Source organism: Marivirga lumbricoides (assembly GCF_014636295.1).
GTDB lineage: Bacteria > Bacteroidota > Bacteroidia > Cytophagales > Cyclobacteriaceae > Marivirga > Marivirga lumbricoides.
Window position 1 is genome coordinate 294,330 of the sequence record NZ_BMEC01000004.1, and the last position, 54,018, is coordinate 348,347.

The following is a 54,018-nucleotide window of genomic DNA, read 5'->3' on the forward strand; positions in this document are numbered from 1 at the left end:
AAAATACTGTTCCCTTACCATAATATCTATCCAGTAGACTGTGGCAAAACTTATGAAATACAGGCCTTCTTTATTATGAAATTTATATTTTCTGCTCATTTCTATTCATTTTACTTTTTCTACTAGACACACGCGGCACGCGTGCGCTAGCTGGGAGGTAAAAGATGTTAGATTTTCACCTATTCATTTTAAGTTTTGCTAGTTATGGAAGTTCTTCTTTGAAAATGTGGAGTATATTATCTTGAGTATGTACAAATATTCTCGTTTCACTTACATGTATACTGCCTATTGCTCCGTTTTTAGGTTCAAAGTCATGTTTATAAACCAGCTCTTTTTTCTCCCAATCTAGGACCCCTAATTTTGCTCTGTTATCTCCCAGTGATTGGGTGAAAAAGAACTTGCCATTCACAATATCACAGCGATGATCGTGAATACTTTCAAAGCCTTTTGATTTTATTAACTCATGACAATCCCATTCCTCAATCTCTAGAGTTTTTGCGTCAATTCTATATAGAATATTTTCAAAGTGTGTAGTATAGATGTACTCGTAATCTTGAAAAAGCTCGTAGCAAAGCCCTTCAAACTTTTTCAATACTCGACCAGTCTTAACATCCAATACAAATAGACCTCTATTGTCATTGCCATCAATTACAAAGAAAAGTTTACCATTAAAGCTCAATATTTGGCTATGTAAAATTGCTTTGTCTGATTTTATAAAATCTGAATACTTGAACCGCCATATTTTATTATTATCAAAATCAAATACTCCTATTTTATCAATGCCACAAGAAACAAATGAATTATCATCTATAACCAACCGAATATGTTTATATCCTAGATTTTCAGCTATTACATCAACAATGGAATAATCTCTATTTAGAACTCTTGCATAATAAGAGATAGAAAAATCTCCATTGAGATATATCGTTGGATAGAAATATTCTTCAGTAGAGAAATAATTTATGAACCTGGAAGAAATTGTAGCTATATAATTTACTGATTGTTTATATTTCCCTCCACTATAAATAAAGGATTTACCAGTTGAAGCTTCTGCAATCCAAACATCTTTATCTTTTACAATTGTAATTTTTTCATTATCAAAGGATTTGTCAATTTTTTTCATGTCCTCTCCATCGAAAAAACCGATATGATTATCAAAATTAATAAATACTTGATTTTGATAATCTATTTTAAAAGAGGAAGCTTTTATTTTTTCTAGTTTATAAGTTAGAGAATACATATTTTATCTGATAATAGCATTATAGTTATTTGTAATACTGAAATAGTTTAAGACTGTTTGAGATAATAGATTATTTGGCGTAAACTCATTAAAAGATGTATTAAATAGCTGATTAATTTTATCATACCCTAAATTCTCAATGCTTGATTTGTTAGCAGATAACCACTGTACAAATTTTTCCTTTTTAAAATCTGTCCTCGTCCTCGTTTGCAACGAGGATGCATGAGCAAGCTGTTTTCAACAGCCATTATCATATCAGTTCTACTTTTACCATACCCCTAATTCCTGCATAATCAATCGCGCTGCTATATAAGTAATGGTCCGGTTCTGCCACCAATCCATTATCCACAGGATTATTGTGGTTATAATTTATTTTGTTCATCATATCTATGCCACTCATTTCAATCGCATGATTATCATCCTTCCATAGTTTATAATTTGTCGCTCTTCCTGTTCTTCTCGCTTCAAATGAAAACTTATCCAACATCCATTCTCTTCTGCTTTTTGGTATTTCTTCGATAGCTTCTAATATCCGTTTTGATGTATATTTCTTAAAATCTCTCTAAAATCCTGATATACCCAGCTCACTTTCTATTTGACCAACAATATGCACATGATTGCTCATAATTACCCAAGCATACAGTTTTAACCCTTTATTACCAATGCAATAATTTAATGACTCAACTATAATGTCACGATATTCTCTTCGGCTGAATACATCGATCCAATGTACTACCGTCATTGTAGTGAAGTAGCAGCCCTGCTGGTCTTGTATTTTATATCTGTCACCTGACATTTGTTTTCCTATTATTTTATACTCATTTTAAAATCTATTTTTGCATTGAAAATGCTGTCCTCAAGAATCCTCGTTGCATACGAGGACTAGTGTGGGATAATTTTTATTTCTTTGCTGTTACTTTATTCGATGATTTTTGATATAACCTACTCATTTAGTTTATTTTAATTGTTCTATCAGACACACGCGGAACGCGTGTGCTAGAGGGGTTCATTTTTCATCCAGAAAAATAGTTTCTGGTTGAGTATATGAGCCCTCATGAGGTTTTAAGTAGTCATTTTCACCTTTAGTATATTCAAAATATTCTTTTATATAATTCTTGAATTGTGCGGCTAACTCATTATTGCAGTACTCACTTTTATGTAATAGATTATTACCAATGCTTTCAATGTCTTTATGATAAGACTTTGCACTATAAGATGAAATAAAGTTGTTCTTGAAAAAATAATAATTTTTAACCTCAGCTCGACTTAAAGAATCACTTTCCTCTAGTGTTGCGGGATCTCCATTGAAATCCTCACCAAAGAATAATTGTTTCACATATAGTAAATTACCTCCCTTAACATAAAAAGTAGTTTTTTGGTATTGAATGGAAAATGGCCAATCATATTCTTTCCCCGGATTTACATTTTTTCCAGTCTCGATAATTATTTTTTGAATCGAATCATTCTCATCAAGAAAATATGTGCGCCTACTATTGTTTGTAAATGTATTTAATCTAAACGTTTCATCTCCTTCGTAGGAATAATCGAGATTATGATAATTTTTATGTCTAAGCTCTCTCGTTTTAAGGTTTGAATAAAACCCATATTCAAATCTATTGATTATATCAACATAAGAATTCGGGAAAATTTTTATTTCATATTTATCAGCTTTAACCGTAATATCAGAAACACTCTTATTAATTTCACTTTCTAATGAGTCACTATTAATATTTCTAATAATTTTAAAACCATACTTATCTTCATCCGACCTCTGAATTGTAGGGCTGGGAGGTATAGGTTCCTGACCTCTCATTTTTCGTATAGCATTGCCTAATTCACGGGATGACATTTCTTTTAATTCATGCTCAGTATATATAGTAAGCAAGGAATCTCTTAAGCTATTTTGTGAAAATGAAATATTTACAATGCACAAAATGAAAAATACGGTAAAAGATAGTCTTAACATGATTATAGTTTCTTTAAATATTCTACTGTTTTGCTTTCATTTATTTCCCCCGCTGGTGTACTCGTTTCGCATGTGTTCATTCTGTCCATACCATACATATTTACCAATTTTATTTCCTTTAATTGGCACAATCAATAGCTAAAATTCCTACTCTGTTACACAATATAGCGAAGAAAAAACAAGTCATAAAAAAGCCCTAAACTATTTCAGTATAGGGCTTCTATATATTGATAAATCTTCAATATTTAATCCATTAGTTCATTGTAAATTTCTAAATTTTTCTCATTTACAAATCCACTATTATTCTTTGAATAATTATAAGCACCAATATTAACTCCAAATGAAACCTTAGGCTGACCCATTCCTAAAATCCTACCAGTTGCAGCATCCATTAAATAATGATAGTAAACATATGACCTTCCTAATGGAATTGGTACCACTACCACATAAGCTTTTCCCTCTTGTTTCTCCATAATAGCTTCTTTCCAGTCGGCAAATGGAACTGCCTCAATTTTTCCTTCGTAAATTTCCTTCACTTCTTCAATACTGATTTTTTTATGAATCCATTCTGCAAGTACTAGTAAAGTCTTTTCCTTTAGTTCATTACCATTTTCATTGAATTTTGCATAGAGATTAGTGTTAGATTTTAATTCTTTGCTAGTAATTATCTCAAATTGATATTGAAAAGCATCAAGTCCGAAGTTGATAAAAGCTTCGGCATATTCATTGTCGTCTCCGAAAGGTGGAATGTATTGAATAGCAGCATTAGTTCTTTTACCATTTCTTAGGGTAATGGCCATACCTTCATTTACATAATAATGTGTGAAATCACCTCTATCATATCCTCGGGATTTTGCTTTAACCTTTGTGTCTAAGTATAATACATAATCCACTTCATCTGCTTTTAATTTATCGAATGCATCATCTTCTGGCACGTAATCAATAATTTCTGTATAATTCCATCTTTTCTCTATAGCTGCTCTCTAAATTTCATTCAAACGCTCATCATCTTTAAGAGCTACAATCACTCTACCTTGCTTAATTTCATCCACAGTGGATCGTTTTAATATTTGTGCTTTAGCAGAAAGCAATGAGAATACCATAGCTGCTAATAAAAATAATTTCTTCATGTTTTTATGTAAGTTTTAAAAGACACAAAGGAAGTAATATATAATTTTACACTCGGATGGTTAATAGAGAAGAATCATCAGTTTATCGAAATTGTATAGACACTCATCCACTGGCTTATCCAAAAGCTGTTATTTAAAAGTATGGAGTACTTTCATTCATTTATCATTATTATGCGTACATTAACAGAGTATTTACCAAAATACGTTATTTTTAATCCATTGACACTATGAATAAGAAAACCAAGTGGTTTTTAGGGATATTTTTTGGTCTCATCCTACTGATTCTCATTGCCTGGAAGCTTGTTAAAAATTTTAAAATAGAAAAGTTTTTAGAAGAGAAGGCGCAAACTGAACTTAATAAATTATGGCCTAACCGGGTAGTTTTCGATTTCGATGATTTAACCTTCCGGTTTTTTAGTAAGAATGCTTCCATTTCTAATGTTCGGCTTACAATTTTCAGTGAGTCAGGAGCCGATACACTTGCCAACCTGAAAATAGAGCTTATTACAGCCAATTGGGCCAGTTATAAAGATTTTTTCACTGATGATACGATAAAAGTAAAAGCGCTTAGGCTTGACAAAGTGTTCTCCGATGTTCCTTTTGATTTCGAAAAGCTGAAACCGAAGGCATCTGAAGATGCCGGTAGCAGCACACCTTTTAAAATTGCTGTGGGTGATATTATCTTATCAAATAGTGAGCTCAATTTTTACAAGGAAAGGGGAGAGCAAACAGGGCAGTTCACCTCGGCTTATGAATTGGTAATACAGGATGTGTTCTATGACAGCGAAAAGGAATTTATGCCTGCTGGCGGTGGAATAGGTGCCGTAGAGCTGAAAACTAATGCCATGGATTATTATTTACCGGATGGTTTTTATAGGGTGCAGATTAGAAATACTATTTTCAGACCTTTGGTGGGAGAGGCGCAGATTAATGATGTGCTATTGAAGCCGGTTTATGATTGGAAAGAATTTGCAGCTAAAAAAGAGGTGCTCACCAGCTATATTGCGCTAAAAGTGGATAGCATTCAATTGAAAGATATTACCATCCCTAAGGGAACGATGAAAGCAGCTATTGCAGAGGAAATAAGGGTGTACCAACCAAGTTTATCGGTGCTGAGGGATAAGAATTATATTTTGCCTGATGACAGGTTTGTGCCCATTATAATCGACCAATTGGAGGATATGGAATTGCCTGTGTTTATCCGAAAAGTTTTGGTGGAAAATATGTTTATTGAATACATAGAAAAACCGGAAGGCAAGCAGAGCACAGGTAAAATCACTTTTAACGATCTAACAGGCACTATTAGGCATTTTACAAATATTGCCGACAGTGTAGAAGCTTTAGATGCTTCTCTTGAAATACTAGCCTCTGCTAAAGTGTTTAATAAAGCAGTACTTAGCGCTGAAATCGTATATGGCTTACAAACAGAAAATGGTGATTTTAGCGCTACAGGTTCTTTAGAACCAATGCAATTAACTGCTTTTAATGATTTTATTGGGGTTGTGCTGCCGGTAAACATTCAAGAAGGACAAAATGATGGGGTGTATTTTACCTTTTCAGGCACCAGGTACTCCACCACCGGGCGTATGCGCTTCAGGTATTCTGACCTGAAGATAAATGTAGACTCTGAAAAAATAGAGAGTCAGTTTATTAGAAATTCGTTGGCATTTTTAGCCAATGTTGCTTTACCAAAATTTAATCCCAGGCCTAATGGTAAATTCCGTGTAGGACAAATTAATTTTGAACGAGACACGCGCAAATCAATGTTTAACTATTGGTCGCAAAGTTTAGTAACCGGATTTAAATCCACTTTAGGTGCATCTGCTCCGGCTGAAATAGAGCAAAATAGGAATTCAAATGAGGAAGAATCCTTTTGGAGTAAACTGGGCTTTGGTAAAAATAAGGAGAAGAAGAATTAAGTTTCTGATTGTTTAAAGGGATTTGTTTCTGGCAATGGCTTCAAAAAGTGAAACTATTTTTTCCTTATTACTTTGGCTAATGGGTAATGAAGCTCCATTGTCCATCAATACAGATCCTCCATCGTTTTTAAGGTATTTCTTCATGTAGTTTGGGTTGATGAGGTAGGATTGATGTATTCTTATGAAATAATAGTTTTTAAGAGTGTTTTCTACATCTTTAAGTGTTTTACTAAATAGCAGCTTTTCTCCATCTGCTAAATAAAGCATGCTGTAATTGTTCTGGCTCTGGGCATAGATAATATCTTCCACTTTAATAAATTCAAGTCCTTCACTAACAGGTACAGCAATTTTGGCGCTAATTATCTTATCCTTTTTTAGTAGGTTGATGAATTGGGTTATATCATTCTCAGGTGTATTATCTTTATCAGGCTTTTTAACATCAAGCTTATTCAACAGCTTTTTTAAATCTCCTTCATCCACAGGTTTCATCAAATAATCTAAGGCCTGATATTTAAAAGCCTTTAAGGCATATTGGCTGTAGGCCGTGGTAAAAACCACCTCAAAAGTTATTTCATCCAGCTGGTCCAGCAATTCAAAGCCATTCAATCGGGGCATTTCCACATCCAAAAAAAGGAGGTCTATATCAACTCTCCGCAACATCTCAAGCGCATCATCCACACGGGAAGCCTTGAGTACAACCTGAACACTGCTGTCCAGCTTTTTGAGGCTCATGATTAAACTTTCAATGCAATGAATTTCATCATCAATTATTCCTATTCTCATAGCGTAATCCTAGTGTTTTTCAGTAAGGAGCATATAATTTAAACTATGGATGTTTTTTAAAATACAAAAGCAATTATAATCATTTAATAGCAGCAATTTAATTAATCTACGGCTTTTCAGTGAGGATTAATCACTTATGAGACAAAATGCTAAAGCTTTCGGTGAGAATTGGCTAAATATCCTTCATTTTCCTTTTCTTCTGAGGAATTCTCACTGATCCTTATCAGCTAGTAATCAGGAAGTAAGTCCTGGTAATTTCCTGTTTAATTACCAATAAATTCCCTGTAAGTTCAAATGTGATTGATAAAAAAGCAAAGCTACAGAGTGCGCATTAACCTCTGGTGCTATCATAAACTAAAATGTTAGAACCTTATGAAAGAGCTTACAAAAAAAATCGTATATGTTTCGACAGCCATCTTTATTTTAACCTCTTTCTCAAAAGATAATGCCCTTAATATAGAAAAACCTGAAAGTATAACTGTTGACCAGTCTTTAAAATACGAAATGGCTGTAGATAACCTGCATTTGATTACAAACCATACAACAGGAAGTTTAAATCAACCTAAAAAGAGAGAGCAAACCACTTTCTCTTTTACCCTTACAAAAAGAAAGTCCGGCACTAAAAACCGGATTTATCATGGCTCGTATTACAGGATGTATGCATTAGATTAATTTTTCATAGGGGTAGTGAGAAGATGAAGTGAACTCACCAGTACTTCATCTCTCATTTTAATGTTTATCAAATCTCGGATCCTTTAAATCAGATAGTAAGGCGGGTAATTCTCTCTTTTTCTACTACGATCATTATTTCTGCTTTAGTGCCAGCCACTTGATCACTTTCGTTATAGTAGCTGCCAATTTCAAAAGTTATAGGTAAATTATTCTGCTGGTTATAAATAACCAGACGCTCTTCAATAAGCTTTAAGCCTAAATGAGTGCCGTCAGGTCTGGGCACATTCTCTGCTTTTTTTTCGGTTTTATACCCCGTTCCATTGTCAATCACCTGGATACACACTCCTTCAGTCCTCTCCAATACATTAATGGTTAGTTTTTTATTAACTTTTCTGCTGGGTAATAAGCCATGCTTCACCGCATTTTCTGCTAAGGGTTGTAGTATTTTAGGTGGAACCAGAATATTGTTCTCGTTAATGGTTTCATCTATATTTACAGAGAAGGTGAACTCACTGTCAAACCTTAGTTTTTCTATTTCTAAATAGAGGCTGGTAGTTCTGAGTTCTTCTCCCAGTTCAATCACATTTTTTCGGTTATTGGTCAGGCTAAGTCGAAGTAGGTTGGCAAAAGTATCGAGATATCTCATCGCCTTTTGATTTTTATTTTGTATCACCAGCCAGCGCACAGCATTCATGCCATTAAAGAGGAAATGGGGATTCATCTGAGATTCCAGCGATTGTAAAGTGAGGGATTGTATTTTATTTTCGAAATTACTTTCAATTAACTTTACTTTCCTCTCTTCATTTTCTTTTTGTTGGGTGATTAACTGCTGGAAAGCAGCTTCCAATTGCTTGTTTACCTTTTCAATTTCTTCCTTTTGAGCCAAAATTTTACTATTCTGGTCTTGCAGCAGCAAGTTAGACTTCTTCTTAATTTTAATATTCCGGTACTGAAGGAGGGCAATGGCTACTATGGCCACTAAGCCAATAAGTAATAGAAGAAGAATAAAATTGCGTGTCCGTAATGTAGTCTCCTGGCTTGTTAGTTGTGCCTGTTGAAGCTTCTTGTCTTTCTCAAGTAATTCTATCTGCGACTCTTTCTTTTCAATGGCAAAACGTTTCTCAATGGCAGCAATTTGGGTTTCCTGTTCTTTCAAAGCCACGCTATCCTTGTAAGCTTGTGAAATTTTATAGTAATCCAGTGCTTTGTTATAGTTCCCCAGCTGTTCATAAGTGTCCGATAAAGAATTTGAAATATCCATTAATAAACCTTTACTCTTAATCTGTTCTGCCAACGCCCATGATTGCTGGTAATATCTAATTGCTTCCAGATATAGTTTGTTTTCCTTATTCACCTCGCCCAGGTGAAGTAATACATCAGCTTCTTTGTGTGTGTTTTTTATTTTTTGGAATAACTCCAGCGATTTTAAATAATAAGCTTCTGACTGTGGGTAGTTCTTTCCTTCATCAAAATAGTTCAGCCCAAAAAATTCATAGGTAATCGCCAGTCCGAAAGTATCGTTTCGCTCTGTATTGATCGCAAGTAATTCATCAAGATAGGAGCGTGCTTTTAAGTATTCTTCTTTTTGGTTATAGAAATCGCTGATGGAAAGGTAGTTCATTGCCACGCCAAGGCTATTACCTCTTGCCTTTTCGGCAGCCAGAGAGCGTTCAAAATAACTGATGGCGTCATCTCCCCGGTTAGGAATATTTAAAAACGTATTCCCCAGCCCGTTGCATGCGATTGCAATATTTTTTAAATCATTCTCTTCTTCTGCAATTTTTAGGGCTTCTTTATAAAAAAGTACTGCTTTATCTAATTGGTGGGCATACCTGCTGGCCACACCTGCATTATTTGCATAGATCATTTTTGAGAGGGGGGCAGCTTTTTCATTATTTTTAACCAGCGTAAAAGCCTTACCGTGTAGTGTAATAGCTTCTTCATACCTTTGATGGTACCTGTTTAACAAACCTGAATTATCCAATGCCTGGGCATAAAGCAGGCTATCGCCAGATTGAAAAGCAAGTTCTACCGCTAATTCACTGTAATAGCTTTCAAGCGAATCATTATGTTGGTTTCTGTGAATGGTGCGGGAGGAATCAATAGCATTTGAGATTCGCAAAGAATCATTGCTAATCATCTTCTGCCCCAGTAGTTCGGAAGGAAAAGAGAATACGGCCACTATACAAATGGTAAAGTAGATTCTCATAGCAGCCTTCGCACGCATTTTTATGATTCCGGTATACATCATCGTTTATAAATTTCTTTCGACTATCTAAAGCTTTGACTATAAGCAGATAATCCAATGATAAAAATGCATAATAATTTCCACAATCAATATATCATTGTAGTTAAAATGCTATAAATCATCTGATTACTTGTATATTCGTTCCGGAAAATTGTTTTCAATCTGGTACTAAATAGTATTGTCAAATTAAGATGAATAAAAGGGCTTTCAGTAATATTATACTTATTCTTTTCTTCCTCATTGTTTCGGCTATAGGAGCTTTTTACCTTAAGCCTGAGCAAGGTGTTGACACTATCAGAACAAAAAAAATCCATGGCTTTAATTTAGTAGCACCAAGAGAGGTTTTCCTCTTGGATTCCCTGATAAAAGTAAAGGCAACTGGTGCTGAATGGGTTGCCCTGGTACCTTATGCGTTTTGTGATGCAACTACAGGAGAAATAACTTTTGACCATCCCCGTCAGTGGTGGGGAGAAAAGTCAGAAGGAATTAAGGAATCAATCATCATGGCTCAATCGATTGGCTTAAAAGTTATGCTGAAGCCCCATTTGTGGGTAGGCGGACAAGGCTGGGCAGGAGACCTTACTTTTCGTGAGGAGGCTTTGTGGAATAATTTTGAAGATCACTACCTCAAGTACATCATCAATTATGTGAAAATTGCAGACAGCTTAGGTGTTGAATTGTTTTGTATAGGAACAGAGGTGCGTAATTCTACTCAACAGAGATCACACTTTTGGAATTTATTGATAGATTCTGCTAAAAGTCAGTATAATGGCAAGCTTACCTATGCCGCTAATTGGGATGAATATACAAAGGTGAGCTTCTGGGAAAAGCTGGATTACATTGGTATTGATGCTTATTTTCCCTTGAGCGAAGCAAAGAGCCCTGAAGTGGCGGAATTAGTGCAGGCATGGCAAGGGCCCATGAAGGAAATGCAGCAATTATCTAAAGCGCTCAATAAACCTGTTCTCTTCACAGAATATGGGTATGAAAGCACAGATTATCCTGGCAAAGGCCATTGGAGCGTTGATAAAGATACGCTTGATGTAAATTTTTTAGCCCAGAAAGCTGCCTTTGAAGCTGTATACCAGACTTTTAATAATCAGAGCTGGTGGAGCGGAGGATTTATCTGGAAATGGCACCTTACCCAAAACGGACTCCATTCCCGAACAATTAAGGCTTATACACCGCAGAATAAAGCAGCTATGGAGGTGATTAAAAAAGCATTTGAAGAAGAATAAAAAAGGGTTTAATTTTTTACCTATATCCCGAAGAAAGTATCATTTCAAAACTCTGGAAAGTAAGAACTATCAACGCAATATATTTTAAAAAACAAAAGCATCTATGCGCTCCGGATAGCTTTTATTTATATACATTTACAGGTTTATAACTCAAACTTTTTAACCTTAATTACTATGCATTTATCATTTCAAAGAGTATTTTTCGCACTGGCTACCGCCTTTGGATTATTTGCAGTTTTGGGTCTGGCCAAAGTGGTTTTAATACCTCTCGGAATGGCACTTCTCATTTCCTTTATTCTATTTCCAGTCTGTAAAAAGATAGAATCATGGGGAGCTAATAAAATGGTGGCTGCTTTTTTGTCGATTCTTATGCTGTTCATCATCATCGGAGGGGGGCTTACCCTTTTTTCAACACAAATCATCCGTCTTTCGCAGGAGGTAAACAGTTTTACTGATAAAATTATGACCACACTTTCAGATGCGTTGGTTGTAGTGAATAAAAATGTACAGTTTTTAGATGACCTGGAGAGAGATCAGCTCATCGATCAGGGAAAAGAATGGATGAAGAACTCTTCGGGCTCTCTTTTAAGAAATACTTTTAGTGGAACAGCTAATTTTTTCGCGGGTTTAGTATCCACGGTGATCTTTACTTTCCTCTTTCTTATATACCGGGCAGGACTTACTAAATCCTTAATGTATATCGCTTCCGAAGAGAACAGGCTTCGGGTATTTCATATGTTAAAAAATATACAGAAAGTAGGTCAAAAATATTTATCAGGGATGTTTATACTGATTATTATTTTAGGCCTTGCTAACAGCATTGGTCTCTGGATTATCGGCATAGACAGCCCTTTTCTTTTCGGTTTTTTAGCGGCCATGATGTCTATTGTTCCTTATGTGGGAACAACACTGGGTGCTACTATTCCTGTAATTTATGCTTTTATGACCACTGATTCTATTTGGACTCCTGTAGCGGTGATAGGTTTGTTTTGGGGTGTACAAACCATAGAAAGCAATTTTCTTAATCCTAAAATTGTGGGAAGCAGTTTAAATTTAAATGCTTTAGCAGCTATATTAAGCTTACTTATTGGAGCTTCAGTATGGGGCATTGCCGGCATGGTGTTATTTCTGCCTTTCGCAGCTATGTTAAGAGTGTTTTGTAACGAATTTATGGAATTAAAGCCTTTGGCAATGATTTTGGGTTCGGATGTAATAGGCAATGATGGGAGGCAAAAAGATGAGGAAGGAAAATGGGTGAAGAAAATTAAAGCCTGGTTTAAATAGAATTGGAGATTACTCAGCTTTTTGATAAGCTTTAAAATTTATAATTAAATAATCAAATTTACTAGGGATTAAATGGGTAATCACGAAAAGAGTCAATTTTAGTAACTTAAGTAGTAAGGTTATAGTTTACTTTATGTAAGCTATAACTTTTTCATTAACTACTAATATGCACTTATCTTTTAGAAGATTATTTTTTGTACTAGCTACTTCATTTGCTCTTTTTGCCGCTTTAGGTTTTGCCAAAATAGTTCTTATTCCAATAGGGATGGCCCTTCTCGTTTCTTTTATCCTGCTACCAGTTTGCAAAAGACTTGAAAAATGGGGCGTAAATAGAACCTTGTCAGCATTTTTGGCTATTCTGATGCTGATTTTAGTCCTTTCGGGTGCTATCTTTCTTTTCTCCACACAGATAATCAGCCTTTCAAAGGAAGTTTCGAATTTGAGTGCAAAATTTATGGATAGCTTCTCGGATGTGCTGGTTTTTATCAACAAGAACATCAATTTCATAGATGAATTAACAAGAGAAGAAGTAATTACAAGAGGTAAAGAATGGATGAATGAATCCAGTGCATCCATCATGAAAACTGTGGTAAATAGTATAGCCGCTATTATAGGAGGGCTCATTTCCACCATTATTTTTACTTTACTTTTTTTGATATACAGAGTGGGATTAACCAAAGGGTTTGTCAAGTTTTCTGCGAGAGATAAAAGAGAGCAAACTCTTGGCATGCTCAAAAGAGTGCAAAAGGTAGGGCAGGGGTACTTGTCCGGTATGTTCACCCTGATTTTAATTATGGGCACATCTCACAGCATCGCACTATGGATTATAGGGATCGATAGTCCTTTTCTCTTTGGCTATTTTGTAGGTTCATTGGTAATCATCCCCTATGTAGGTACAGTGGCAGGGGCTGTTATTCCTATTTTGTACGCTTTCATGACCTCAGATAATCTCCTGACTCCACTCTTGGTTATCGCATATTTTCAAGCGATTCAAATGACAGAAAGTAATTTTCTAAGTCCTAAAATAGTGGGGAATAGTATGCATGTAAATGCGTTGGCAGCTATTATCAGTCTTATCATAGGTGCAGCTGTGTGGGGTGTAGCCGGAATGATCCTCTTTATGCCTTTTGTGGCAATGCTTAAAGTGGTGTGTGATGAATTTACCCAATTAAAACCTGTTGGCTTACTGATCAGTAGCGATGTGGCAGGAGGTAGGGGAAATTCCTCTGATAAAATTGCCCGGTTCAAATCTAAATTTCGAGGTTGGTTTTCTTCTGACAAAAAGAAGAAGTAAATGGGCGGGACTTACTTTACTCTTCCGGGATTATCACTAATGAAAGCTTTCCAGCTCTTGTTTACACTTACACCACCTTTACCTTGAAAATGGTGGCAGACAGCTACACCTAAGGCATCAGTAGCGTCCAAAAGCTTAGGTATTTCTTTGATGCCTAATAATGTTTTTAACATCTCTGCTACCTGCTCTTTAGAGGCATTTCCATTTCCGGTAACCGACATCTTTACTTTCTTTGGTGCATATTCTGTAATAGGAAGGTCTTTCTGCAAAGCGGCAGCCATTGCCACGCCCTGAGCTCTCCCGAGTTTCAACATGGATTGAATATTTTTTCCATAAAAAGGCGCCTCAAGGGCAACCTCATCGGGCAGATAGTCATTGATTAAGCTGGTTACCCGATCAAATATTTTTCTGAGTTTTACTTCATGATTGGCATATTTGGACAAATGAATTACCCCATATTGCAACATGGTCATTTTTGAGCCTACTACTTTAATTATTCCATAACCCATTACCGATGTACCCGGATCTAAACCTAAAATAATTTTCTCTGCCTTTGAAGTTTGCTTTGTAACCACCATTATTGCAAAGTTAATATTCGGATTCAATTAAGTGCACATATTTGAAAAAGCGTTTTTTATTTTTAGTAAAGCTGGTAATTTCCTTAAGCATATTCTGCTTTTTGCTTTATAGGATTTTTACTGATAAAGAAGCATTTGAAGAAGCACTTTATAGCTACCAGACTAATTTGTCCATCATACTTGCTGCACTGCTTTTAATGCCATTCAATTACCTGATGGAGGTTTTTAAATGGCAGTTGAGTATCAAATCTCTCACTTATCTTCCTTTTAAACAGGCAACTGCAGGAGTACTTTCGGGAGTTTCACTAGGCTTTGTTACACCGCATGCTGTAGGAGATTATTTCGCTAAAATATGGTCCTTTAGTCATGAAGACCGGAAAAAGGCTCTCGGACCAATCCTGGTAGCAAGAATGTCTCAAATGATACCTACCCTGGCCTTTGGAGCAGTTGCATTCATAGTTTTCATTCAAAGAAAGCCCGTTTTTGATGATTACAGTAGTGATTATACCTCCTGGCTTATTCCTGTAGCAGGATTAATAGCCTTCCTACTTTTGTCATTTTTGTTTATTAAATACGGTGTTAAGAACAAAAAATGGATGTATTATTTCGATCTCATCCGAAAATTACAACTCAAATCTGTTGCTCAGTTAGTGGCCTTATCTTCTGTACGCTATTTCATCTTTTCAGTGCAGTTTATGTTGCTGCTTTCCATATTTTCATTTCCTATTTCATTTCAACAGCAGTTCCTGGGGATAGCTTTTATGTTTTTGGCTAAATCTGTTTTACCCACTTTCAACTTTTTTAATGATTTAGGAATAAGGGAGTTCAGCGCAGTGTTGTATTTTGAAACTTTTGACATAAGTGCAGCCCCTGTTATTCTAGCCAGTCTTCTGCTCTGGTTAATTAATATAGCACTTCCGGCCTTAATCGGATTATTTTTTGTTCCTCAATTTAAAATTGACCCTTCATGATGTTTTTGAACCTCTTGATTATATTGTATGCTGCTGTGCTGGGTTATTTCACTCTACTTTGGAGTAGGATTATTTCGGTATCTGCTGCAGAAAAAAAATTATTAGGAGTTTCTGTAGTGATTCCCTTCCGAAACGAGGAGCATAATTTAATTCCTTTAATTAATTCACTTACTAAAATTGACTATCCTCATCACCTACTTAACTTCATTTTTGTAAATGATCACTCTCAGGATGCTTCATTAAAAATACTTAATGCATCGCTTCAGTCTTTTCCTTTCAGGTATAAGGTAATTTCCTTATCAGATAACAGCGAAGGTAAAAAAAGCGCATTAATTCAAGGTATTTCTTATTCAGATGCAGAGTTGATTCTTACAACTGATGCGGATTGCTATCTGCCTGCAAACTGGGTGAGGGAAATGCAGGCCTCTTTTCATAATCAATCGATACAGCTGGTAAGTGGCAGTGTGGTTTTTAAAGCAAAAAACTTTCTTTCCAAAGTATTTCAAATGGAATTTGCCCCTTTGATAGGTGTGGGGGCTATTAGCATACAAAAAGGTAATGCTACAATGGCCAATGGAGCTAATCTTGCTTTCAGGAGAAATACATTTATTTTACTACAGCCATTTGAGGATAATTTACATATTCCCACAGGGGATGATATTTTCTTACTTCAGAAAATTTCTTCCAAATACCCACAAGGAGTGTATTTTCAAAAGTCTGCTGTTGTTGTCACAGGTGCCCCCACGTTAAGAGAATTTGTCAATCAAAGAATACGCTGGGCTTCAAAATGGAAGGCGGCATCGGAAAGAAAGAGTAAAATACCTGCCATTGCAGTGTGGTCATTTCACCTGCTTTACCTTATTGCTTTAGGAACGCTTTTTCAGGCACCTCAAAATGTGTTTCTTCTCTTAGCAGTTATGGCAAAAGCTGTGGCAGAGTATATTTTTATTCACTCAATTTTAAGAGATCAGCAGCAAACGACTGGATTTTTACCATTCTGTTTTCTCCAGTTTTTTTATAGTATTTATGTCGTATTGTTTGGCTTGCTTGCTAACTTTGCTACCTATCAGTGGAAAGGAAGAAATTACGGAAAATATGACAGATGATGAATTCGATTTATTAGATGAGCTCTATTTTGTGCAATCATACAGAGAAATTCAAGATGCTATCAATTGGAACGATCATCGTTTAATAGCAACTTTAACATCAATATACAAAGAGGGCTATATCAAAATTCTTAAAGCACATGATGAGGAATACAAAAATCAAAATGATAATTATGATACTATTCCCTGGAAAGAGCTCTATTTTCTTGCTACTAAGAAAGGCTTGTTACAACATAACGGCTTCTAGTTCTGCATAATTTATAATTCTCAAAGCAATAAATTGCTTTAAATTTTATATAAATCCATTTGTATATATTACCTTCATCGTAGAATATGGATACAAGCTACCAAATAGCGAATCAATACGAACTCAAAGAGCTGGAACTAAATGCTCTTCTTGAGATAACACAGGCTATTAATGATAATTTGTCTGAAGATTCCTTATATAAAATCTATAATTTCACCTTAAGAGCTAATTTAAGGCTTGCTAAATTGGTTTTGTTGGTTCAGGAAAACGGATGGCAAAGTAAAATTGAATTTGGCACTTCAAAATCTTTTGAATTTGAAGTGCCAGCTCCTGAATTGATCGAGAATAAAAAAATACTCTTTCAAAATGATCTCTCAGACACCCCTTTTGATGAGTTTGAAGTAGGAATCCCGGTATTTCATAAGAATGATTTATTGGCAGTAGTGTTTCTCGGAGGAGTTGCAGGAGGAAATGAAAAGAAGATTATAGAAAACCACCTCAATTTTATCCAGGCACTTACCAATATCATAATGGTGGCCATTGAGAATAAAAAAATGGCCAGGGCAACAATAGAGCAAGAAGTGTATGCCAAGGAAATGGAAATTGCCAAAAAGGTGCAACAGTTACTGTTTCCTAATTATCTGCCGGATCAGGATAATTTTAAAATAGCAGCACACTACTCTCCTCATAATACCGTGGGAGGAGATTATTATGATTGGCTTGAAATTGATGAGGAAAGAAAATTTGTTTGTATTGCTGATGTTTCAGGAAAAGGCGTTCCGGCAGCCATACTAATGTCCAACTTTCAGGCCTCTTTACGCACGCTTTTAAGAAAAACTTCTGATTTGGAGGAAATTGTTCATGATCTAAATCATCAGGTGTTTGAAAGTGCTAACGGAGAAAACTTTATTACTTTTTTTATGGCCTTAATTGATATGAAAAAAGATCATATTACTTATGTAAATGCAGGCCATAATCCACCTTTCCTGCTAAATGCTGAAGGAATTACAGAACTTAATACCGGCACACTGGTTTTAGGTGCTTTTAAAGAATTGCCTTTCCTTGAAATAGGTCATTTAGATATTAAGGATGGGCAGAAGTTGTTTCTCTATACCGATGGTTTAACGGAGGCATTTAATGAAGAAGATGAAGAGTTCGGTGCTGAAAAGCTTGAAGAGTTTTTAAAAGCTAATGGTAACTCCTCGCCTTCACAAATAATCGCGGATTTACTGGAACATTTAAATAATTTTGTAGGGGAGAGAGCTTTTTCTGATGATATAACCCTTTTAGTGTGCGATTTTAATGTTTGATTCCTCATTTTATAAAACACCCACTTTTATAAAATATCTGCTTCCACAAGTGGAGTGGAAAGTAGCAACAGACAAAAAAGAAATTTATCTCACATTTGATGACGGGCCCATTCCATATCTTACGGAAGAAATACTTGTTATCTTAAAGAGTTATAATGCTAAAGCCACCTTTTTTTGCGTAGGAGATAATGTTCGAAAGCATCCTGAAATATTTGAAAAGGTAATTGCTGATGGCCACGTTATCGGAAACCATACTCACAATCATTTAAAAGGGTGGAGGACCCGGCATAATCATTACCTGGAGAATGTTGAAGAATGTGCGCAGAATATTGAGAAGTTTTATGCAGGTTCAAAGAGACTGTTTAGGCCACCATATGGTCAGGTAAGCCCTTCACTGGCCAGGAAAATTAGCCAGGCTGGCTATAGAATAATTATGTGGGATGTGCTCTCGAAAGATTATGACATTAGGCTCTCTCCTGAATTGATCAGGAAAAAAACGATTGAATCAACTGGTAAAGGAAGCATTATTGTGTTCCATGATAATGTGAAAGCGCAGCACAATGTGCTTACAGTTTTGCCACAATACCTTCAACATTTTTCAAATCTTGGTTTCAAATTTCTCTCACTATGATTCTTCTGTTCTATTTGCTAATATTTATCATATTGACTGTAGTAATAGTAGATTTGATCTTGTGGATGGCTTGGAAACCTAAGCCTATGAATGCCATGCCACCTGAAGGAGAGCTTCCTTTTATTTCTATCCTGCTTGCTGTCAGAAATGAAGTACATACCGTTAACTTCGTGCTTAATTCTTTAGAAAAGCTTGATTACCCCGCAGATAAGTTTGAAGTGCTAATGGGGGATGATGGTTCTGATGATGGCAGTACAAAGATCTTACGTGCTTGGGATAAAGAAACTAATAACTTTTTTTATGTTCCCATTCAGGCAAATCAATATCAACTAAAAGCAAAGGCCAATGTACTGGCTCAGTTGGCTGATCGTGCCAAAGGAAAATACTTCATGATCACTGATGCTGATGTTGAAGTTCCTGCTTCATGGATAAGTAAACATCTGGCTTGTTGGAAAACGGGAATGGGTGTACAAAGTGGCTTCTCTCTTGTAAAAACAGAAAATTTCTTTTCCAGTATGCAAATGATAGACTGGGGACTTGCCTTGGGAATGGTGAAAATTGTAAGCGGATGGAAGGTTCCTGTTACTGCCGTAGGTAATAATATGATAGTGAGCAGAGAAGCGTATGAAGCAGTAGGAGGTTTTAGAAATATTCCATTCTCTTTAACTGAAGATTTTGCCCTGTTTCAGGCTGTTGTTCAGAAAGGTTTTGCTTTTCAGCAGTTGGCTAATGAAGAAAGTATGGTAAAAACCAATGCCATCAAAGGGTTCTGGGAGCTTCTGGAGCAAAGGAAAAGATGGATGAGTGGTGCTATGCAACTTCCTGCTTTCATGAAAACACTTTTGATCATTCAGGCAACTTATTTTCCAGCCATGCTTGTACTCATTTTCATCAATCCACTGGTAGCTATTCCACTTTTCGGACTTAAACTTACCCTACAAAGCCTTTTCGTAAATAAAATACTGGAAAGACTTAATCAATATATGCCTCTAGGCCATCTGTTTATGTTTGAATTTTACAGTGGTTTTTTATCAGTTGCGCTCATGGTCTATTATCTGCTACCTTTGCCGGTAAAATGGAAAGGTAGAAAATACGCAAAAGTATGATAGAAACACATGCGCATTTATATGCGAAGGAATTTGACAATGACAGAAATGAAATGTTGGAAAGGGCACTGGAAGAAGGGGTTTCCAAACTTTACATGCCTAATATAGATAGTGAATCTATTGATTCTATGCTGGAAGTAGAGGAAAAGTTTCCACAATCTGTTGCTACTATGGGATTGCACCCCTGCTATGTGAAGAAAGATTTTGAAAAGCAGCTTTATGAAGTAGAGAATTGGTTAAGCAAGCGTAAATTTGCTGCAGTTGGTGAGATTGGACTTGATTTTTATTGGGATAAGACTTTCAGGGTTCAGCAGGAAGAAGCGTTGAAAATCCAGATTGAATGGGCAAAAAAATATAGAATACCTATTATTTTACACTGTAGAGATTCTTTTCAGGAAACTTTCGAGATAGTAAAATCTTTACATGATCAAAATTTAAGCGGAGTATTCCATTGCTTTACAGGAACAGCAGAGCAAGCTGCGGAGGTTGCTGAACTTGGTTTTTTTGTTGGTATCGGGGGAGTGGTCACTTTTAAAAATGGAGGAGTAGCAGAACATATTCCTTCTATTGATATCAATCAAATAGTTTTAGAAACAGATGCACCCTATTTGGCACCTACTCCTAATAGAGGAAAAAGAAATGAACCGGCATTCTTAAAATTAATTGCACAAAAGATAGCTGACCTTAAGCAAATACCTCTCGATGATTTAGTCGAGATTACTACTAACAATGCCAGTAAACTCTTCAAGTGATGAATCCATACGTATTAACACATATTGAAACGGCTACTCCTAAAACGCCTGAACACGCCATTTTAATTATTTATACTGGCGGTACATTGGGAATGGTTTATAATGAACAGCAGGCGCTTGTGCCTTTTGATTTCAAACATATCCTACAGGAAGTACCTTCTCTGAAAAACTTCAACCTTAAAATAACAGTAGCCTCTTTTAAGGAGCTTATTGATTCATCTAATGTGAACCCAGGTCACTGGAGTGATATTGCAGGCCTGATTGAAAGGTTTTATAAAGAGTATGACGGCTTTATAGTAATTCATGGTACAGACACCATGTCTTTTAGTGCTTCAGCCATAAGCTTTATGTTGGAAGGGCTGAATAAACCCGTGATCTTTACAGGAGCCCAATTGCCCATTGGTGCGGCACGATCGGACGCGCGCGAGAATTTAATAACAGCTATTGAAATAGCCTCCCAACAAGTAAATCACCGACCGGTAGTGTCAGAAGTATGTATCTATTTCGATAACCTACTTTTAAGAGGCAATCGATCTAAAAAAGTTGAAAGTGTTCAGTTTGATGCTTTCCAAAGTGAAAACTACCCTGTTTTGGCGGAAGCAGGAGTAATAATTGAGTATAATTTTTCTGCCTTAAGTGCTTATCAACCGGATACGGAGCTAAAAGTCAGGAAGAATATTCATCAGGAGGTGGCTATCTTAAAGATTTTTCCAGGAATTTCTCCTCAATTTGTGAGAGGCGTTTTGGCAATTCCCGGCTTAAAAGGAGTAGTAATAGAAACTTATGGCTCGGGAAACGCACCTACCGATGAATGGTTTATCGAAGAGTTAAAAAAGGCTATAAGTAAAAATATCCTTATTTTAAATGTTTCACAGTGCATGGGAGGGAAAGTGATTCAGGGGAAATACCAAACCAGTTCTGCACTGGAAGAAATAGGTGTTATTAGCGGAAGTGATATAACAACAGAAGCGGCTATTACCAAAATGATGTATGTATTGAGCCATGCAGAAAGTTTAGAGCAACAGAGGCTTAATCTGATAAAGCCACTGAGGGGTGAAATGGAATAGATTATTTACAAAGCTCATGTATTTTTAATTCCAAGAGGAGAGCTACCTCTAAGTTGATGAGTAATATGCAGGCTATATATATGTAATTACATAAAAAAAGAAATGAAAAATATAACGATTCAGATAAAAGATGTTTTTTATGGCTTTAGAAAGTAATTATTATTGACCGTTTAACATTTTATGTTTGCATAGGCAGTAAATAATTGATTTATTTGTATTCGATTGGAAAGAGTTCAATTGAAATAAATCTTTGATTTTAATGAATAGGAGAGGTGCCAGAGTGGTCGATCGGGCTCGCCTGGAAAGTGAGTGTGCCTTCACGGGTACCGAGGGTTCGAATCCCTCCTTCTCCGCTTTTTTTAATATAAAAGAGATATTATTACCAAATAGAACAAATAATACATCTTTCGAATAAAGATTTTATTAAATTATTTTCTGTTTGTTGATAATTGTGTAAAATTGAATTCTGAATAATTTTAAAAATTGAAACACAAACTAAAAAAGAGAATTACAAACAACTTAACTATGAAAAAGCTATTTGTCTTAATGATGCTGGCCGGAGCTATGTCATTCGGTTTTACAGGCAACGCAGTTGCTCAAGAAGAAAATACAACTCAAGAGGCTGATACAAGTGCTACAGAGGCTGCAGATACAGCAGCAGTAACTGAAGAACCTGTTGAAGCAGAAGATACTATGGCTACGGCTGTTGTAGACGAAGAAGTGGTTGAAGAACAAGGATTTCACCAAGTTGTAAAAGAAAAATTTATTGAAGGTGGTTGGGAATTTATGTCAGTTGTATTAATCTGTCTTATCTTAGGATTAGCTATTGCAATTGAAAGAATCATCACTTTAAACTTAGCTACTACAAACACCAACAAATTATTGGCTAATGTAGAAGATGCATTAAACCAAGGTGGTGTAGAAGCAGCTAAAGAAGTAACAAAAAATACAAGAGGCCCTGTAGCATCAATATTTACTCAAGGTTTAATGAGAATGTCTGAAGGCGTTGAAATGGTTGAAAAATCAGTTATCGCTTACGGTTCTGTTGAAATGGGTCGTTTAGAAAGAGGTTTAGTATGGATTTCATTATTTATCTCTTTGGCTCCAATGTTAGGTTTCATGGGTACAGTAATTGGTATGATCGGTGCATTCGATGCTATTGAAGCTGCAGGTGATATTTCTCCTTCATTGGTTGCCGGTGGTATTAAAGTTGCCCTATTAACTACAGTGGGTGGTTTGATTGTTGCCGTTATCTTACAATTATTTTACAATTACTGCGTTTCTAAAGTAGATTCTTTAGTTAACCAAATGGAAGATGCTTCAATTGCTTTAGTAGACGTATTAGTAAAGCATAACTTAACTAAGTAATTTTAACTTTTTAAACTTACTAGATGGAATCATTTGTTAATATAGTTTTATATGTATCTTATTTATTGGTAATACTTGCAGCATTAGGTGCAATAGTGTTACCACTGATAAATGCATTGGGAAACCCAAAAAGCCTGTTAAAGTCGGTTTTAGGGATAGCAGCAATAGGTGTTATATTTTTAATATCATGGAGTGTTTCAGGTGATGAGGTAACTGCCGTGTATACTAAATTCAATATTACATCTACTTCTTCAAAAGTAATTGGAGGAGTCTTGATCACTACCTATTTATTAATGGGTATTGCAGTATTATCAATTATTTATTCTGAAATAAGAAAAATAGCAAACTAATGGCCAGAAGTAAATCAAGAGCATCATCAGAAGTAAATGCAGGCTCAATGGCAGACATTGCCTTCCTGTTGCTGATATTCTTTCTTGTAACTACTACCATTGCATCGGATAAGGGATTAACAATCACTTTACCTCCTAAACAAGATGATGTAGATATTGTAGATATTAAAATTAAGGATAGGAACTTGTTTAAAGTTGCTATTAACTCTGCAGATGCATTATTGGTTGAGGGCGAAAGAATGGATGATTATACTCAGATTAAAGATATGTTAGTTGAACATATTTTAAATCCGAATAATAATCCTGAATTAGCTGAGTCTCCGAAAGATGCGATTGTATCTTACAAAACTGATAGAGGTACCAGTTATGAGATCTACATCAATGTATTGGATCAATTACAAGGTGCATATTACGAAATCTATGGACAGAAAGTAGGCCTTACAGCCGAGGAATTCCGTACATTGGATTTAAGTAATCCTAAGGATCAGGCTCTATATGATAAAGGTAGAGAAGGTATTCCTATGGCAATTTCGATTGCTGAACCTTCAAGCATTGGACAATAACCTAAAAAGAAGAATATGTCAAAGTTTAAGAAAAAGACAAGTGCCAGCCAGGATATTCCAACAGCAGCACTACCGGATATTATCTTTATGCTTTTATTCTTTTTTATGGTTACTACTGTATTGAGGGAAACTGATATATTAGTAGAGCAGGATATCCCTAAAGCAGAGCAATTAAGAAAAATAGAACGTAAATCTTTGGTAAGCTACCTTTACATAGGTAAGCCTAAGAAAACTGAGGCTTTCGGTGGTGAAGCTAAAATACAAGCCAATGATGTGTTTATTGAGCCTTCTGGGGTGATGCTGTGGGTAGCTAAAGAAAAGGATAAATTAGCAGAAGTTGAGAGAGATAAGATAACCATTGCTTTAAAAGTAGATAGTGAAGCAAAGATGGGTATTATTTCTGACGTTCAACAGCAGTTAAGAGAAGCTAACGCGAGGAAATTGATGTATAATACAAGACAGCTAACTGATTTACAGAAAGCTGGTTTATAAATCAATAGAATATTATTAAATTACAAAGCCTGCACAATAAGTGTAGGCTTTTTTTATACTTTAAGTTTCTTCTTTTACTTCTCTCTCTAATATTTTGGAATTAAACAGACGGGGTACTATTAATGCATGGTGTATGTACGACTGGGCTAACTCAGTCTATGCAATAGTAATTAAATCTTCGATTTTTCCGGTATTTTATAATACAGCCACTCAAAATTTCTTCCGGGGTGATGTGGTTGATTTCTTCGGGTTTAAAGTAGTGAATACAGCACTTTATTCATTTGCTATCTCTTTTAGTTTTTTTGTTATAGCGCTATTGTCCCCATTGCTATCAGGCATTGCTGATTTTACAGGTAATAAGAAAGCATTCATGAAGTTCTTTACTTATTTAGGAGGGGTGTCTTGCATTGGTTTATTCTTTTTTACTGGAGAAAATGTTGAATGGGCTATTATCTGTTCAATTTTAGCTAGTATAGGCTATAGTGGAAGCCTGGTATTTTATAATTCATTTCTTCCTTTAATAGCAACTCCCGAGAGGCACGATATGGTGAGTGCAAAGGGCTTCTCTTTAGGTTATGTGGGTAGTATTATTCTTTTAGTAATTAATTTAGTATGTATTTCTAACCCTGAGTGGTTCAATCTTCAAAACACTGCTATAATTGCCAGAATCTCTTTTTTAAGTGTAGGGATTTGGTGGATCGGCTTTGCACAAATTACTTTCAGAAGCTTAACTGAACCAGAAAGCGCAAATCAATTCAATTTGAATATTGTAAGAAATGGCTATTTAGAACTGCTAAAGGTTGTGAAAGAAGTTAGAAATAGAAGAGTATTGAAATATTTTCTGAGTTCGTTCTTCTTTTATAGCATGGGGGTTCAAACAGTAATGTATATGGCAGCTTCATTTGGAAGTAAGGAACTGGCTTTACCTGGTGATAAACTTATACTTACTATTCTGATTATTAACGTTGTGGCTATAATAGGTTCTTATGCTTTTGCATATTTGTCTAAATTGAAAACCAATAAGTTTTCTTTATTAATGATGCTTGCCATTTGGATATTTATTTGCCTTTATGCCTACTTTGTCTATACAGCCTACCAATTCTACATTCTTGCTTTTATAGTAGGTCTGGTAATGGGAGGAATTCAATCTCTCTCAAGAAGTACATATTCCAAATTGATTCCTGAGAACACGAAAGACCATGCCTCTTACTTTAGCTTTTATGATGTTGCTGAAAAAGTAGCTATTGTAATCGGTACTTTTTCTTATGGTTTTATTGAACAATGGACAGGCAGTATGAGAAATAGTACCATCGCTTTAGGTTTATTCTTTGCAGTTGGTATTGGTCTGCTAATCATGGTAAAGATGCCGTCTCTTTCCAAAAGAACTTTGGAGGTCAGTTAGCGTCACGTTTGTTTTTGAAGTATCTCTTCAGCCAGTTTTTCTTTTCTTCTCATTTCTTCTTGTGTGGCTTCCAGCTCTTCCATGTTTTGACGTAATTCTTCTTCCTGTGCCCGCATTTCCTCTGCCTGAGATTGCATTTGTTCCAGCAGTAACCTGGTAGTTTCATTATTTTGTGTGGTAGCAATTGAGGAAGCTATATATTCACCCGCCTTTTCCAGAAAGCTTACTTCATAATCTTCAAGCTTATGAAACAAAGCCATCTCAAGTATGGCCTGAACTTTCTCATTATACATCATAGGTATAATAACAAGGCATGTTGGTGTAGCATCTCCTAAACCTGACTTTATAATAGTATACTCCTGGGGGATCTCTGTAAGAAGTAAAGTCTCTTTTTCCCTGAAAATCTGTCCCACAAGTCCCTGACCTACTTCAATTTTTTTCTTCATGAACTTTCTTCTGTCAAATGCATACGCAGCAGCCAGTCTCAGGTGGTTATTGGCGGTGTTATCTGATTCTTCTAAAACGAAAAGACTTGCTTGTTGGGCGTTTAAGTATTTGCTAAGATATTTAGTCACTTCGAAAGTGAGTTCATTTATATTTTGCTCACTATTTCTAATTACTTCTGTAAGTTTTGATAACCCTTCAGTGGTCCAGATCCTTCTCTTATTTTCAGCATCTACCTTCTCCATTTTTTGTTTCATGCTGATTAGCTGACCTGCCAGGTTTTCTTTGTTAAGTTCTTTATTATTAGAATCCATTCCTTCCCACTCCACCTGATAATTGCCAGATGCCACACTGGTGACGTACTCAGCAGCCTTTTTAAGGTTACTTATGGAGTTATTGAGAATTCCTTCAGCTCCGCGAAAGCCAGTTTCACCATCATTAAATAAATATTTCTTATTGTTTTCTCGCAAATTGAGTAAAAGAGCAGTTCTTTCTTTATGCTCTCTTTTTAACTTTATCAGAACGAAGATAAGTGTAGGCAATCCTATCAAAAGAAGAAGTAATTGTACTACTGAATTTCTAAAAATGGCATTTTCATATCTTAATTCTGCTTTCTCAATAAGTTGCTCTTGAAACTGGGCCAAATTACTACTGAAGGCTGCATTTACAGGCCAAAAGTCTCTGCCAAAGTCATTGGAAAGGATTTTGAGATATGCTTCCATGTCATCATTTTTAAGGTGTTTTACCATTTGCTCATACATATCAGCGTACTCATAAAAACCTGCTTTAACCCGCGGGTAATTAACCGGGTCACTAAAGCCTTGGATGGCAAATAAACTATCCAGTGTTCTAAAATTATCTCTATTTGTCCTCCTTGCTACATCTACACTCCAAAAAAGGAAGCCATCATCTCGTATAAGGGCATAACCTCTTCCGCTTATGTCCATTTGGCGCATATTTAGCATAGTATTCTCTGTAACCATCGTAACAAGATTGGTTTGCTCTTTCACTTCCAATGCATTACGCATTACTATTCTATTATAAAAAGATAATATTACGCTTAATAAAATTAGTGTTGATACGCTATATATCCCGATTGAAATAAGATGTGTTTTAAAGAATTTTCTCATTGAGTACCAGATTTGAAAGTTAAAGTAATTCAATTTTTTCTAAAATAAAAGCTTGATTTCAAACCTGTTTAGACTCATCAGGTAAAATTCTGTTCAATAAAATGATTTACGAATTGCTCTTCCATCCAAATCTCCATATCACCAGTAAAATAATTGTACTTAATTTATTACAGTTGATATTGCTAAAAAGTGTATTTTCAGTGTTTAAATAAAAATAATTATACTATGATTAAAAAGATACTCTTAGCGTGCATGTGCCTCGCAGTATTCTCATTAAAGGCCCAGGATACCTATCAGGTGAATGGTGTAAAAGATGAGAGGCCCGGCATACATGCCTTTACTAATGCGGTTTTACATGTAGATTATCAAACGGTGATTCCGAATGCTACTTTGATAATTGAAAAAAGTAAGATTACTGCTGCAGGCGATGGTGTAAATATCCCGAAAGGAGCTATTGTTCATGATTTAATGGGTAAGCATATATATCCGTCCTTCATTGAGCTTTCCTCAGATTTAGGCTTGCCTGATAAAGAGTCTTCTAGAGGTGCGGGGCCACAATTAGCCCCCACAACCAAAGGCGCTTATAATGCAAATGATGCAATAAAAGCTTATTATGATGCTGCGTCTCATTTTACCGTAAATACAAAGGATGCTGAAAAGCTTAAAAAGGCTGGTTTCGGTGCCGTACTAACTCACAGTAAAGATGGTCTTGTTAGAGGAACAGGGGCATTTGTTGCTTTAGGCACTGAAGCTGAGAATTTAGAGATTTTAAAAGAAAGAGCTTCATCACACTTTTCATTTGATAAAGGGAGTTCTACGCAGGACAACCCCAGCTCACTAATGGGGGCTATTGCTTTAATAAAGCAAACTTACCTTGATGCTGATTGGTATAAAAATCAGAACAAAATGGTAGACCTTTCTCTTGAAGCGTTTAACAACAATAAAAACCTGACCCAATTTTTTGATGCGGGAGGAGATAAACTCAATATTCTAAGAGCGGATAAGTTGGGAGATGAATTTGGTGTTCAATATATCATAAAAGGTAATGGAGATGAATACCAGAGGTTAGCGGAGATAAAAAATACAAATGCTACTTTAATTATACCTGTTAATTTTCCTGCTGCTTATGATGTGGAAGACCCTCTTGATGCCATTAATGTAAGCTATGAAAGCATGAAGCATTGGGAAATGGCGCCTTACAATTTAAAAAAGTTACAAGATGCAGGTGTTGAGTTCATTATTACCTCAGATGGATTAAAAGATTTATCAAAGTTATCTGAAATGTTGGAAAAGGCGATTGAAGTTGGTTTGAAGGAAGAGTTGGCTTTGAAAGCATTGACCTTTACTCCCGCCAAAACTATTGGTATGGAAAGTAAAGTTGGTAGCTTAAAAAAGGGTATGCTTGCTAACTTTATCATTACTGATGGTAGCCCTTTTAAAAAGGATACTAAAATATTCGAAAACTGGGTGCAGGGAAATATCAATTCCTATAAAGATATTTCAGAAAAGGATTTGAATGGTAAATATGACCTTACCATCGGAAAGTTAGATTTTAAACTTCAAATCTCCGGAAAACCTACGAAACCTGATTTTCATATAATCGAAAATGACTCTGTGAAGACTGATGTGAAGTCTTCAGTTGATAAAACTTTAGTAACGCTTTCATTTGAGCCAAAAGATACAGTAAATGCAACCGGGAAAATTAGACTTTCAGGTTGGATAACTGAGAATGGACTAAACGGAAAAGCAGAAATGGCTGATGGAAGCTGGGTTGAGTGGTCTGCGAAAAGAACTGGGGATCTAGAGAAGAAAGAAGAAAAGAAAGAAGATGAAAAGTCAGCAGGAGATAAAGAAGAGCCGGGCAAACTGATTTACCCTTTTGTGGCTCATGGATTACCTGAAAAGCCAACTTCAGAAACAATTCTTATCAAAAACGCTACTGTTTGGACCAGTGAAGCAGATGGTGTGTTAGAAGCCACTGACGTATTATTGCAAAATGGTAAAATAGCCAAGATAGGTAAAAACCTTTCTGCATCTGGTGCAAGAGTGATAGATGGAACAGGCAAACATTTAACGCCCGGAGTTATTGATGAACATTCGCATATCGCTATAAGCAGAGGTGTAAATGAAGGCTCAGAAGCTGTTACTGCAGAAGTAAACATTGAAGATGTTGTGGACTCAGATGACATCAATATTTACAGACAATTATCAGGAGGGGTAACCTCAGCACAGTTACTACATGGCTCAGCTAACCCTATTGGTGGCCGCTCAGCTATTATAAAGTTAAAGTGGGGCTATGGTCCTGAGGAGTTGAAAATTAAAGGAGCAGACAAGTTTATCAAGTTTGCTTTGGGTGAGAATGTGAAACAATCCAACTGGGGAGATAGAAATACAGTACGTTTTCCTCAAACCAGAATGGGAGTTGAAGGTGTTTTTGAAGATGCTTTCACCAGAGCCCTGGCTTATGAAAAGGAATGGAAAACTTATAATTCATTGTCGAAAAAAGAAAAAGCAAATGCATCAGCGCCTAGGAGAAATTTAGAAATGGAAACTATTGTAGAAATTCTTAATGGTAAGCGCTTTATTTCATGTCACTCTTACGTTCAGTCCGAAATAAATATGCTGATGCACGTAGCTAACCGATATAATTTCAAAATAAACACCTTCACTCATATTTTGGAGGGCTATAAAGTAGCCGATAAAATGAAAGAGCATGGTGTGGGAGGTTCAACATTTGCTGATTGGTGGGCATATAAATTCGAAGTAAATGATGCAATACCGTATAATGCGGCATTAATGCATGGTCAGGGAGTAGTAACCGCTATTAATTCTGATGATGCTGAAATGGGTAGAAGGTTAAATCAGGAAGCTGCCAAAACTATAAAATATGGTGATGTTGAAGAACAGGAAGCTCTTAAAATGGTGACCATAAATCCTGCTAAATTACTTCATCTGGATAACAGAACAGGAAGTATAAAAGTAGGAAAGGATGCAGACGTAGTGCTATGGACTGATCATCCGCTTTCTATTTATGCTAAAGCCGAAAAGACAATTATCGAAGGAGCGGTTTTTTATGATTTGGATAAGGAAACAGAAATACTGGCAGGAATTCAATCAGAGCGTGCTCGCTTAATCAGAGAGATGCAGGGAGATAAGAAAAACGGCAAGGCTACTCAAAAAGGAAAGCCAAAATCTCAGATTATCTACCACTGTGAGACTGAAATTGAAAATTACTCATCATTAAAATAATTGAAGAATGAATAAATTAATAAATCATATTTTAACTTGTTTTTTGCTGCTGGTAATTTTTCCCTCGGCATTTGCACAAGTACCTGCACCGGGTGATGCGCAGACTAAACCTATTGCAATAATGAATGCTATAGCACATTTAGGCAATGGAAAAGTTATTGAGAATTCGGCTATTACCTTTGAAGATGGTAAACTTACTGTAGTGGCAGATGCCACCACAATCAGACTTGATTTAAGCCGCTTTAGAGTTATCAATGCAGAAGGGATGCATGTTTACCCCGGCTTGATTGCTTCCAATACAATTATAGGGTTAGAGGAGATTGCAGCGGTACGTGCAACACGGGATCAGGATGAAGTAGGAGAGTTTAACCCGAACATTAGAGCGCTGGTAGCCTACAATACTGACTCAGAGATTATTCCTACCACAAGGTTCAATGGTGTTTTGTATTCTCAAACCACACCACGAGGCGGAAGGATTTCAGGCAGCTCATCTGTAATGGGTTTGGATGCATGGAATTGGGAAGATGCAGCACTTAAGGTAGATGAGGGAATTCATTTAAACTGGCCATCACGTATGCTTTATCCAAGATGGTGGAGAGGTGAAACAGAATGGCGTGTAAATGAGGAGTACGATGCTGAATACGATCAGTTAAGTGGTTTTTTTAAAGAAGCAGTATCTTACGGAGAAATGGGTGAACCTACTGTTCCTAATTTGAAAATGAAGGCTATGTCAGGGCTATTTGATGGCTCTAAAACGCTTTATATTCATACTGGGAGGGCCAAAGAGATCATTGAGTCCATTCAGTTTGCACAGGAGCATGGAGTGAAGAAGATTGTTCTGGTAGGAGGGGACCAGGCTTTATATGTAGCAAGTTTCCTGAAAGAAAACAATATTCCTATTATTCTGGAAGATACACACCGACTGCCTGAGCAGAGTAGCGATGCAGTATATCTTCCTTACCAACTTCCTTTTTTATTGAAAGAAGCTGGCCTAAAAGTGGTTATCAGCCAGTGGGATGAAGTGATGAAAGTGAGGAATTTGCCTTTTGGTGTTGGTACGGCTGCTGCTTACGGATTAGGGAAAGAAGAAGCTTTAAAAATGGTAACTTTGAATCCAGCCCAAATAATGGGGGTAGATGACAAAATTGGTTCATTGGAAGTTGGCAAACTGGCCTCTATAGTGGTTTCAGAAGGTGACTTGTTGGACATGAAAACTAATAAGCTAAAGCATGTCTTTGTAGAAGGTAGAGAGGTCACTCTTGATGCTCATCAGCAGAGACTTTATGAGAAGTTTAAAGAGAAGTATGAAAAGCAGGAATAGTATAGAAGTAAAAATATAATATTGTTATAAAATAAAATGCCCTGTGATCAGGGCATTTTATTTTCAAAACTATCTTTCAGATAGTTAATTCCTTGAAAATCTTTTTAATGAAGTTCCGGATTAAGGGATTCTACCTCTTTAATCATACTCAGTATTTTTTTCTTATCAGAGGTAGCCATTTTCTCTACTAGTTCACCATTTTTAAAACTCGCAAAGAAAGGTAAACTATATACCCCTGCCAGCATTCTTGCTTTCGGGTTGTCTGGTGCATTTATTTCGAAGAAAGAGACATTCTCAGAATTTTGCTCAGCTATTTTCTCAAACTCCGGAGCAATAGCCTTACAAATCCCACACCAGTCTGCTTGAAACTTAATGATTATATTTTCATTGTTTTTCAAGATTTCTTCAAGATTCTGATCATTTGCTTGCTGTATCATATATTGTTACAATTAATTTTATTTTTCTATACAACATAATCGTAGTAATTGTTCTATATAGATTCAGATCAGGTAAGTAGTTTTATGTACCTTTTTGTGGCTTGTTTTTAGCCTTTTTGTAGCCTTTTGGCAGGCGGTTTCAGAAATTTAATATTTATCGAAGTTATTGGATAGTTAATCGTATGCCACATTTTAAAAATCCAGAAAGATAATTTATGTATTGAAGAGGTGTAGTTTTTTAAGAGAAAGGCAGGATGTATGTTTATTTTAAAAATAAATCTCTATTATGATTCTATTTCATACTTTCCGTAATCCCGGCTGATAAATTTTAGTTAAAAATCGGATTACTTTTTTAAAAGCTTTACAATATCTACTTCTTAAAGATAAAGTAAACTGCAAGCACAAGAAATATAAAACCTACCAAATGGTTCCACTTAATAGTTTCATTTTTGAAAAAAGTAAAAGTAAACAACATAAAAACAATTAAAGTAATTACCTCTTGCAATACTTTTAGCTGAACCAAAGAGAAGGGGCCACCATTTTCCTGATAACCAATCCTGTTGGCTGGTACCTGGAAGAAATATTCAAATAGAGCAAGCCCCCAGCTTATGAGGATAATGGAAATGAGGCCAAGCTTATTGAACCATTTCCATTCATGAAACTTTAAATGACCATACCAGGCTAATGTCATAAAAGTGTTTGACAAAATTAGCAGCCCAATTGTATAGATAGCTTTCATCTTTCAACGCCTACAAGGCTTTCCAATAATTAATACAGCACTCTGAATTTAATAGTATGGTCAATATCTCTTAAAGACTTGATAAGGTCATTAGGATAGGCTTTATCAATATCTGTGATTACGTACCCAATCTTTTCATTGGTTTTTAGGTATTGGCCAACAATATTTATCTCATGCTGCGCAAAAAGCTGATTTATTTTAGCAATTATGCCTGGCACATTTTTATGTATATGAATCAATCTGTGAGCATTTTGTAACCTCGGTAATTGTAAATTTGGAAAATTTACACTGTTTGTAGTGGTGCCGGTATTGATGTAATCCATTATTCTGGCAGGCACAAACTGACCGATATTTACTTGTGCTTCTTCCGTACTACCTCCAATATGTGGTGTTAAAATGGTATTAGGCAAACCTCTTAATTCACTTTCGAAAGGATCATTATTACTCTTTGGCTCCTTTGGAAAAACATCTATGGCACATCCTGCTACCTTTTTAGATTTAATGGCAGCTTTCAAAGCAGGTATGTCCACCACATGTCCACGGCTTAAGTTCAGGAAGATGACACCATCTTTCATTAAATTAAATTCTTTCTCTGTGATGATGTTAGTATTTTCTACCCTTCCATCCACATGCAAGGTGACAACATCAGCTGTTTTTAATAAGGCCTCCATTGACTCCACCTTAGTAGCATTTCCTAAGGCCAGCTTCTCTTCAGCATCGTAATAGTAAACATCCATTCCAATACTTTCAGCAACTACCGAAAGCTGAGCTCCAATGTTGCCATAGCCAATAATCCCTAGTTTTTTACCCCTAATTTCCCGACTGCCAGAGGCTGATTTATCCCATTTACCATGGTGCATTAATATGGACTTGTCAAATATATTTCTAATCAACATAATAATGCTTCCTAATGCTAGTTCTACCACAGAACGCGTGTTACTAAACGGAGCATTAAATACAGCTATACCTTTGTCCTGACAAGCATCTAAATCAATTTGATTGGTTCCTATGCAGAAGGCCCCAATAGCCATCAGTCGGTTAGCATTTTCTATCACCTTCTGAGTGACCTGAGTTTTTGAACGGATTCCTAAAATAGAAATACCTTTAATTTTCTCACAAAGCTCATCTTCATCTAGTCCTGCAGGATAAACTTCTACAGAAAAGCCCTCATTTTCTAATAAGGCAACACCCATAGGATGCACATTTTCCAGCAATAGAACTTTAATCCTGTTTTTAGGGTAGGAGATAGCTGAGGCTATCTTATTCACAAAAAGCACCTCATCTAGTGAAGGCGCAATGTGATCAGCTTTCTCCATTACTTTTTCCCGGCTAACATTTTCAGTAAATGCGTAGAACCTGTTGGCAAGTCCGGCAGCTTTTATTTCATAGTCATTGTGGCCATCACCAATAACATAAATGTCACCATCCAAATCTAAAGCGCGAATTACTTCAGCTTTCCCACCATCTTTGGAAAGAGGGTTATTCTCATCAAAACCAGTTACATTGCCTTTCTCATCAAATACTAATTCATTGGCAAAAATATGATCCGGTAGCACTCCCAGACTTGTTACAATAGGCTCAATGTATTCTTTAAATCCATTCGATATCACGTATATTTTATCAGAATAGGTAGCAAAAAATTCTGTGTTTCTTTGAAAGGACACAGAAACCTGATCTTTTAAAGCATTTATTAATTGTGGTAAATGTGATTTGTTAGCTTCCAAAAGCAATAACCTGTCCTTTAAGGAATCCCTGAATGAAATTTCTCCATTCATTCCAAGGTCCGTTAGTTCCTTTATTTTGGCTTCGGCTGCTACTTTTTGCGGTTTCCCTTCCAAAGAAATAGAAGCTAATAAGTCCATTGCCTCAACGCGTGTTAAGGTACTATCGAAATCTATGATAAAATACTTGTCCATAATGAATTGATATTCAAGTTAGCAAAGCTATAAAACCTAAAGGGTAAAATGAGAATAGAAGTTAAAATTTATTAAGAAATTTAATCATCCGTTTTCATGGATGAGGGTAACCCACTTCTGATATGTAAATCTCTTTGAGGAAAAGGTATCTCCACATTGTTTTTAGCAAAAGTTTTGAAAATTTCATAATACAACTGGCTTTTTAATGCATTAGGCCTTTGAATAAACTCTGAAGTCCAGATGATGAGGTTAAAATTTAGTGAACTGTCACCGTATTCATCAAACCATAAATCGGGCTCAGGATAATTTAATACGCCAGAATGTTTCTTTGCAACCTCAATAACCAATTGTCTTACTTTCTCCGGATCTTCCTTATATGACACGCCCACAGGTATCTTAAATCTTACTCTTCTATCATTGTGGCTCCAGTTAATCACTTGGCTGTTAATGAATTCTGAATTAGGAACAATTACGGAGATATTGTCATTGGTAATTACTGTGGTGGATCTCATGGAGATGGAAAGTACATCGCCATTAATATCACCTACTTCAATTCTATCGCCTACTTTTATTGGTCTTTCAAAGAGGATGATAATACCTGATATGAAGTTGTTCGTCACATTTTGCAAACCAAAACCTATACCAACACCTAGTGCTCCTGCAAGAAGCCCCAGGGTACTGAGATCAAAACCTGCGGTTTGAAAAATAGTGATAAAACCAATTACAATAATAATGTAGCGAATAATAGTGCCTATAGATGCGCTAACACCAGTATCTTTAATATATCTGTTTAATACTCTCTTAACCAGAATTCTGCTAAATCTATTGGAAAGGAATACCAATAGAAAGCTGGATACAATGATAAATAACAGGGTAAGTATTGTGAAATCACTTCCTTTTATATCAAAAATAACGATGTTCAGGATTTCATTAATTTTCTTAAGTACATCCTCAAAGCTTTCACTGATTATATCCATATCCCGAAGATATATATTTTATGGAATTAAAAGAGAAGAATCTCCAAAAGAAAGAAAACGATAGCCCTTACTTAATGCTTCCTCATAAATTTTCTTCCAGCCATCTCCCACTAGTGCGGCAATTAATAGCATTAAGGTTGATTCCGGCTGATGGAAATTAGTAATGAGCCCACTAATCACCTGAAACTCGTAACCTGGGAAAATAAAAATCTCTGTATCACCAAACAGGGTGTCCAGGCTGTTATTATTCATATAATTAAGCACAGCCTGAAAAGATGATGATCTAGTAGGTAAGTCTTGAAAATCTATTTCGTAAGGAAGTAATTTGCTGATCCTAAATTCTTTACCTGTGTTGTTAATCAGGCTTACGCCAAACCAGTAGGCACTCTCCAGGCTACGTACTGAAGTAGTTCCTACAGCTATAATGGGGTTTTGGGTTTCTGCTAAATATTCAATAGTCGACTTATCTATCTGAATTTGTTCACAATGCATGGGGTGCTCCAAAACATTTTCTGATTTAATCGGCTGAAAAGTACCAGCACCTACATGCAAAGTTAAATACATGTCACTAAATCCTTCTTTTTTAAGGTTTTGTATTAAGCTATCAGTGAAATGAAGTCCTGCTGTGGGAGCTGCAACGGCCCCTTCATTCTTTGAATAAACTGTTTGGTATCTTGGTTTGTCCTCATCTGTAGCATCTCTGTTTAAATAGGGTGGAAGGGGGGTGGTTCCCATTAATTCCACTATTTCAACGAAAGGAATGGAATTATTATCCCACTCAAAGCGGATGTGGTTATTTTCGTAAACTGAATAAGAGGCTGTTACCTTGATTTTACCATTGCTAGTCTCAAAAAATCGTTCCAGAAGATCACCTGCTTTCCATCTTTTCCTGTTTCCTACCATGCAATGCCAGGTACATTTGTTTTTCACTAGCATCGCTTCAGCAATCTCGGTAGTTGGCGAAACAGGAGAGAGTAGAAATATTTCAATGGAAGCTCCTGTTTGCTTTTTGAAATGAATTCTGGCAGGAATTACCTTAGTATTGTTAAAGAATAGAGTGCTTTTTTCAGGCAGGTGTTGTCTTATATTAAAAAACTGATCGTGTTTAATATGACCATTTTTATGGACAAGTAATTTGGAGTGATCACGTTGTGCTAAAGGATATTTGGCAATCCTGTCATCTTCCAGTGTATATTTATAATCCTGTAAATTAATTTTTGCAGCTTTTTCCAACAAATTCGGCATAAAATAGTCAATTTGCCACAAAGATAAGTTCAAATGCTTTAAAGAGGAAGCTTAACAGGAATAACCAATAGCTTCACATGCAAAGCATAGTAAAATAATTAATACTATCAGATGAAGATTACTAAAGTTGTAGCAAAGCATCATATTCTTGATTTCAAATTTGAGGCAGGTACCTCCAGAGGGAAATTGAATGCCAAGGACACCTGGTATCTCATTTTATATGAAGGTACTCGTGTAATAGGAGTAGGAGAGGCTGGTCCTTTAAGAGGCTTAAGCATCGATAAAATAGATGAAATGCCTGAAGCTATTGAATTGATAGCCAAAAAATTAGAAGGTAATAGCATACCTGATACTCTAAGTGATTGCTTTTTGCTGGCTAATGAAATTTGCAATAAAGCATTTCCTTCTATAAGGTTTGCAGTTGAAACAGCTTTGTTAGATGCCAGAAATGGTGGACTGAAAATGATCTTTGATGCTGGCTTTTTCAAACGTCAGAAACGTATTCCTATCAATGGATTAGTTTGGATGGGTGAAGAGGATTTTATGCAACAACAGATTAAGGAAAAGCTCAGAGAAGGCTTTAATTGTATAAAAATGAAAATTGGAGCAATAGATTTTCAAACAGAACTTAAATTGCTGAAATCCATACGAAAAAACTACAGCAAAGAGCAAATAACTTTAAGAGTTGATGCCAATGGTGCCTTTTCTCCGGAGGAAGCACTCAATAAGCTGAATGAACTTGCAGTTTTAGATTTGCATTCTATTGAACAACCGATTAAAGCAGGCAGCCGAAGAGAGATGCACGAGCTATGTAGGAATTCTCCTTTAGCAATTGCTTTGGATGAAGAGCTAATTGGCCTTCATGATCCTGCTGAAAAAGAGACACTTCTCAAAGAAATTAATCCTCAGTATATAATTTTGAAACCCACATTAATTGGGGGTATACAGGCTACTTTAGAGTGGATTAATTTATGTAAAAAGCACAACATTGGCTGGTGGCTTACCAGTATGCTGGAATCTAACATTGGTTTAAATGCTATTTGCCAGCTGGCTGATTATCTTAAGGTTAATATGCCTCAAGGCTTGGGTACCGGTAAATTATACCATAATAATATTGAATCCCCTTTAACCATTCAAAATGGGGAAATCTATTATAATGCTCATAAAGATTGGCAGGAAATTGAGTTAATTTAATATCCTAATGCTCTTTTAATTGCCATAGCATAGCCTAAATGTAAACTTTCATGGATGTTATTATAAGCCATAGCATCCTGAAAGCTGTCTAGCGTTGCTCCGAAGCTGGTTTCATAAGTTTCATAATCGGTAAACTTATACTCTGCTATGTCTTTTCTTAAATGAGCCATTGACTGGTCGGAGAAAAGATGAATGATTTCCAGCTCTGCTTTAACATCATCAATATCAGGAGGAAATGTTCCTTTTCTGTAAGTGTCGATAAAGTCATCAGGCAAAGTAAAAGATAAGCCTGAATATTTGTAAATAAGTATGTTTTGTGAAGCTATTGCATGTCCATAGTTCCAAATAATATTGTTTTTAAACCCTTTTGGAATGATATTTAAATCTTCAACTTTCATACTTTCAATTAAGTGCTTAAAGTTGCTTCTAATTACTGAGTTGTATTCTAATGTTTGCATTTTTGATAAATTGAAGAGTGAAACTATCATAAAATTTCGATATTTCCTTCGTTTTGAAAAAGATTACTTAAATTAGATTTTATTAGGCATGCATACTAAAAATAAATATGACACACTCTAAATATCCTCACTTACTTAAACCATTAAATCTGGGCTTTACAGAACTGAAAAACAGGGTTTTAATGGGTTCTATGCATACAGGCCTGGAAGAAGCTAAAGGTGGTTTTGAACGCATGGCTGTTTTTTATGCTGAAAGAGCAAAAGGAGGTGTGGCTCTTATAGTAACAGGAGGTGTTGCACCTAACTGGCAGGGATGGTTAAAGCCTTTCTCCATCAGGATGACAAAAAAGAAACACGCACGGCAGCATCGAGTAATTACTGAGGCTGTGCACAAAGAAGGTGGTAAAATTTGTATGCAAATTCTACATGCCGGAAGATATGGCTACCACCCCTTTAGTCTCGCGCCATCAGCTGTAAAGTCACCTATAACGCCTTTTAAGCCATTCAAAATGTCTTCCCGCAGGATTAAAGCAACCATAAAGGATTTTGCTAACAGTGCTGCCCTTGCCAAAGAAGCTGGATATGACGGTGTGGAAATTATGGGTTCTGAAGGGTATTTGATAAACCAGTTTATAGTAAAACATACTAATAAAAGAACGGATGAGTGGGGAGGTAGCTACGAAAACAGAATTCGTTTACCAATAGAAATAGTAAAAGCAGTACGAAAAGCGGTGGGAGATGACTTTATAGTTATTTTCAGGCTGTCGATGCTGGATTTAATTCCTGAAGGTAGCAGTTGGGAAGAAGTGGTGCAATTGGCTAAGGAACTGGAAAAAGCAGGTGTTAACATCATCAATACAGGTATAGGATGGCATGAAGCCAGGGTGCCCACAATTGCTACCATGGTGCCAAGAGGTGCCTATAGTTGGGTTACTGCAAAGATGAAACAGGAAATTAATATTCCCTTGATTACAACCAATCGGATTAATATGCCGGAGACAGCTGAAAATATTCTGGCAGAGGGAAAAGCTGATATGGTTTCTATGGCCAGGCCATTTCTTGCTGACCCTGAGATAATTATTAAGGCTGAGCAAAACAGGGAAAACGAAATTAATACCTGTATTGCCTGTAATCAGGCATGTCTGGATCATGTTTTTCAAAATAAGGTGAGCAGTTGCCTGGTAAACCCTAAAGCATGCTTTGAAACAGAATTGGTGAGTAAAGCTACTCCAAAAAGCAAAAATATAGCTGTAGTGGGGGCAGGGCCTGCAGGTTTAGCATTTTCTACTGAGGCAGCTAAAAGAGGACATAAAGTAACCTTATTTGATGCTGATGGACAGATTGGAGGCCAGTTTAATATGGCAAAGAAAATACCCGGGAAGGAAGAGTTCTATGAAACACTTAGGTATTTCAAAAAGCAAATTGAATTAACAGGTGTAAACCTTCAGCTAAATAAAAGAGTGAGCCCTAATGATTTAAAGGGGTTTGATGAAGTGGTAATTGCTTGTGGTGTAAACCCAAGAGACCCTAAAATAGAAGGTCAGGAAAATGAAAAAGTGTTGTCCTACATAGAAGTTTTAAAAGAAGGGAAAGCTGTTGGAGAGAGAGTGGCCATTATTGGAGCAGGAGGGATTGGCTTTGATGTAGCTGAGTTTATCAGTCAGAAGGGTGAAAGCGCCAGTTTGGATACAGCAGAGTTTTTAAGAGAGTGGGGGATTGACGCGGCTATTTCGGCAAGAGGCGGGGTTAACAATGTAAAAGCTCAACCTGAAAAATCTCCAAGAGAAATCACCATGTTTCAGCGTTCGGAGGGAAAGATGGGAGCTCGCTTAGGAAAAACTACTGGTTGGATCCATCGTGCTGCGCTTAAGAACAGAAAAGTAAATATGGTAACAAATGTGCAGTATGATAAAATAGATGAAAAAGGCCTGCATTATACAAGAAATGGTAAACAGGAACTTCTGGAAGTAGATACAATTATTTTATGTGCTGGACAGGTTTCTGAGAAAAGTCTTTTCCAACCTTTGTCAGATATGGGCATTCCTGTTCATTTAATTGGAGGATCAGCAGTAGCTGCTGAATTGGATGCTAAGCATGCTATCAGGCAGGCTACCAAGTTGGCTTTAGAGGTGTAATTGAAAAAGTTTATTGCTCAGGCTGTTAAACGGAAAGAGGAATGTTGATTACCAACATTCCTCTTTCCGTATTAAGCACAAATATAAAATGACTCTATTTCCAGGCTAAAACTTTCTCTAGTGTATCAAGGAAAGCATCTGGCTTTTGATATCCCGGGACGGCCTGAATAGTTTTAAAATCTTCTTTAATGTAAACTATAGTAGGGTAGCCGCTAACTCCCATAGATCTTGCCATCATTTGTGAAGTAGTAGTATCCTGACCGATAGAGATTTTATCCTGGCTTTCAGCATTTAACTTTACAGCATAAAAGTTCTCGTTAACAAATTCTGCCACCTTGGCGTCCTGAAAAGTATCTCTATCCATTCTTTTGCACCATCCACACCAATTTGTGTAAACATCAACAAATATTTTCTTAGGATTTTTTTGGTTAAGCTTATATGCTTCCTCTAATGTTAACCATTTAATAGTAGCTTTTTCCTCAGGCTTATTTACTAAAGCTGAAGATGCTATCAATAAAACAATAGCAGGTAGTAAGATTAATTTCCTCATATCTATTCAATTAATTAGTTGAATATAAAGTAAAATTTATTCAACTCAAATTTCATACAAATTTATGCATTAATTGGTTCAGCTGATGTAATTTTAGCGACTTTTCTACTGGTTATTCTTACATATACAAATGCTATTCCAAATAAAACGCCAGCAACACTGGCCATGGCTCCCGCTATCGATCCATTAATTGAGAGCGCAAGAAAATGTCCGCCTATAGCTGATAAGATTCCAATGATACATGAAAGAATAATCATCTTTTTTAAATCCTGAGTAAGTAGATAGGCTGTGGCTGCTGGTGCTATTAAAAATGCCACTACTAAAATAGCCCCTACCGATTCGAAGGAGGCAACTGTGGTAAAAGAAACGAAAGACATTAACAGGTAATTCCACAAAGTGGCTGAAATACCTAATGAGATGGCATATTGAGGATCGAAAGTAGTAATCTTTAATTGATTAAATCCCAATATGATAAATGCGATGACCAGAATAAAAACTGTTCCTAAAAGATAAATGGCTGATGGACCTATATCCAATCCGGAAGCCAAAACAATAGTGTCCAGAGGAACATAAGCTATTTCTCCATAGAGAACGCATTCCTGATCCAGATCTACCTGGCCGGTAAAAGCTGAAATCAGGATTACTCCCAGTGCAAATAGCCAGGTGAAGGTTACGCCAATGGAAGCATCTGATTGCAGTTTGCCTTTGTTAGTGAAAAACTCTATTAAAAAAGTAGTTAAAATGCCCAATATACCTGCTCCAATCAGCATTGTTACAGAATCTCTACTGCCAGACCATAAGAAAGCTATCACAATGCCGGGCAATACTGCATGGGAAATTGCGTCTCCGACCATAGCCATTTTTCTTAGAATAAGAAAGCAACCTAGTATACCGCAGGACATAGCCACGAGCGAACCTGTTAAAATTATGTAGAAACCTGACATATGAATTCAAATAAAAAAGTCCTATTCAATTCGAATAGGACTCAAAATGTAATGATTTATTCAACAATAAATTCTCCATTCATTAAAGCAGCATGACCTGGAAAAGAGCAAATGAAAGTATAAGTTCCTTTTTCAGGTGCCTGAAATTCAATAGTATCCTCTTCTCCGCCACCCAATAACTCAGTATGGGTAATTACGTTTGAAGAAGCCTCTTCAGGAATATAATCAGTCGCTTTTGCAGTTGCTGCTTTTTGAGCAAAATCCATAAAATCTGTATCTTTTGTTAAAAGTACCCAGTTATGACCCATTTGCTCTACAGACATTTCTCCTACATGTTTTAAAGTTAACTTAACTTTCTGTCCGGCTTTTACCCTGATTTCCTGCTTATTAAATTTCATCTGGTCAGTAGCTTCAATCACTATTTCCACAACTTCTGCATCAGCATTCATGTCAGCTTCTTGTGCAGGTTCAGCATTTTCAGCATTTTCCTGAGCTCTTTGGCTAATGATTTCCTGGGAAGTGGGTTGGCTTTCCTCATTTTGACTTTCATTTGAGGTATTTCCTCCGCAGGCGAATACCAAACCCAGGATAGAAGCGCTTAAGATTGTTTTTAAAATTTTCATAACTATTAATTTAATTTATTATCTGTTTATATAAGTACAATCGTTTAAAGTAATTGAATGTTCATGTTTTATTCATTAATCGTAAGGTATTTTGGAGTTGTGAGGATCTACTTCAGGATAACCCAACTTTTCTTCCAGCCTCTTTTCCAACTCAGGAGTAATTAAGTGCTCAATAGTATCAGCATCTTCGTGAACGTGATCAGGTGCAATTCTCAAGTAATCAGTAAGATATAATTCCCACAATCTGTGAAGTTTCACCAGTCTGGCCGCTTTTTTTTGTCCGAAGCTACTCAGAAAGTAACCTTCTTTTGTTTGAGATAAATAGCCATGTCTTTTTAACCTTCTCAATATTTTCAGAATGAGTTTATCGCTATAATAGCGTTTTTCCCTGATCATTTTTATAGTTTTGGGCTCTCCAAAGCTTTCCTCAGCTTCTGCAATCTGAAAGAATGTTTTTATTATATTCTCATCCTGAATACGTTGCCTGTGCCTTACTTGTATAATAGCTTTCGCAATAATCCCTTTCTTGGGGGAAAAGAATATGGATATAAAAGCTATTAATGATAGCACCATCACTACCCATGGTCCGGTTGGCATATTAGGTGCTACATAGCTGATGGCTGTTCCTGAAAAACCCGAAAAACCTCCTATAAAGGCTGCAATTAATAGAATCCTGGGTAAATACCCTGACCAATATTTAGCAGCTGCTGTAGGGGTAATCAGTAATGCTGCCATTAGCACTACACCAACAGCCTGAATGCCTGTAACCACAGCTAAAACAGTTAAAGAGCTTAACATAAAAATTAAGCCTTTCACAGGTAAGCCAATTGAGCGGGCAAAATTTTCATCGAAGCTAATCAGTTGTAATTCTTTATAGAACAAACCCACCATTACAACCAAAAGGATGCTAATGATGGAAAAAATGATCACATCCTGCTGCACCATAGAGGCAGCTTTTCCAAACAGGAAAGAGTCCAATCCTGTTTGTGCCGAGTTACCAGATTGTTGAATATAAGTTAATAAAAGTACCCCAAAACCAAAGAAAACTGAAAGGATGAGCCCAATGGCAGTATCCTCTTTAATCTTTGAGTTTTTTGAAATATAATCAACCAGTAATATTGAAACCCATCCTGATATAAAGGCACCTACTATGAGTAATAAATAGTTTTTGGTTCCGCTTAAAAGAAAGGCCAGGCATATTCCAGGCAAGATAGCATGCGCAATAGCGTCACCGATAAGGGCTCTTTTTCTTAAAAATGTAAATGAGCCCACCACTGCCGCACTGGCGCCTAAAATTATGGTGCCAAGCGACACATAAAGGACATTGATGTCCTGAAAGGAGAAGAAATTTCGTAGGTTTTCCAGCATATTACTCTCTGTTAGGAAATCTATTCTTCTGGATTAATTCACTGATTTCAGTCAATAAAGTAAGCTTACCGCCATATGTTTCCTGTAAAAGCTCCGGTGTAAAGGCATTTTCAATAGGCCCGCTGGCTACTAAACGCATGTTCAAAAGTATAATCCAGTCAAAATACCTGGCTACAGACTGCAGATCGTGATGGACTACTATAACTGTCTTTTTTTCAGCAGACATTTGACGTAATAGCTCCACTATAGCTTTTTCAGTAGCCGCATCAACTCCTGCAAAAGGTTCATCCATAAAATAAATCTCCGCTTGCTGTGCTAATGCCCTGGCCAGAAAAACTCTTTGCTGCTGGCCACCGGAAAGCTGAGAAATTTGCCTGTCTTTAAAAGCTTCCATGCCTACTTTGCTTAAGCTATCCATCACTATTTCTTTATCAGCTTTTTTAGGTCTTTTTAACAATCCTAATTGACCATATCGGCCCATCATCACCACATCAAATACGGAGGTAGGGAAGTCCCAATCCACAGATTCCCGCTGTGGCACATAACTAATTTTATCCCGTACTTCTTTTAAAGGTTTGTCAAGAATATTAATATAGCCGCTACTTAATGGGAGCAAGCCCATTATTGATTTCAATAAAGTAGATTTACCAGCACCATTCGGTCCAATGATTCCTATTAATTTTCCCGATGGCAGACTCAAATCCACATCCCAAAGCACAGGTTTTTTCTCGTATGAAACGGACAGATCGTGTACTTCAATTATTGGGTTTTCAACTTGTTGTATCATAAATATTGCATCTTCAATGCTTTATTAATAGCTAATTTATTCAGCTGTTAAACCTTTATATATTTTTTGAACATTGGCATTTACCATTCCTATGTATGTGCCTTCCTCTGTACCCTCTTCACCCATTGCATCTGAATAGAGGCTACCCCCAATTTTAACCTCGTGTCCTCTTCCTCTGCATCCTTCTATAACTGCTTCAATTGCCTTTTTGGAAACAGAAGTCTCTGTATAAATAGCTGGAATTTTATGTTTTACTATAAAGTCAACCAGATTGCTCACATCCCTTAAACCATATTCCGATAATGTAGAAATTCCCTGTAGCCCTCTCACTTCCATTTGATAGGCTTTTCCAAAATATTCAAATGCATCGTGGGCAGTTATTAAAATTCTGTTGGAATCAGGGATGGAAGAAATTTTGCTCTTTACTGCTAAATGAAGGCTGTCCAATCTGGCAGAATAGGTCTTATAATTCTGACGATAAGCAGTCACTTTTGTAGAATCGGAATCGCTTAGTTTATCTGGTAAGATAGCCAATGCTCTGTTCCAGAGGCTTACATCAAACCAGATATGAGGATCATGAGCACCTTGAAATGATGAATTATTAATCAGGGAGGACGAAGGTACATTTTCTGCAATTGCAACAACGTTCTTTTTTTTGCTGAGCTTATTTAAAATATCTCCCATTTTTCCTTCCAAAAATAAACCATTATAGACAATTATGTCTGCATCCTGTAGTTTTAAGAGGTCGCCATGGGTTGCTTTGTACAGGTGAGGATCCACTCCCGGCCCCATTAAAGCTTCTACATTTGCCTGGTTTTTTACAATGTTTTTTACTGCATCGGCTATCATTCCTGTGGTGCAGACAATGTTTAGCTTTTCGTTATTTTTTTCATCTGATTTAGAACATGATCCCATCAAAAGGGGGGACGATGTCAACATAATAATCAGGGCTATTTTATTAATTAGTGACCAATACATTTTGCGCAATTTCTTTACTAATGAATAATTTATTTTTACTGTCAACCAGGATTTCCATAGATCCATCAAATTGTACTTTATCAATAATCTTGGTTTTTGCTCCCAGGTAAATACCTATCTTATCCAAGTGTTGTAAGAACAATGGATTGGCGTCCTTGACTGCCACAACTATGCCTGTCTCATTTATGTCCACTTCAGAAAGTGGTGTCTGAGGCTTTTCTTTGAATAATCCATTTTCATCAGGTATGGGGTCACCGTGCGGATCAAACTTGGGATGGCCTAAAAACTCGTCTAATCTTTGTATGAGTAGGGGAGATTTTATGTGCTCTAGTTGTTCAGCTATCTCGTGTACCTGATCCCAATTGAACTTCAATTTCTCTACTAGAAATACTTCCCAAAGCCTGTGTTTTCTTATTACTTGCAGCGCAGATTTTTTTCCACTTTCAGAAATTTTTACCCCTTGATACTTTTTGTAAATAACCAATTCCTTCGAAGAAAGTCTCCGTAACATGTCCGAAACAGAAGCCGCTTTGGTACTCATTTCTTCCGCAATGGCATTGGTAGAAACGTCATGCTCCCCGGCATCTGAAAGATGATATACAGCTTTTAGATAGTTCTCTTCGGCAAAGCTTAATTTGATCATAGCTTTTAGTGTTTTGTGCAAATATAAAATAAAATTAGATGAATCTAAAAATTTTATTAAATAAAGTTAATTTCGGAAAAATATTCGAAATTTTAAATTTTAACGTGGTTTAGACTATTCTAAAAATTATTTTAGGGTGTGTTTTTTAACAAATGGAATTAGTTTATTCTCTTCATCTGACCATTGGATTTCTTTACCTGGCAAAGTTTTATAGAACCATTTTTGAGAAAGTTCAGCCTCAAACTTTTTCATATTGATATCCTCAAAGTCTACACCTATTGCTGCAGGGTACTTTTCAAGCATATTAAGCCACATTACATGGTTTGGAATAAGCATTGGTTTGTGTAGTGCAAGGCATTCGTAAAATTTGGTAGGGATTCTACCTGCTGTATTTTCATTGATTTCGTAAGGCATTATTGCTATATCTGCTATTAGCAATTCCTTAAGAATCTCTTCATTAGGGACAGGTCTTTCACCTCCTTTTAATGAGATGTATGGCGTTAATTTAATGCTTTCAGTAATCTTTTTAAGATATTTATAATCAGCGGAGTAACCGATGATAGTTAAACTTACTTTACTGTTTGTTTTGTACAGGTTCTGGCAAAATTTTATAGCCTCTAAAGTGCCGTATTCTTTTCCAATTGTTCCTGAATAAATGAAGGAAATCTTACTTTTTACGGGGAAGTTGAGCGGTTCATTAATATGCTGTACAGAGGTTATAGCAGTTTTATTGAAAATGAATTCATAAGGTCTGTTCTTTAAGAATGGTAACTGCCTCACATATACCTCTTCAGCTAACAGATAGCCTGATACGAAATAACGTGACATCCACTCAATGCTTTTAATACCAAGTGATAAAATGGGTTTGATTTTGGAAGAATAAGCGTGGCTGTATTTTAGGTTTAATCTGTAATTTTCTTGTACATCATAAAGAATTTTAGTTCCAAATAATATTCTGATAATGTAATTAACTATCAGTAATTCAGGACTGCTAACTATTATGAGTTTAGGTTTTACTTTAATATAGGCTTTATAATATTTCCATGAGGCCTTTATTCTGGAAATTGAGTTTCTTTTAAAATTAAAAATAGGATGAAAGGAAATATTTTCAGCTTTATTTATCATTTTTGAATTAAAGCCTATGATATTTACATCATATTTATTTGTTTGCGCAAGCGATCGACCAATCTTTTGATAAGCCCTGACATCATCGACAGGTTTCAAAACAGAAGCGATAAGTATTTTGATTTTAGTATCCACTGGTATAAAGGTAAAATAGAAAATGGAATTTAAAGAATTAATTGAAAGAGCCTGGGACAATAGGGAGCTCCTTAAAGATAAGGAAACACAGATAGCAGTGAAGACTGTTGTTGAAGAATTAGATGAAGGAAAAATAAGAGTGGCAGAGCCTGCGGAAAGTGGCGAGTGGATCGTTAATGAATGGATTAAAAAGGCTGTGATCTTATACTTCCCTCTTCAAAAAATGCAAACCATAGAACTGGGGCCTTTTGAGTTTCATGATAAAATTAAGCTAAAAAAAGGTTTTGAAAAATTAGGAGTGAGGGTGGTGCCACATGCGATTGCAAGGTACGGATCTTTCGTTAATTCAGGTGTTGTGATGATGCCTTCATATATAAATATTGGAGCATACGTAGACAGTGGAACCATGGTAGATACATGGGCAACGGTTGGTAGTTGTGCGCAAATAGGAAAGAATGTTCACCTCAGCGGAGGGGTTGGAATCGGAGGAGTTTTGGAGCCGGTTCAGGCAGCACCAGTGATTGTGGAAGACAATGCTTTTATAGGGTCCCGGTGCATCATTGTAGAGGGGGTAAGGATTGGTAAAGAGGCAGTGCTTGGAGCCAATGTTACATTAACTGCAAGCTCAAAGATCATAGATGTAACAGGTAGCGAACCTAAGGAGTATATTGGTTATGTGCCAGAAAGATCTGTTGTTATTCCAGGCTCTTTCTCAAAGAAATTTCCGGCAGGAGAATATAATGTTCCTTGTGCGTTAATTATCGGACAGAGGAAGGAAAGTACCGATAAAAAGACCTCATTAAATCAGGCGCTTCGTGAGAACGATGTAGCAGTTTAAAAATTGAGAAATGATTTTGGCACCTAATTTGAGAAAAGTGTTAGCATGAGAGTATTTATAATTGCGTTATTAATATTAGTTTCGAATACCTTAAAGTGCCAGGATTATGATGATTATTTCTCGGCTAATCCGAAAGCGGATTTCCCTGTAGTAGAAAACAGGCCCTTTGATTTTGGTGAAGAAATTCAATATAAGATTTATTATGGTTTCTTCACTATAGGGAAAGGGCAATTTAAAGTGCACAAGAATCCATTCAAGGTGAATAAGCGCGGGGCTTATAAAATTGATGTGCGCGCTAAAACCACAGGAATGGTAGACTGGGTAGCTAAAATTGATGACCAATGGGGTGGGTATATTGATACTACTTCATTGGTGCCTCATCAAGCGTACAGAATTATTAAAGAAGGGAATTATAGAAAAACTGAGGTAGTTAACTACGATCATAATAGTCAAATGCTGGAGGTGAAAACCAAAGGCAAAAATGATGCGGATTTTAAAGAGCCTATGTACTATGAATTTCCCCAGCAGGTGCGTGATCTCATAAGTGGGTTCGCGTATTTCAGGTCACTCGATTTTAATAAAATTAAAGTTCGTGATACTATAACAATTCCCGCTTTTTTTGAAGATACTTTTTATAAGCTACAAGTAGTTTATTTAGGAAAAGAAACGATTGATACACCAGTTGGAAAAATTCGGGCGCATAAGGTTACTCCCGTAATGCCTGATAATAAAATTTTTGATGGAGAAGATTCTGTGCTAGCATGGTTTTCCGATGATAAAAATAAAATCCCGCTAAAAATCAATGCTAAATTATATGTAGGATCCGGAGGGTTGGAAATTACAGGTTTCAAAAATGTGAAGCATCCTATAAATTTTGATATGAGTAAATAGACTATAAGTTTGTTATATCGTTTACTAAAGCTTAAGCTATTTACATTATGGTAAAATAACTATCCACCAGATTAAATAATACTTTACTTAAATTATCAGCAACCTCAATTTTATGGAGTTTTATCTTAGTTAGAGCATTAATGTTTAAAACATAAAGCTTAATTTTGATTTTTATTAATTAGAAAAAAAACAAAATAATGATGTCGAAAAAGTTAGTTTATGTATTTCTTTTACTCAGCTCTGTATTAGTAAGCTGTGCTGAAAAAGATAATGCTGATATTGGCAATGAATACTATAGCAGTGGAGAGTATGCAAAAGCAATAGAGGCGTATAATGAACATCTTACTATGAAACCAGCTGACGAAACTATTATTTACAATAGGGGAAGGGCTTATGAGGAGTTGGGTAAATATGATGAAGCAGTTGAAGACTTCGAAAAAGTAGTAAAAATTAATCCTAAGAACGAGAGTGCATTATTGAGTATAGGTAAAAACTATTTTCGTTTGAAGGAATTTGAAAATGCAGCTTTTCATTTTGAAAAAGCTTATAAAGCAAATACGTCCAGCTCTCAGGCCGCTCTATTACTAGCCAGAGCACTGCATAAAGCAGGTCAGGTAGAAAAAGCGATGGAGTATTATAATATAGCCATCAATAACGACAGCAAGAATGGAGAAGCTTTTATGTACAGAGGAGCACTTAAACTATTTCTTAATAAGTCAACAGGTGGTTGCAGTGATATTCAGCAAGCACGTAATATGGGCATAAAGGAGGCAGAAGATTTATACAAGAAATATTGTAAGTAAGTTTTGGTATGCTTACTGAATAATCAGTAATAATTTTGCCGATTGAAAAATTGAAGCATTTTTGTCAGAATAGAGCTTAACTCACAAAAGCTTTATTCTGATTTTTTCAAATTTTCAACAGTTGCTTCCAGATTTGTGATTCGCTCCCATAAAGATTTTGGGTTAGTGAAGTTAGCACTAAGAAACATTTTAGCCTTCCATAGCTCAAGTATATCTGTCAAGGCTAATTTTAGATCAGGGTATTGTCTTTTATTAATGACTGCATCCGCTTTAGTTAATATATAATCAAGCTCTTGGTTTATGTCAACTATTCTTCTTACAAGAATTCCGTCCTTTTTTGATACAATAACATAAACAGTATCATCAATAATATCTTCAAGGCTTTCTATCCACTCAGTAAAAATAACGTCTCCATGGGTAATGGTGGGTGCCATGCTATTACCATCTACTTCAAAAGCTCTGGTTAGTTTTGAAGAAAGTGTGGGAATAGAGTATGAAGGTAAAGTTTGAATATAGTCAGAATCTTTATGGTTTGACAAATAAGCTTGCTGTCCTTCTATTGAAACCATCGGTATTTTTACGCTGTTGGATGCGTCTGCTTTAGGAAATTTTTTTGACTCATGGGGTTGGTGTTTATACTGGTGAAAAGGTTCTTTTGCTGAGGCCATATCTTCATATCTTTCAATACCTAGAATTTGATCTGAGTTACCGAAAATAAAATTAGGATCAATTTGCCATTTATTCAAGAATATCTGTAGTAAGTCACCACTTATTTTGAGTCTTTCTTTTAATATTTCTGTAAAATATGAAGGAGAAACTTCCAAAGATTCTGCTATCTGCTTTTTATTATTTGCTCTTTTAGTCTCTAAAAGATAATTTACAGCCTTATTAAATCTTTGATTAACGGTTTCTTTCATATATTAAAAAATCTTACAGATATTCTTTATTTTTCTTGCTGTTAATAAAGAATATCTGTATATTTGTTTTTTCATTCAAAATCAGAGACAAATATAAAATAAATACAGTCAAATGTATTACAGAAGCGTACCCAGATTCTATGGATTTGTGGTTAATGGCTTCCGCTATGTTAAAAAAGTTATGAATATATGTGGGTTCAAATGAAAAACTGATCAGGTTCAATAGGATGGAGGAGAGCTTTTGTTTAGGATGAATGAATTAATCAATTGTTTTACTGAGGCTTTAAATAAAGTGGAATACAAGCGTGATATACAACAATGGGCAGAGAATTGGATTAATGATATGTTTTTAGCAGTGAAGAATCAAGACAAATATCTTATATTAAGTTTAATAAAAGAAAATCGTAATAGTAGAATAAACTGGAGTAATGATATCAAGTCTTCTACCTCACGGGAATATTATTCATTAATTGGTAAGGCCTACAGAATTATTTTCTAAAAATACTAAATCGGAATTCCTGTTTTCTCAGCTTAGGTTGGTAATTATTTGTTTAAAGGTTCATGATTACAAATGACGTTGGTGGTTATTGAACCAGTGCCGAGGCAGGTAGGGCAGTAACTAAAGAATTCTTTATCACCTTCGCACACAGGGCATGTATGGATGCCTACTCCATTGCATCTATGGCAAGTTTTATAGCTTTTGTTTCCCATAGTGCCCAGATAGATAATTACCCCATCTCCACTACAGATGGAGCACCCTACTTTGCCCACACCTTCACAATAGTTACAGGTTTTTAAAAGTTGCTTTTCTCCATTACAAGTAGGGCAGGTTTTAAGTCTATAGCCACTGTGGTCACAAAATTCACAAGAGAAATTTCTGTTCAGCTTCTGCTTAAGCATATCTTTAAGCTTAAGAGCATTTTCATAATAGGCTCCGGCACTGCCCATTATTTCGAAGTATTTATCTAAAAAACTTTGGCTATTCTGGTATTGTCCAACATAATAAAGTGTTTCTGAAAACAGATAGGGCATTTCAGCAGGAAGCTTAGAACCGGTTTTAAGGATTTTTCTGAAAGAAAGGTTTGCCTGTTCGTAATTACCTGCTTCCATTTCTGCCTGTGCTTTTTCGTAATAATAGGTAACCGTTTCTTTGCTCTCAGATTGAGCTAAAATAGAATGATGTAATCCGAAGGATAACAACAACAGTAAATAAAATTTATAATTTCTCATTTAATTTTTAAACGACTCTTTAATCTAAGGAATTATATTTTGAACTAACATCTGTAATAGCAATATAAATCCGTTTGATAGAAGAAATTTTGTGTTATAATTGATAAATGTGGGGAGGAGTACTTGATTTGCAAAAGCTGAAGCTTTTCATGTTTGGTTGTGGTGGGTTAAAATATATTGTTTTTAACCTCCAACAATATCCTTAAGGTTGTTGACTAGTTCACTCCAGAGCTCATACTGCTCCTGCTCGTCATCATAATCAGAATAATCTACTACTTTAACGTACATGGATTGAGTAATTTCATTTTCGTCAAGATGAATCTCCACATAAGATTTATCATCTTCTTCTCCGTCCTCGTAAAACTCAAATTTAACATATTGGTTTATTCTATGACCTACTAATCTGGCTGGGTGGTCTTCATCATCATAAATGAAATTGAACTCTTTATCTTCATTTATATTTACGTCATCCGCGAACCACTGAGCCAGTCCGCTCGCTGTACTTATATAAGGGTAAAGCATCTTTTTAGATGCGTTTATTTCAAAATCTGCAGTAAATTTTTTCATTCTTTTTTTACTTTATTTAGGAAAGGATAAGTTATGACTTAATTTCATTTATACCAATAAAATTCTTTCTGATTTTTATTTGCAATTTGATCAGAGAATTTATTAAGTTTGCACTCCCATTCAGGAAATGACTTTTAACAAATTCATAACTGATAGAAATAATAATCATAATTAACCAAAATGATTGTTATTTATTTCATGATGACAAACGGTTATCATTGAGATATATTGGAAGCTAAATCTATTTAATTGATAGTTTTGACTTAAGTATTTGGAACACAGGATTTATATTTGATTAATACTTTAGTGAAGACTACAGCTTTTAAGAATAAAGGTTTTTATTGGAGAAAAAAGAAATTAAATAAATGGTGAGGTAGCTCAGTTGGTTAGAGCGCAGGATTCATATCCGCCAGTTGGCGGACGGCAGTTCAAATCTGCGAATAAGGTTTTTTGAAGATTAAGAGAAAATAAAATTATAAATGGCGAGGTAGCTCAGTTGGTTAGAGCGCAGGATTCATAACCCTGAGGTCGGCAGTTCAAATCTGCTTCTCGCTACTCAAGCACCCTAATTGGGTGCTTTTTTTTTGCCATGTTTACCGTATATGTTCTATATAGCCCAACTTTTAAGAAGATATATATTGGCTATACTTCAGATCT

At 36.0% G+C, this 54,018-nt stretch carries 52 protein-coding genes and 2 tRNA genes; 27 read left to right on the plus strand and 27 right to left on the minus strand.

Annotated elements, in window-relative coordinates; genetic code table 11:
- Positions 1–202 precede the first annotated feature (202 nt).
- From IEV85_RS08095 to IEV85_RS08120, 6 genes are all read right to left on the minus strand, one after another.
- A complete protein-coding gene (locus tag IEV85_RS08095; RefSeq protein WP_188462076.1) occupies positions 203–1,240 on the minus strand; it encodes a YncE family protein in 1,038 nt (345 codons plus the stop codon).
- 250 nt (positions 1,241–1,490) lie between these two features.
- Positions 1,491–1,727, minus strand: a complete 237-nt coding sequence (locus IEV85_RS08100; RefSeq protein WP_188462077.1) for a hypothetical protein — start codon at positions 1,725–1,727, stop codon at positions 1,491–1,493.
- Positions 1,728–1,802: 75 nt separating this feature from the next.
- Positions 1,803–2,036 (minus strand): transposase, encoded by a 234-nt coding sequence (locus IEV85_RS08105; RefSeq protein WP_188462078.1) that lies wholly within the window; start codon positions 2,034–2,036, stop codon positions 1,803–1,805.
- Between the two features lie 210 nt (positions 2,037–2,246).
- Positions 2,247–3,206, minus strand: coding sequence for a hypothetical protein (locus IEV85_RS08110; RefSeq protein WP_188462079.1), 960 nt, complete (start codon positions 3,204–3,206; stop codon positions 2,247–2,249).
- 245 nt (positions 3,207–3,451) lie between these two features.
- Positions 3,452–4,141 carry a PepSY domain-containing protein gene (locus IEV85_RS08115; RefSeq protein ID WP_188462081.1) on the minus strand — a complete coding sequence of 230 codons (690 nt, stop codon included), beginning with the start codon at positions 4,139–4,141 and terminating at the stop codon, positions 3,452–3,454.
- A gap of 48 nt (positions 4,142–4,189) precedes the next feature.
- Positions 4,190–4,336: a hypothetical protein gene (locus IEV85_RS08120; RefSeq protein WP_188462083.1), complete on the minus strand. Its 147-nt coding sequence runs from the start codon at positions 4,334–4,336 to the stop codon at positions 4,190–4,192.
- Positions 4,337–4,563: 227 nt separating this feature from the next.
- Between IEV85_RS08120 and IEV85_RS08125 the strand changes: the two genes are divergently transcribed.
- Positions 4,564–6,255 (plus strand): AsmA family protein, encoded by a 1,692-nt coding sequence (locus IEV85_RS08125; RefSeq protein ID WP_188462085.1) that lies wholly within the window; start codon positions 4,564–4,566, stop codon positions 6,253–6,255.
- Between the two features lie 12 nt (positions 6,256–6,267).
- On the opposite strand, the gene IEV85_RS08130 is transcribed toward IEV85_RS08125, so the two are convergent.
- Complete coding sequence (locus IEV85_RS08130; protein WP_188462087.1) at positions 6,268–7,038, minus strand: LytR/AlgR family response regulator transcription factor; 771 nt, start codon at positions 7,036–7,038, stop codon at positions 6,268–6,270.
- A 372-nt stretch (positions 7,039–7,410) separates the two neighbouring features.
- Between IEV85_RS08130 and IEV85_RS08135 the strand changes: the two genes are divergently transcribed.
- Entirely contained in the window at positions 7,411–7,710 is a 300-nt protein-coding gene (locus tag IEV85_RS08135; protein WP_188462089.1) for a hypothetical protein, read from the plus strand.
- 88 nt (positions 7,711–7,798) lie between these two features.
- Here IEV85_RS08135 and IEV85_RS08140 read toward each other — a convergent pair whose 3' ends face one another.
- The gene (locus IEV85_RS08140; protein WP_229712536.1) at positions 7,799–9,961 is read right to left on the minus strand and encodes a tetratricopeptide repeat protein; all 2,163 of its coding nucleotides are present in this window, start codon (positions 9,959–9,961) and stop codon (positions 7,799–7,801) included.
- A gap of 188 nt (positions 9,962–10,149) precedes the next feature.
- Here IEV85_RS08140 and IEV85_RS08145 point away from each other — a divergent pair, with 188 nt between their 5' ends.
- The 3 genes from IEV85_RS08145 to IEV85_RS08155 all read left to right on the plus strand — a co-directional run bounded on the left by IEV85_RS08145 (position 10,150) and on the right by IEV85_RS08155 (position 13,774).
- The gene (locus IEV85_RS08145) at positions 10,150–11,196 is read left to right on the plus strand and encodes a glycoside hydrolase family 113 (protein ID WP_188462091.1); all 1,047 of its coding nucleotides are present in this window, start codon (positions 10,150–10,152) and stop codon (positions 11,194–11,196) included.
- Positions 11,197–11,370: 174 nt separating this feature from the next.
- A complete protein-coding gene (locus tag IEV85_RS08150) occupies positions 11,371–12,480 on the plus strand; it encodes an AI-2E family transporter (RefSeq protein WP_188462093.1) in 1,110 nt (369 codons plus the stop codon).
- Between the two features lie 166 nt (positions 12,481–12,646).
- A complete protein-coding gene (locus IEV85_RS08155) occupies positions 12,647–13,774 on the plus strand; it encodes an AI-2E family transporter (protein WP_188462095.1) in 1,128 nt (375 codons plus the stop codon).
- 11 nt (positions 13,775–13,785) lie between these two features.
- Here IEV85_RS08155 and ruvC read toward each other — a convergent pair whose 3' ends face one another.
- Positions 13,786–14,352, minus strand: coding sequence for a crossover junction endodeoxyribonuclease RuvC (ruvC, locus tag IEV85_RS08160; RefSeq protein ID WP_188462097.1), 567 nt, complete (start codon positions 14,350–14,352; stop codon positions 13,786–13,788).
- 41 nt (positions 14,353–14,393) lie between these two features.
- Here ruvC and IEV85_RS08165 point away from each other — a divergent pair, with 41 nt between their 5' ends.
- From IEV85_RS08165 to IEV85_RS08230, 14 genes are all read left to right on the plus strand, one after another.
- Positions 14,394–15,323, plus strand: a complete 930-nt coding sequence (locus tag IEV85_RS08165) for a lysylphosphatidylglycerol synthase domain-containing protein (protein ID WP_188462099.1) — start codon at positions 14,394–14,396, stop codon at positions 15,321–15,323.
- A complete protein-coding gene (locus tag IEV85_RS08170) occupies positions 15,320–16,429 on the plus strand; it encodes a glycosyltransferase (protein WP_188462101.1) in 1,110 nt (369 codons plus the stop codon). The genes IEV85_RS08165 and IEV85_RS08170 overlap by 4 nt, the downstream gene beginning before the upstream one ends.
- Complete coding sequence (locus IEV85_RS08175) at positions 16,419–16,676, plus strand: hypothetical protein (protein ID WP_188462103.1); 258 nt, start codon at positions 16,419–16,421, stop codon at positions 16,674–16,676. Before IEV85_RS08170 ends, IEV85_RS08175 begins: the two co-directional genes overlap by 11 nt.
- Positions 16,677–16,762: 86 nt before the next feature.
- Complete coding sequence (locus tag IEV85_RS08180; protein ID WP_188462105.1) at positions 16,763–17,986, plus strand: PP2C family protein-serine/threonine phosphatase; 1,224 nt, start codon at positions 16,763–16,765, stop codon at positions 17,984–17,986.
- Positions 17,979–18,617 (plus strand): polysaccharide deacetylase family protein, encoded by a 639-nt coding sequence (locus IEV85_RS08185; protein ID WP_188462107.1) that lies wholly within the window; start codon positions 17,979–17,981, stop codon positions 18,615–18,617. The genes IEV85_RS08180 and IEV85_RS08185 overlap by 8 nt, the downstream gene beginning before the upstream one ends.
- A complete protein-coding gene (locus tag IEV85_RS08190) occupies positions 18,614–19,723 on the plus strand; it encodes a glycosyltransferase (protein ID WP_345259445.1) in 1,110 nt (369 codons plus the stop codon). Before IEV85_RS08185 ends, IEV85_RS08190 begins: the two co-directional genes overlap by 4 nt.
- A complete protein-coding gene (locus IEV85_RS08195; protein WP_188462111.1) occupies positions 19,720–20,475 on the plus strand; it encodes a TatD family hydrolase in 756 nt (251 codons plus the stop codon). The genes IEV85_RS08190 and IEV85_RS08195 overlap by 4 nt, the downstream gene beginning before the upstream one ends.
- Complete coding sequence (locus IEV85_RS08200; protein ID WP_188462113.1) at positions 20,475–21,542, plus strand: asparaginase; 1,068 nt, start codon at positions 20,475–20,477, stop codon at positions 21,540–21,542. The genes IEV85_RS08195 and IEV85_RS08200 overlap by 1 nt, the downstream gene beginning before the upstream one ends.
- 266 nt (positions 21,543–21,808) lie before the next feature.
- Positions 21,809–21,895: transfer RNA gene (locus IEV85_RS08205), tRNA-Ser, on the plus strand.
- 172 nt (positions 21,896–22,067) lie between these two features.
- A complete protein-coding gene (locus tag IEV85_RS08210; RefSeq protein ID WP_188462115.1) occupies positions 22,068–22,910 on the plus strand; it encodes a MotA/TolQ/ExbB proton channel family protein in 843 nt (280 codons plus the stop codon).
- 23 nt (positions 22,911–22,933) lie between these two features.
- On the plus strand, positions 22,934–23,260 hold the full coding sequence (locus IEV85_RS08215; RefSeq protein ID WP_188462117.1) for a hypothetical protein: 327 nt from the start codon (positions 22,934–22,936) through the stop codon (positions 23,258–23,260).
- Positions 23,260–23,823 carry an ExbD/TolR family protein gene (locus tag IEV85_RS08220; RefSeq protein ID WP_188462119.1) on the plus strand — a complete coding sequence of 188 codons (564 nt, stop codon included), beginning with the start codon at positions 23,260–23,262 and terminating at the stop codon, positions 23,821–23,823. Before IEV85_RS08215 ends, IEV85_RS08220 begins: the two co-directional genes overlap by 1 nt.
- Positions 23,824–23,838: 15 nt before the next feature.
- Positions 23,839–24,315 carry an ExbD/TolR family protein gene (locus IEV85_RS08225; RefSeq protein ID WP_188462121.1) on the plus strand — a complete coding sequence of 159 codons (477 nt, stop codon included), beginning with the start codon at positions 23,839–23,841 and terminating at the stop codon, positions 24,313–24,315.
- 94 nt (positions 24,316–24,409) lie between these two features.
- Positions 24,410–25,717 (plus strand): MFS transporter, encoded by a 1,308-nt coding sequence (locus IEV85_RS08230; RefSeq protein ID WP_188462123.1) that lies wholly within the window; start codon positions 24,410–24,412, stop codon positions 25,715–25,717.
- Between the two features lie 2 nt (positions 25,718–25,719).
- Here the strand turns inward: IEV85_RS08230 and IEV85_RS08235 are convergent, their stop codons facing one another.
- Entirely contained in the window at positions 25,720–27,189 is a 1,470-nt protein-coding gene (locus IEV85_RS08235; protein ID WP_188462126.1) for a GAF domain-containing protein, read from the minus strand.
- Positions 27,190–27,516: 327 nt separating this feature from the next.
- Here IEV85_RS08235 and IEV85_RS08240 point away from each other — a divergent pair, with 327 nt between their 5' ends.
- Positions 27,517–30,540 (plus strand): amidohydrolase family protein, encoded by a 3,024-nt coding sequence (locus IEV85_RS08240; protein ID WP_188462128.1) that lies wholly within the window; start codon positions 27,517–27,519, stop codon positions 30,538–30,540.
- Between the two features lie 7 nt (positions 30,541–30,547).
- Entirely contained in the window at positions 30,548–31,861 is a 1,314-nt protein-coding gene (locus IEV85_RS08245; protein WP_188462130.1) for an amidohydrolase family protein, read from the plus strand.
- Between the two features lie 104 nt (positions 31,862–31,965).
- Here the strand turns inward: IEV85_RS08245 and IEV85_RS08250 are convergent, their stop codons facing one another.
- The 5 genes from IEV85_RS08250 to IEV85_RS08270 form a co-directional block, all read right to left on the minus strand.
- Entirely contained in the window at positions 31,966–32,298 is a 333-nt protein-coding gene (locus IEV85_RS08250) for a thioredoxin family protein (RefSeq protein ID WP_188462132.1), read from the minus strand.
- Positions 32,299–32,668: 370 nt separating this feature from the next.
- On the minus strand, positions 32,669–33,037 hold the full coding sequence (locus IEV85_RS08255; protein ID WP_188462134.1) for a DMT family protein: 369 nt from the start codon (positions 33,035–33,037) through the stop codon (positions 32,669–32,671).
- Between the two features lie 29 nt (positions 33,038–33,066).
- A complete protein-coding gene (serA, locus tag IEV85_RS08260; protein ID WP_188462136.1) occupies positions 33,067–34,953 on the minus strand; it encodes a phosphoglycerate dehydrogenase in 1,887 nt (628 codons plus the stop codon).
- An 80-nt stretch (positions 34,954–35,033) separates the two neighbouring features.
- A complete protein-coding gene (locus IEV85_RS08265) occupies positions 35,034–35,930 on the minus strand; it encodes a mechanosensitive ion channel family protein (protein ID WP_188462138.1) in 897 nt (298 codons plus the stop codon).
- Between the two features lie 18 nt (positions 35,931–35,948).
- Positions 35,949–37,175, minus strand: a complete 1,227-nt coding sequence (locus IEV85_RS08270; protein WP_188462140.1) for an S-adenosylmethionine:tRNA ribosyltransferase-isomerase — start codon at positions 37,173–37,175, stop codon at positions 35,949–35,951.
- 111 nt (positions 37,176–37,286) lie between these two features.
- On the opposite strand from IEV85_RS08270, the gene IEV85_RS08275 reads away from it, so the two are divergent.
- Positions 37,287–38,369 carry an o-succinylbenzoate synthase gene (locus IEV85_RS08275; RefSeq protein WP_188462142.1) on the plus strand — a complete coding sequence of 361 codons (1,083 nt, stop codon included), beginning with the start codon at positions 37,287–37,289 and terminating at the stop codon, positions 38,367–38,369.
- Here IEV85_RS08275 and IEV85_RS08280 read toward each other — a convergent pair.
- Entirely contained in the window at positions 38,366–38,827 is a 462-nt protein-coding gene (locus tag IEV85_RS08280) for a DinB family protein (protein WP_188462144.1), read from the minus strand. The genes IEV85_RS08275 and IEV85_RS08280 overlap by 4 nt on opposite strands.
- A 107-nt stretch (positions 38,828–38,934) precedes the next feature.
- Here IEV85_RS08280 and IEV85_RS08285 point away from each other — a divergent pair, with 107 nt between their 5' ends.
- The gene (locus IEV85_RS08285; protein ID WP_188462146.1) at positions 38,935–40,962 is read left to right on the plus strand and encodes an NADPH-dependent 2,4-dienoyl-CoA reductase; all 2,028 of its coding nucleotides are present in this window, start codon (positions 38,935–38,937) and stop codon (positions 40,960–40,962) included.
- Between the two features lie 94 nt (positions 40,963–41,056).
- Here the strand turns inward: IEV85_RS08285 and IEV85_RS08290 are convergent, their stop codons facing one another.
- From IEV85_RS08290 to IEV85_RS08325, 8 genes are all read right to left on the minus strand, one after another.
- Positions 41,057–41,512 (minus strand): thioredoxin family protein, encoded by a 456-nt coding sequence (locus tag IEV85_RS08290; protein WP_188462149.1) that lies wholly within the window; start codon positions 41,510–41,512, stop codon positions 41,057–41,059.
- Positions 41,513–41,574: 62 nt separating this feature from the next.
- Entirely contained in the window at positions 41,575–42,456 is an 882-nt protein-coding gene (locus IEV85_RS08295) for a metal ABC transporter permease (RefSeq protein ID WP_188462151.1), read from the minus strand.
- A gap of 56 nt (positions 42,457–42,512) precedes the next feature.
- The gene (gene azu / locus IEV85_RS08300; protein ID WP_188462153.1) at positions 42,513–43,079 is read right to left on the minus strand and encodes an azurin; all 567 of its coding nucleotides are present in this window, start codon (positions 43,077–43,079) and stop codon (positions 42,513–42,515) included.
- 75 nt (positions 43,080–43,154) lie between these two features.
- Complete coding sequence (locus IEV85_RS08305; RefSeq protein WP_188462155.1) at positions 43,155–44,447, minus strand: metal ABC transporter permease; 1,293 nt, start codon at positions 44,445–44,447, stop codon at positions 43,155–43,157.
- Between the two features lies 1 nt (position 44,448).
- Positions 44,449–45,234, minus strand: coding sequence for a metal ABC transporter ATP-binding protein (locus IEV85_RS08310; protein ID WP_188462157.1), 786 nt, complete (start codon positions 45,232–45,234; stop codon positions 44,449–44,451).
- A gap of 36 nt (positions 45,235–45,270) precedes the next feature.
- The gene (locus IEV85_RS08315; protein ID WP_188462159.1) at positions 45,271–46,212 is read right to left on the minus strand and encodes a metal ABC transporter solute-binding protein, Zn/Mn family; all 942 of its coding nucleotides are present in this window, start codon (positions 46,210–46,212) and stop codon (positions 45,271–45,273) included.
- Positions 46,193–46,855, minus strand: coding sequence for a metal-dependent transcriptional regulator (locus tag IEV85_RS08320; protein ID WP_188462161.1), 663 nt, complete (start codon positions 46,853–46,855; stop codon positions 46,193–46,195). The genes IEV85_RS08315 and IEV85_RS08320 overlap by 20 nt, the downstream gene beginning before the upstream one ends.
- 126 nt (positions 46,856–46,981) lie before the next feature.
- Positions 46,982–48,115, minus strand: a complete 1,134-nt coding sequence (locus tag IEV85_RS08325; RefSeq protein WP_188462171.1) for a glycosyltransferase — start codon at positions 48,113–48,115, stop codon at positions 46,982–46,984.
- A gap of 22 nt (positions 48,116–48,137) precedes the next feature.
- On the opposite strand from IEV85_RS08325, the gene IEV85_RS08330 reads away from it, so the two are divergent.
- The 3 genes from IEV85_RS08330 to IEV85_RS08340 all read left to right on the plus strand — a co-directional run bounded on the left by IEV85_RS08330 (position 48,138) and on the right by IEV85_RS08340 (position 50,647).
- Positions 48,138–48,953, plus strand: coding sequence for a 2,3,4,5-tetrahydropyridine-2,6-dicarboxylate N-succinyltransferase (locus IEV85_RS08330; RefSeq protein ID WP_188462174.1), 816 nt, complete (start codon positions 48,138–48,140; stop codon positions 48,951–48,953).
- Between the two features lie 45 nt (positions 48,954–48,998).
- Positions 48,999–49,844 (plus strand): DUF3108 domain-containing protein, encoded by an 846-nt coding sequence (locus IEV85_RS08335; protein WP_188462176.1) that lies wholly within the window; start codon positions 48,999–49,001, stop codon positions 49,842–49,844.
- A 197-nt stretch (positions 49,845–50,041) separates the two neighbouring features.
- Positions 50,042–50,647, plus strand: coding sequence for a tetratricopeptide repeat protein (locus IEV85_RS08340; protein ID WP_188462178.1), 606 nt, complete (start codon positions 50,042–50,044; stop codon positions 50,645–50,647).
- A gap of 92 nt (positions 50,648–50,739) precedes the next feature.
- Here the strand turns inward: IEV85_RS08340 and IEV85_RS08345 are convergent, their stop codons facing one another.
- The 3 genes from IEV85_RS08345 to IEV85_RS08355 form a co-directional block, all read right to left on the minus strand.
- The gene (locus tag IEV85_RS08345) at positions 50,740–51,564 is read right to left on the minus strand and encodes a S24 family peptidase (RefSeq protein ID WP_188462180.1); all 825 of its coding nucleotides are present in this window, start codon (positions 51,562–51,564) and stop codon (positions 50,740–50,742) included.
- A 543-nt stretch (positions 51,565–52,107) separates the two neighbouring features.
- The gene (locus tag IEV85_RS08350) at positions 52,108–52,794 is read right to left on the minus strand and encodes an outer membrane protein assembly factor BamD (RefSeq protein WP_188462182.1); all 687 of its coding nucleotides are present in this window, start codon (positions 52,792–52,794) and stop codon (positions 52,108–52,110) included.
- 183 nt (positions 52,795–52,977) lie between these two features.
- Positions 52,978–53,361, minus strand: coding sequence for an START-like domain-containing protein (locus tag IEV85_RS08355; RefSeq protein WP_188462184.1), 384 nt, complete (start codon positions 53,359–53,361; stop codon positions 52,978–52,980).
- Between the two features lie 481 nt (positions 53,362–53,842).
- On the opposite strand from IEV85_RS08355, the gene IEV85_RS08360 reads away from it, so the two are divergent.
- A tRNA-Met gene (locus IEV85_RS08360) sits at positions 53,843–53,916 on the plus strand.
- Positions 53,917–54,018: the final 102 nt, after the last annotated feature.

Bases quoted from the DNA above. Each gene is read 5' to 3' on its own strand.
- IEV85_RS08095 (WP_188462076.1), bottom strand. From the start codon at position 1,240: ATGTATTCTCTAACTTATAAACTAGAAAAAATAAAAGCTTCCTCTTTT.
- IEV85_RS08100 (WP_188462077.1), bottom strand. From the start codon at position 1,727: ATGTTGGATAAGTTTTCATTTGAAGCGAGAAGAACAGGAAGAGCGACA.
- IEV85_RS08105 (WP_188462078.1), bottom strand. From the start codon at position 2,036: ATGTCAGGTGACAGATATAAAATACAAGACCAGCAGGGCTGCTACTTC.
- IEV85_RS08110 (WP_188462079.1), bottom strand. From the start codon at position 3,206: ATGTTAAGACTATCTTTTACCGTATTTTTCATTTTGTGCATTGTAAAT.
- IEV85_RS08120 (WP_188462083.1), bottom strand. From the start codon at position 4,336: ATGAAGAAATTATTTTTATTAGCAGCTATGGTATTCTCATTGCTTTCT.
- IEV85_RS08125 (WP_188462085.1), top strand. From the start codon at position 4,564: ATGAATAAGAAAACCAAGTGGTTTTTAGGGATATTTTTTGGTCTCATC.
- IEV85_RS08130 (WP_188462087.1), bottom strand. From the start codon at position 7,038: ATGAGAATAGGAATAATTGATGATGAAATTCATTGCATTGAAAGTTTA.
- IEV85_RS08135 (WP_188462089.1), top strand. From the start codon at position 7,411: ATGAAAGAGCTTACAAAAAAAATCGTATATGTTTCGACAGCCATCTTT.
- IEV85_RS08140 (WP_229712536.1), bottom strand. From the start codon at position 9,961: ATGATGTATACCGGAATCATAAAAATGCGTGCGAAGGCTGCTATGAGA.
- IEV85_RS08145 (WP_188462091.1), top strand. From the start codon at position 10,150: ATGAATAAAAGGGCTTTCAGTAATATTATACTTATTCTTTTCTTCCTC.
- IEV85_RS08150 (WP_188462093.1), top strand. From the start codon at position 11,371: ATGCATTTATCATTTCAAAGAGTATTTTTCGCACTGGCTACCGCCTTT.
- IEV85_RS08155 (WP_188462095.1), top strand. From the start codon at position 12,647: ATGCACTTATCTTTTAGAAGATTATTTTTTGTACTAGCTACTTCATTT.
- ruvC (WP_188462097.1), bottom strand. From the start codon at position 14,352: ATGGTGGTTACAAAGCAAACTTCAAAGGCAGAGAAAATTATTTTAGGT.
- IEV85_RS08170 (WP_188462101.1), top strand. From the start codon at position 15,320: ATGATGTTTTTGAACCTCTTGATTATATTGTATGCTGCTGTGCTGGGT.
- IEV85_RS08175 (WP_188462103.1), top strand. From the start codon at position 16,419: ATGACAGATGATGAATTCGATTTATTAGATGAGCTCTATTTTGTGCAA.
- IEV85_RS08180 (WP_188462105.1), top strand. From the start codon at position 16,763: ATGGATACAAGCTACCAAATAGCGAATCAATACGAACTCAAAGAGCTG.
- IEV85_RS08185 (WP_188462107.1), top strand. From the start codon at position 17,979: ATGTTTGATTCCTCATTTTATAAAACACCCACTTTTATAAAATATCTG.
- IEV85_RS08190 (WP_345259445.1), top strand. From the start codon at position 18,614: ATGATTCTTCTGTTCTATTTGCTAATATTTATCATATTGACTGTAGTA.
- IEV85_RS08195 (WP_188462111.1), top strand. From the start codon at position 19,720: ATGATAGAAACACATGCGCATTTATATGCGAAGGAATTTGACAATGAC.
- IEV85_RS08200 (WP_188462113.1), top strand. From the start codon at position 20,475: ATGAATCCATACGTATTAACACATATTGAAACGGCTACTCCTAAAACG.
- IEV85_RS08210 (WP_188462115.1), top strand. From the start codon at position 22,068: ATGAAAAAGCTATTTGTCTTAATGATGCTGGCCGGAGCTATGTCATTC.
- IEV85_RS08215 (WP_188462117.1), top strand. From the start codon at position 22,934: ATGGAATCATTTGTTAATATAGTTTTATATGTATCTTATTTATTGGTA.
- IEV85_RS08220 (WP_188462119.1), top strand. From the start codon at position 23,260: ATGGCCAGAAGTAAATCAAGAGCATCATCAGAAGTAAATGCAGGCTCA.
- IEV85_RS08225 (WP_188462121.1), top strand. From the start codon at position 23,839: ATGTCAAAGTTTAAGAAAAAGACAAGTGCCAGCCAGGATATTCCAACA.
- IEV85_RS08235 (WP_188462126.1), bottom strand. From the start codon at position 27,189: ATGCGTAATGCATTGGAAGTGAAAGAGCAAACCAATCTTGTTACGATG.
- IEV85_RS08240 (WP_188462128.1), top strand. From the start codon at position 27,517: ATGATTAAAAAGATACTCTTAGCGTGCATGTGCCTCGCAGTATTCTCA.
- IEV85_RS08245 (WP_188462130.1), top strand. From the start codon at position 30,548: ATGAATAAATTAATAAATCATATTTTAACTTGTTTTTTGCTGCTGGTA.
- IEV85_RS08250 (WP_188462132.1), bottom strand. From the start codon at position 32,298: ATGATACAGCAAGCAAATGATCAGAATCTTGAAGAAATCTTGAAAAAC.
- IEV85_RS08255 (WP_188462134.1), bottom strand. From the start codon at position 33,037: ATGAAAGCTATCTATACAATTGGGCTGCTAATTTTGTCAAACACTTTT.
- serA (WP_188462136.1), bottom strand. From the start codon at position 34,953: ATGGACAAGTATTTTATCATAGATTTCGATAGTACCTTAACACGCGTT.
- IEV85_RS08265 (WP_188462138.1), bottom strand. From the start codon at position 35,930: ATGGATATAATCAGTGAAAGCTTTGAGGATGTACTTAAGAAAATTAAT.
- IEV85_RS08270 (WP_188462140.1), bottom strand. From the start codon at position 37,175: ATGCCGAATTTGTTGGAAAAAGCTGCAAAAATTAATTTACAGGATTAT.
- IEV85_RS08275 (WP_188462142.1), top strand. From the start codon at position 37,287: ATGAAGATTACTAAAGTTGTAGCAAAGCATCATATTCTTGATTTCAAA.
- IEV85_RS08280 (WP_188462144.1), bottom strand. From the start codon at position 38,827: ATGCAAACATTAGAATACAACTCAGTAATTAGAAGCAACTTTAAGCAC.
- IEV85_RS08285 (WP_188462146.1), top strand. From the start codon at position 38,935: ATGACACACTCTAAATATCCTCACTTACTTAAACCATTAAATCTGGGC.
- IEV85_RS08290 (WP_188462149.1), bottom strand. From the start codon at position 41,512: ATGAGGAAATTAATCTTACTACCTGCTATTGTTTTATTGATAGCATCT.
- IEV85_RS08295 (WP_188462151.1), bottom strand. From the start codon at position 42,456: ATGTCAGGTTTCTACATAATTTTAACAGGTTCGCTCGTGGCTATGTCC.
- azu (WP_188462153.1), bottom strand. From the start codon at position 43,079: ATGAAAATTTTAAAAACAATCTTAAGCGCTTCTATCCTGGGTTTGGTA.
- IEV85_RS08305 (WP_188462155.1), bottom strand. From the start codon at position 44,447: ATGCTGGAAAACCTACGAAATTTCTTCTCCTTTCAGGACATCAATGTC.
- IEV85_RS08310 (WP_188462157.1), bottom strand. From the start codon at position 45,234: ATGATACAACAAGTTGAAAACCCAATAATTGAAGTACACGATCTGTCC.
- IEV85_RS08315 (WP_188462159.1), bottom strand. From the start codon at position 46,212: ATGTATTGGTCACTAATTAATAAAATAGCCCTGATTATTATGTTGACA.
- IEV85_RS08320 (WP_188462161.1), bottom strand. From the start codon at position 46,855: ATGATCAAATTAAGCTTTGCCGAAGAGAACTATCTAAAAGCTGTATAT.
- IEV85_RS08330 (WP_188462174.1), top strand. From the start codon at position 48,138: ATGGAATTTAAAGAATTAATTGAAAGAGCCTGGGACAATAGGGAGCTC.
- IEV85_RS08335 (WP_188462176.1), top strand. From the start codon at position 48,999: ATGAGAGTATTTATAATTGCGTTATTAATATTAGTTTCGAATACCTTA.
- IEV85_RS08340 (WP_188462178.1), top strand. From the start codon at position 50,042: ATGATGTCGAAAAAGTTAGTTTATGTATTTCTTTTACTCAGCTCTGTA.
- IEV85_RS08345 (WP_188462180.1), bottom strand. From the start codon at position 51,564: ATGAAAGAAACCGTTAATCAAAGATTTAATAAGGCTGTAAATTATCTT.
- IEV85_RS08350 (WP_188462182.1), bottom strand. From the start codon at position 52,794: ATGAGAAATTATAAATTTTATTTACTGTTGTTGTTATCCTTCGGATTA.
- IEV85_RS08355 (WP_188462184.1), bottom strand. From the start codon at position 53,361: ATGAAAAAATTTACTGCAGATTTTGAAATAAACGCATCTAAAAAGATG.